The sequence below is a fragment of the Bhargavaea massiliensis genome (genome assembly GCF_050480245.1).
GTDB lineage: Bacteria > Bacillota > Bacilli > Bacillales > Anoxybacillaceae > Anoxybacillus.
The window spans coordinates 1-55,604 of sequence record NZ_JBCNEQ010000009.1; the positions used below are offsets into that span (position 1 = coordinate 1).

The following is a 55,604-nucleotide window of genomic DNA, read 5'->3' on the forward strand; positions in this document are numbered from 1 at the left end:
AGTAGGACGTTGCCGGGCAAAGACAAGACCAAGACAATTTAGTCTTGGTCTTTTTGTTTTATTGAATGAATGCAATGGGTAAAATATGTTTAAAATATGTTGAGGATGGAAGAAGGGATTCTTGCATTTTTGCAGAAATCCGTATATATTAAAATTAAAGTCAAATATAGTCAAAGTCAACCGACAGAGGAGGGATTATGTGAGGAATATCTCTGATGACATTGAGCAATATTTAAAGCAAGTATTAAATATGAGCGGAAAAGATATCATTGAGATTAAACGAAGTGAAATTGCAGATAAATTTCAGTGTGTTCCTTCGCAAATTAACTATGTCATTAATACGCGTTTCACATTAGAGAGAGGATATATTGTTGAAAGCAAACGCGGTGGGGGCGGCTATATTCGTATTATGAAAGTGAAGACACAAAGTGCTTCTCAGCTTATTGATCATCTATTGTCACTCGTTCAAGACCGAATTAGCCAAACGAATGGAGAACATTTTATTCAACGATTGTTAGATGAAAAGGTAATCTCAGAACGAGAAGCGAATATGATGTTAAGCATTATTGATCGCTCAGTTTTGTCTATTGATCTTCCTCATCGTGACGAATTGCGTGCACGCATATTAAAAGCGATGCTGACATCGTTAAAGTATATGTAGAGAGGGTGAATACTTTGATATGTCAAGAGTGTAATCAACGACCAGCAACGCTTCATTTTACTAAAATTGTAAATGGAGAAAAAACAGAAATTCATCTCTGTGAGCATTGCGCACATGAAAAAGGGGAAATGTTTATGTTTCCACATCAAGGCGCTTTTTCCATTAACAATTTAATTGCAGGGCTGTTGAATATGGATGTGAAGGAACCAAAAGCGCCTTCCTTTCATAACGAACATATATTGCAATGCAAGCGTTGCAAAATGACATACGCTCAATTTGTTAAAGTTGGTCGTTTTGGATGTGCAAGTTGTTATGAAACGTTTCGTCATCATTTACCACCTATTTTTCGAAGACTGCATGGCGGGCATGTGGCACATGAAGGGAAAATTCCGAAGCGAGTTGGGGGCACGTTGTATATTCGCAAACAAATTGGGCAGCTAAAGCAAATGTTACAGGAGCTCATTGTTAAAGAACAATTCGAGAAAGCTGCTGAAGTGCGTGATCAAATTCGAGAACTTGAAACAAAATTAAATGCGGAAGGGGGCGCTTAATATATGAATCAGCATCTTTTTTTTCAACGCGCTCTCAGCCCATGGATGAATGAGGAAGGGCCCGATTCTGATATTGTGTTAAGCAGTCGAATTCGCCTAGCGAGAAATATGAAGCAATTTCCGTTTCCAACTGCATTTACGAATGAACAAGCCATACAAATTGTTCAACTATTTGAACGGTTGTTTTCACAAAAACGTTATGGTTACATCGGTCCTTTCTTCTTGTTAAAAATGAATGAACTACAGCCAATTGAAAAGCGTGTACTAGTCGAAAAACATTTAATTAGCCCTCACTTAGCGGAAGATTGTACGTTTGGTGCATGTTTATTATCGGAACAAGAAGAAGCAAGCATTATGATTAATGAAGAAGACCATATTCGCATTCAATGCCTATTTGCAGGTTTTCAATTAAAAGAGGCGTTGAAGATAGCTAACGACTTAGATGACTGGATTGAACAACACGTCGATTATGCATTTGATGAAAAGTATGGCTATTTAACAAGTTGTCCAACAAATGTCGGAACAGGATTGCGAGCATCTGTTATGATGCATTTGCCAGGACTTGTGTTAACACAACAAATGAATCAAGTGATTCCAGCGATTAATCAACTCGGCTTAGTTGTTCGTGGTACGTATGGAGAGGGCAGTGAAGCGTTAGGAAATATTTTTCAAATTTCAAATCAGATTACATTAGGAAAAAGTGAAGAAGATATTGTTGAGGATTTAACAGGAGTTGTCCGCCAATTAATTGAACAAGAGCGAATGGCGCGTGAGGCATTAGTCAAAACTTCTAACATACAATTAGAAGATAGGGTATATCGTTCTTACGGAGTTTTAACGAACAGCCGAATCATCGGTTCAAAAGAGGCGGCTCAATGTTTATCAGATGTACGACTAGGCATTGATTTAGGGTATATTACGAACGTGCCAAAAACGATTTTAACAGAACTGATGATTTTAACACAGCCAGGCTTTTTACAACAATACGCAGGTGGTGCTTTGCGTCCACAAGAGCGAGATATTCGCCGCGCATCGCTCATTCGTGAACGATTATACCAATGGAAGCAAATTTAAGGGAGGTTGATGAGAATGATGTTCGGACGTTTTACAGAGCGGGCACAAAAAGTGTTAGCATTAGCGCAAGAAGAAGCTGTTCGATTGGGGCATAACAATATTGGAACAGAGCACATTTTGCTTGGTCTTATTCGTGAAGGAGAAGGGATTGCTGCGAAAGCGCTTATGGCGCTCGGATTAGGGCCAGATAAAATTCAAAAAGAAGTAGAATCGCTTATTGGACGGGGAAATGAAGTTGGGCAAACGATCCACTATACGCCACGTGCCAAAAAAGTGATTGAGCTTTCAATGGATGAAGCTAGAAAGCTTGGACATTCTTATGTTGGTACAGAACATATTTTACTTGGCCTTATTCGTGAAGGAGAAGGTGTAGCGGCACGCGTTTTAAATAATTTAGGGGTAAGCTTAAATAAGGCTCGCCAGCAAGTGCTTCAATTATTAGGAAGCAGCGAATCTGCCTCAGGACATCACGGGGGAGCAACGCATGCGAATACGCCGACGTTAGATAGTTTAGCTCGTGATTTAACAGCGATCGCACGCGAAGGCGGTTTAGACCCTGTGATTGGAAGAAGTAAAGAAATTCAACGTGTGATCGAAGTATTGAGCCGCAGAACGAAAAATAACCCTGTTTTAATTGGGGAACCAGGGGTAGGAAAAACAGCTATTGCCGAAGGACTAGCTCAACAAATTGTCAATAACGAAGTGCCAGAAACGCTTCGTGATAAGCGTGTAATGACGCTCGACATGGGAACAGTCGTTGCAGGAACAAAGTATCGCGGTGAATTTGAAGATCGATTGAAAAAAGTGATGGATGAAATTCGACAAGCAGGCAACATCATTTTGTTTATTGACGAATTGCATACGTTAATCGGAGCAGGTGGTGCGGAAGGAGCAATTGATGCGTCGAATATTTTAAAACCATCTCTTGCTCGTGGTGAGCTACAATGTATTGGGGCAACGACGTTAGATGAATACCGAAAATATATCGAAAAAGATGCTGCGTTAGAAAGACGTTTCCAACCTATTCATGTTGGTGAGCCAACAGTTGAGGAATCCATTCAAATTTTAAAAGGACTACGCGATCGTTATGAAGCACACCATCGCGTCTCTATTTCAGATGAAGCGATTGAGCAAGCTGTCAAGCTTTCAGATCGTTACATTTCGGATCGATTTTTACCAGATAAAGCGATTGACTTGATTGATGAAGCGTGCTCGAAAGTGCGTTTACGTTCGTTTACGACACCGCCAAATTTGAAAGAGCTCGAACAAAAACTAGAGGAAATTCGCAAAGAAAAAGATGCTGCTGTGCAAAGCCAAGAGTTTGAAAAAGCAGCATCATTACGAGATGCAGAACAAAAATTGCGCGAACAGCTTGAAGAGACAAAACGAGCATGGAAAGAAAAACAAGGCCAAGAAAACTCAGAAGTGACAGTAGAAGATATTGCAGCTGTTGTATCAAGCTGGACAGGAATACCAGTCTCTAAATTAGCTCAAACTGAAACAGAACGATTGTTAAAGTTGGAGGAAATTTTACATTCCCGTGTCATCGGACAAGAAGAAGCGGTGAAGGCGGTCGCAAAAGCGGTTCGTCGTGCCCGTGCAGGATTAAAAGACCCGAAACGTCCAATCGGTTCGTTTATTTTCCTTGGACCGACGGGTGTAGGAAAGACAGAATTGGCACGAGCGCTTGCTGAAGCGATGTTTGGCGATGAAGATGCAATGATTCGAATCGATATGTCTGAATATATGGAGAAACATTCGACATCACGTCTTGTCGGCTCGCCTCCAGGATATGTTGGTTACGAAGAGGGTGGACAATTAACAGAAAAAGTGCGTCGCAAACCGTATTCCGTTATTTTATTAGATGAGATTGAAAAGGCGCATCCAGATGTATTCAACATTTTATTGCAAGTATTAGAAGATGGACGTTTAACGGATTCGAAAGGACGTACAGTGGATTTCCGAAATACGATCATTATTATGACATCGAACGTCGGAGCTGACGCTCTTAAGAGAAATAAATATGTTGGCTTTAATGTACAAGACGAGAGCCAACAGTACAAGGATATGAAAGGGAAAGTGATGGACGAGTTGAAAAAGGCGTTCCGTCCAGAATTTTTAAACCGAATTGATGAAATTATTGTCTTCCACTCACTTGAGAAGAAACATTTAAAAGAAATTGTGTCATTAATGATTGAGCAATTGAAAAAACGTCTACAAGAACAACAAATTGATTTAGAGTTAACGGATGCAGCGATTGAAAAATTAGCGGAAGAAGGTCACGACTTAGAATACGGAGCACGTCCATTGCGTCGAGCAATTCAAAAACATGTTGAAGATCGTTTGTCCGAAGAACTGTTAAAAGGAACGATTGGCAGCGGACAAAAAGTTGTTATGGACGTTAAAGACGGTCAGTTTGTTGTATTAACAAACGAACCAGTAAAATAACAAAAACAAGGTATGCTTACATGCATACCTTGTTTTTCATGATGAAAGGAATGGAGCAATGGTTAAACGGAAAACGAAATTCGTTTGTCAACATTGTGGGTATGAAACGGCCAAATGGATGGGAAAATGTCCAGGATGCCATTCGTGGAATGCAATGGTCGAAGAAACGGAAATTGTAAAACCACATAACCGAGCACTATTTGTGCATACAGAGGGGATAGTAGCTAAACCTGTATCGATTACGACAGTAGAAACGACGCAGGAACCGAGAATTGATACGAAGTTCACGGAGTTTAATCGCGTGTTAGGAGGCGGAATTGTTCGTGGTTCCCTCGTTTTGATCGGTGGGGATCCTGGCATCGGGAAATCAACTTTGTTGTTGCAAATTTGCGCCCAACTTGCAAACGACGCACATACTGTATTATATATTTCAGGAGAAGAATCAGTAAAACAAACGAAGTTGCGTGCTGAGCGGCTACATGTGACAGCTGAACATTTATATGTTTTATCTGAGACAAATTTAGAACATATTATCCAAACGATTGATGAGATGAAGCCTGCTTTTGTTGTCATTGACTCGATTCAGACGATATATCGCTCAGAGATTACATCAGCGCCAGGAAGCGTTTCACAAGTTCGTGAATGTACAGCAGAGCTGATGCGAATAGCTAAAACGAAAGGTATTGCGATTTTCATTGTCGGACATGTCACGAAAGAAGGAGCGCTTGCAGGTCCGCGTATTCTTGAACATATGGTAGATACCGTATTATATTTTGAGGGCGAACGCCATCATACGTACCGCATTTTACGAGCTGTGAAAAATCGATTTGGCTCCACAAATGAAATCGGCATTTTTGAAATGAAAGAAACAGGGCTTACTGAAGTCAAAAACCCGTCGGAAATTTTTTTAGAAGAGCGTTCTAAAGGTGCAGCGGGCTCAACGGTCGTTGCTTCCATGGAAGGAACAAGACCGGTATTAGTGGAAATTCAAGCATTAGTATCGCCGACAAGTTTTGGAACACCGCGTCGAATGGCAACAGGAATTGATCATAACCGTGTTTCGTTACTGATGGCGGTACTTGAAAAAAGAGTCGGTCTACTTCTTCAAAACCAAGATGCCTATTTAAAAGTGGCTGGTGGCATAAAGTTAGATGAACCTGCGATTGACTTAGCCATTGCCGTCAGCATCGCTTCGAGTTTTCGTGATCAACCAACAAACCATACGGATGTCGTTATTGGGGAAGTTGGATTAACAGGCGAAGTACGCCGTGTATCTCGGATTGAGCAACGCGTACAAGAAGCGGTGAAGCTCGGTTTTCAGCGCATTATTATTCCAAAAAGCAATATGGGTGGTTGGAATATTCCAAAAGATGTTGAAGTTATTGGAGTGGCTAATGTGGAAGAGGCGCTATATTACACATTAGGGGATGGGAAAAATCGCTCAATATTTTAACAAGACCATTAAAAAATGATTAAAAATGATGTTCAAATTGGTTTCAAACATTGGAAACTGTTTATAATGTAATAGAGGAGGTGAAAAACGTGTTAAAACGAATTGTGCAAGCATCTTTTTTAATTACTGGGGGAATGCTAGGAATTATTTTCTTTCCTACTTTACTAAAGCTATTGCATGTAAACGATCTCCCTTATGTCGATAGCCCATATGTAGCCGCCCCAGTCGGTGCGATGATCGTATTCCTTCTCACGTTTTGGTTAGTCGATCATGTGGTTGGACTTATTCATTGGATGGAAGAAACGTTAGTCAAAGCGCCTGTAACAGATTTGCTTTTTGGAAGTCTTGGTTTAATTTTTGGGCTCATTGTTGCCTTTTTAGTCGTCATTCCATTAAAGTCGATCCAATTCCCGTTTGTTAATACAATGTTTCCGATTTTTCTTACGCTATTGTTAGGGTATTTAGGGTTTCAAGTCGGATTTAAAAAGCGCGATGAGTTAATGAACTTATTTTCTTTGCCGAATCGAAGTGGAAAGAAAAAAGGTAGCGAGGAAGAAGAGAAAAAAGGAAGATCACTAAAAATTTTAGATACGAGTGTCATTATTGATGGACGTATTGCAGATATTTGTCAAACGGGCTTTTTGGAAGGGACGATTGTCATTCCGCGGTTTGTTCTCGAAGAATTGCAACATATCGCAGACTCCTCTGATGCTTTAAAGAGGAATCGTGGACGGAGAGGACTAGATATTTTAAACCGCATTCAAAAAGAGTTAGCGATTAACGTGGAAATATATGAGGGTGATTTTGAAGGAATCCAAGAGGTCGACAGCAAGCTTGTGAAATTGGCGCAACTGACATCAGGGGTTGTTGTTACAAACGATTTTAATTTAAATAAAGTATGTGAATTGCAAAATGTTCCGGTATTAAACATTAACGACTTAGCGAACGCAGTAAAACCGATCGTTCTTCCAGGAGAAGAATTAAACGTTCACGTCATTAAAGATGGGAAAGAACAAAATCAAGGTGTTGCTTATTTAGATGACGGAACGATGATCGTTGTGGAAGACGGAAAAGATTATATTGGAAAACGAGTCGATGTGCTTGTGACAAGCGTCTTACAAACTTCAGCTGGAAGAATGATTTTTGCAAAATTAAAGCTACTTGAAAAAGCATTATAAGCTGTTAGGAGATAAGGGGAAATGGATTATCATGTCGTTATACCGGCAGCTGGCCAAGGAAAACGAATGAACGCAGGAATGAACAAACAATTTATTGAGCTTGAAGGAATACCTGTTATTATTCATACGTTACGTGTATTTGAACGAGATGTTTTATGTCAAGGCATTGTGTTAGTCATTAACGATCAAGAACGCGAACAGTTTGTCCATATGCTTCATCGCTTTGAAATAAAAAAGGTAAATGTCCTCGTTTCAGGAGGAGAAGAGCGGCAACAAAGCGTCTACAACGGGTTGAAAGCTTTGAATGATGCTGACATCGTGCTTATTCACGATGGCGCTCGTCCATTTGTGACGGTAAAAAAAATTCATGAACTCGTTCAAGTAACAGTAGAAACGGGAGCAGCTGTGCTAGCTGTTCCTGTGAAAGATACGATGAAACAAGTGATCGATGGCCATATTCAAAAAACGGTCGATCGATCGAGCTTGTGGGCCGTACAAACGCCACAAGCTTTTTCCATGTCATTAATTCGTGATGCTCATGAACGAGCGAGAAAAGAGAAGTTTATCGGAACAGACGATGCGAGTCTTGTTGAGCGGATAGGCCATCGTGTCGTCATTGTTGAAGGGGAATATACGAATATTAAACTGACAACACCAGAAGATTTATTATTTGCGGAAGCGATTTTACGTGCGAGAGGGGATCAATGATGTATCGAATTGGACAAGGATTTGATGTCCATCAGTTTGCTGAAGGGCGTCCACTCATTATTGGCGGTGTAACGATTCCATATGAAAAAGGATTGCTCGGGCATTCCGATGCCGACGTGTTATTGCATGCGATCGCTGATGCCTGTTTAGGAGCTATCGGTCAAGGGGATATTGGAAAACACTTTCCTGATATAGATGAGACGTACAAAGATGCAGATTCTGCGCTTCTTTTGCAGCGCGTATGGAACCTTGTGCGTCAACACGGGTATATGCTTGTTAATGTTGATTGTACAATTATTGCACAGAAACCAAAAATGGCCCCATATATCCCAAACATGCAAAAACGAATTGCTGAATTATTAGAAGGGGACGTTTCACAAGTCAACGTAAAGGCGACGACGACAGAAAAGCTCGGCTTTACAGGAAGAGAAGAAGGAATTGCCGCACAAGCCGTCGTTTTGTTACAAAAAAATAATGAATGATGGATTTTGTATGTCGTTTACGGTACAATGAGGTACAGAAATTAGGTAGATGGAGGTCATGACATGTCACAGGAAGTAAGGGTGCGTTACGCACCGAGTCCGACGGGTCATTTACATATTGGCGGTGCGCGCACAGCGTTATTTAACTATTTGTTTGCTCGTCATCATCATGGAAAATTTATCGTTCGTATTGAAGATACAGATATTGAGCGCAATGTAGAAGGTGGCGAACAGTCACAACTTGAAAATTTAAAATGGCTCGGTATTGAATACGATGAATCTGTCGATAAAGATGGGGGATACGGCCCTTATCGTCAAACAGAGCGTTTACACATATATCGTCAATATACAAACGAATTGTTAGAAAAAGGATATGCTTATAAATGTTTTTGTACACCTGAGGAACTAGAACAAGAGCGTGAGGTGCAAAAAGCGGCAGGTATTGCGGCGCCACAATACAGCGGAAAATGCCGTCATTTAACGCCAGAGCAAGTTCAACAGCTAGAAGCAGAAGGCAAGCCTTACACGATTCGTTTAAAAGTGCCAGAAGGAAAAGTGTATGAATTTGAAGATATGGTGCGCGGCCATGTATCGTTTGAGTCGAAAGATATTGGTGATTGGGTTATCGTAAAAGCGAACGGCATCCCAACGTATAATTTTGCTGTCGTGATTGATGATCATTTAATGAAAATTACGCACGTGTTCCGCGGTGAAGAGCATTTATCAAACACGCCGAAGCAGTTAATGGTGTATGAATATTTTGGTTGGGAGCCACCAAAATACGCACATTTAACGCTGATTGTGAATGAAAATCGCAAAAAATTATCAAAACGTGATGAATCGATTATTCAATTCGTTTCTCAGTATAAAGAGCTTGGATATTTACCAGAAGCGATGTTTAACTTTTTTGCGCTATTAGGTTGGTCTCCAGAAGGGGAAGAAGAGATTTTTACAAAAGAAGAACTTATTCGCATGTTTGATGTTTCTCGTTTATCAAAATCTCCGTCCATGTTCGATAAACAAAAGTTAACATGGATGAACAACCAGTATATTAAAAAACTTGATTTAGATCATCTAGTAGAACTATCGCTTCCACATTTAGTTCGAGCTGGTCGCTTGCCAGAACAAATGACAGATGAACAAAAACAATGGGCTCGCGATTTAATTGCGCTATACCAAGAGCAAATGAGCTACGGTGCTGAAATTGTTGAGCTGTCAGAGCTGTTCTTTAAACAAGAAATCGAGTATGATGAAGAAGCAAAAGCGGTTTTAGCGGGCGAACAAGTGCCGCATGTATTAAAAGCATTTTATGAGCAAATTGAACAGCTTGCAACGTTTGATAGCGATCACATTAAAGCTGCGATTAAAGCCGTACAAAAAGAAACAGGACAAAAAGGGAAAAACTTATTCATGCCGATTCGTGTGGCGGTAACAGGGCAAACGCATGGACCAGAACTTCCAGAAGCCATTCGTTTGCTTGGAAAAGAAACGGTTATGTCCCGCTTAGAAAAATTCATCCGTTAACATTTTGTTGCTTATGTAATAAAATAAATACAACCCATATAAGTCAAAGCGTTGATGAGGAGAAGTAAAAAGAATCAGCATGCCAGAGAGAACCACCTTGGCTGGAAGTGGTTTATGCACGATTCTTTTGAAATGCACCTCGGAGCCTCCTTTCGAACCAGAGACGTTCTGCAGTAGAATGGAGCGGATCCCCTTCCGTTATAAGGGCAAGAGTGAGCCTTAAGGCTAAACAGAGTGGAACCGCGCAACGAAGCGTCTCTGTGTCATTGTACACAGAGACGTTTTTTATTTGAAAGATAACAAAGGGGGGAATGATAATGTTTAAAACATTAAAAGAAGATATTGAAGTTATCTTTGAACAAGATCCGGCAGCAAGAAGTTATTTAGAAGTCATTTTAACGTATTCAGGGTTACACGCCATTTGGGCACATCGCATTGCACATGCGCTTTACAAGCGGAAATTTTATTTTTTAGCTCGTCTCATTTCACAAATTAGCCGCTTTTTTACCGGTATTGAAATTCATCCAGGAGCAAAAATTGGTCGCCGCTTTTTCATCGATCATGGCATGGGGGTTGTGATTGGAGAGACGTGCGAGATCGGTGATAATGTGACGGTGTATCAAGGTGTCACACTCGGTGGAACGGGAAAAGAGAAAGGAAAACGCCATCCGACAATTAAGGATAATTGTTTGATTGCTACGGGCGCAAAAGTGCTTGGTTCCATTACTATTGGAGAAAACAGTAAAATTGGAGCCGGATCGGTCGTGTTGAAAGATGTGCCACCAAACTCAACGGTCGTTGGAATCCCAGGGCGTGTCGTTGTCCAAAATGGTGTGCGTATCAATAAAGATTTAAATCATTGTGATTTACCGGATCCGATTGCAGATCGTTTTAAAGAGTTGGAATCAGAAATCGAACAATTAAAAGCACAATTAGAAGAACTAAAGAAAGGAACGGTGAACCATGAGCATTCAAGTGTATAATACGTTAACGCGAAAAAAGGAGTCATTTATCCCGTTAGAACCAAATAAAGTGAAAATGTATGTATGTGGTCCGACAGTATACAACTATATTCATATTGGCAACGCTCGTCCAGCGATTGTGTTTGATACGATTCGTCGCTACTTACAATTTCGGGGGTATGAAGTACAATATGTTTCCAACTTCACAGATGTAGATGATAAACTTATTCGAGCAGCAAGGGAATTAGGAGAAGATGTGCCGACGATTGCGGAGCGGTTTATTGAAGCGTATTTTGAAGATATTACAGCGCTTGGTTGCAAAAAGGCAGACGTTCATCCACGGGTAACAGAAAACATTGATACAATCATTCAATTTATTGAACAGCTTATTGAAAAAGGATATGCGTATGAAGTTGATGGTGATGTATATTACCGAACGCGCCGTTTCTCTGATTATGGGAAGCTATCGCATCAATCGATTGATGAATTAAAATCAGGTGCTCGTATTGAAGTCGGAGAGAAAAAAGAAGATCCGCTTGATTTTGCGCTATGGAAAGCGGCAAAAGAAGGAGAGATTTATTGGGATAGCCCATGGGGAAAAGGGCGTCCAGGGTGGCATATTGAATGCTCGGCGATGGCACGCAAATATTTAGGTGATACGATTGACATTCATGCTGGGGGACAGGATTTAACGTTCCCACACCACGAAAATGAAATTGCTCAATCTGAAGCGCTAACAGGGAAGCCTTTCGCAAAATATTGGTTGCATAACGGTTACATTAATATAGATAATGAAAAAATGTCAAAGTCGCTTGGGAACTTCATTTTAGTGCATGACATTATTAAGCAAGTTGACCCGCAGGTGTTGCGTTTCTTTATGCTTTCTGTTCATTATCGTCATCCGATCAACTATAGCCAACCGTTGCTTGAAAGTGCGAAAAGCGGGCTCGATCGTTTAAAAACAGCGTATACGAATTTAAAACATCGTCTAGAAAGCAGCACGAATTTAACGACAAACGATGAACAATGGCTTGCGAAAATTGAGGAATTAAAAAATGAGTTTATTCGCGAAATGGATGATGATTTTAATACAGCGAACGGGATCGCTGTGCTGTTTGAACTAGCAAAACAAGCGAATGTATATTTGATGGAGAAGCATACGTCGCAAGCGGTTATTCAGAAGTTTTTACGACAATTCGAACAGCTTTTTGATGTGCTTGGCCTTTCACTGCAACAAGATGAGTTGCTTGATGAAGAAATTGAGGCACTTATCCAACAGCGAATTGAAGCGCGAAAAAATCGCGACTTCGCTTTAGCTGACCGCATTCGCGATGAATTAAAAGCGAAAAACATCATTTTAGAAGATACACCGCAAGGAACGAGATGGAGAAGAGGATAAAACGATGTGGCATTTGTTTAACAAAATTAAAGATTTTCAACAGTTAAATGGTCTAACATTAGCCTACATTGGTGATGCCGTATACGAACTATTCGTGCGGCATCATCTCCTTTCCTTAGGGAAAGTAAAACCGAACGACTTACACAATTTAGCCAAAACATACGTTTGTGCTAAAGCGCAAGCGAAAGTGTTGCAATGGTTACTCAATCATAATCAACTTTCCGAACATGAACTTGCTATTGTTCGACGTGGGCGCAATGCGAAATCTGGAAGCGCCCCGAAAAATACAGATGTACAAACGTATCGCCAAAGTACAGGATTTGAAGCATTAATTGGCTACCATTTTTTAAGTGGAAATGAAGAGCGGCTCTATCAATTAATGCAGTGGGCATTGGATGTACATCGCAATGATGAAGAGAGGAGGATGGAATGATGGATCTCATTATCGGTAAAAATCCCGTGCTAGAAGCATTAAAATCCGGTCGGGAAATGAATAAAATATGGATTGCTGAAGGTTCGCAACGTGGCCAAATGCAACCGATCATTCAGCTTGCAAAAGAGATGGGAATTACGGTGCAATACGTTCCTAAAAAAAAGATGGATCAATTGAGCGAAGGAAATCATCAAGGAGTGATTGCGCAAGTTGCCGCATATCGATACTATGATATAGATGATTTATTTAAAAAGGCAGAAGAAAGAGAAGAAGCACCGTTTTTTATTATTTTGGATGAGCTTGAAGACCCACACAATTTGGGATCGATTATGCGAACAGCTGATGCGGTAGGTGCCCATGGTATTATTATTCCGAAGCGGCGTTCGGTCGGTTTAACCGCAACGGTAGCGAAAGCGTCAACCGGTGCGATTGAATATGTGCCTGTCGCGCGTGTAACGAACTTAGCGCGGACGGTTGATGAATTGAAAGAGCGGGGAGTTTGGATCTTCGGAACGGATGCAAAAGGAAATCAAGATTACCGTCAACTAGATGGTGTTATTCCGTTAGCGTTAGTTATCGGTAGCGAAGGAAAAGGGATCAGCCGTTTATTAAGAGATAAATGCGATGTGCTCATTCGCTTGCCGATGATTGGAAATGTCACATCGTTAAATGCTTCTGTTGCGGCTAGCTTGTTAATGTATGAGGTGTACCGAAAGCGTCATCCATTAGGTGAGTAAGATGGACATTTTAATCGTTGATGGCTACAACATCATCGGTGCTTGGCCGGAACTGCGAGAACTACGTGATGCGGATTTAGCTTTAGCGCGCGATCGACTTGTTGAGAGAATGGCAGAGTATCAAGCATTTACCGGCTGTAAAGTGATTATTGTTTTTGACGCACACCTCGTACAAGGAACAACAAAAAAATATGTCGATCATCAAGTAGAGGTCATTTTCACAAAAGAAAACGAAACGGCAGATGAATATATCGAGAAATTGGCGAAATCGCTCCAGAAAGTTCGGACAAAAGTATATGTTGCGACATCAGATTATACAGAACAATGGGCGATTTTCGGTCAAGGGGCGTTGCGTAAATCAGCACGGGAGCTACTCATTGAAGTAGATGCGGTGCAGCGAAACATTTCAAGCAACGTCAAACATATTCAACAAAAGAAGCCGATATCAAAAATTCCCCTGACAGATGAAGTCGCAAAAATTTTCGAAAAATGGCGAAGAGGGGAAAAATGAACGATTGACCCTGTAAAAAAATGTACTGTATAATACTTTTATCCATGTGCAGGGCGGGGGGGATCGGCGTGAGCGCAAATGCAAATGAAAAACAACAAAGCCGTTATGAGCAACTAGAAGACGAGATAATTGTAGAACTTGTGCATCAAGGGGATAGTGAGGCGCTTGATTATTTAATTCATAAGTATAAAAATTTTGTCCGAGCGAAGGCGCGTTCATATTTTTTAGTCGGTGCAGATCGTGAAGATATTGTACAAGAAGGAATGATTGGGCTGTATAAAGCGATTCGAGATTTTAAAGAAGATAAGCAGTCATCGTTTAAAGCGTTTGCGGAGCTATGCATCACTCGGCAAATGATTACAGCGATTAAAATGGCTACGCGCCAAAAACATATTCCATTGAACTGTTATGTTTCGTTGGACAAGCCGATTTATGAAGATGATTCTGCCCGTACACTAATGGACGTTCTTTCAGGAGCGAAAATGACCAATCCGGAGGAGTTAATTATCAACCGTGAAGAGTTCGATCATATGGAAGAGAAAATGACTGAACTGCTTAGCGATTTAGAACGAAAAGTGCTCCTTCTTTATTTAGAAGGTCGATCATATCAAGAAATTTCTGAAGAGCTCAATCGTCATGTCAAATCGATTGACAACGCCTTGCAACGCGTAAAGCGCAAGTTAGAAAAGTATGTAGAAATTCAAGGAATTAACTTATAATATTGACATAAAAAAATATTGTGTGATACAGTTTTTAAGACGTAGTATGTCGGAGGAAAATGTATGCGTAAAAAAGTTATTTTAGCATGCAGCCAATGTTTAAGCAGAAATTATTCAACAATGAAAAACGTTGCTCAACATCATGAGCGACTTGAGATGAAAAAGTTTTGTAAAACGTGCAATACGCATACGCTTCACCGTGAAACGAAGTAGTTGACGATCCCGAGATGTTGGAGGGTTTTATATGCAGCGATTGACGAAATTTTTCCGCGAAGTTGTTCGCGAAATGAAAAAAGTCAGCTGGCCGAAACGAAAAGAACTAGTGAACTATACGATTACTGTTTTGGCGACAGTTGCGTTTTTTACTGTATTTTTTGCTGTTGTTGATTTAGGAATTTCAGAGTTAATTCGTTTTATACTTGAATAGCACTAGTATATCCATGGTATAATGAAGGATAACAAACAGAAATAAAGCCCGGTAACGGGTTTTTATTTTGCCTAAAAAGATTTGTTTAGGGAGGGAAGGACGATATCGTCCCAGTGAATGGAAAAGAATTGGTATGTTATTCATACGTATTCGGGTTATGAAAATAAAGTAAAAACGAACTTAGAAAAACGCGTTGAGTCGATGGGTATGCAAGATAAAATTTTTCGTGTTGTTGTGCCTGAGGAGGAAGAAACAGATACAAAAGGCGGCAAAAAGAAAGTAGTGAAAAAGAAAGTATTCCCAGGCTACGTGCTTGTAGAGATGATCATGACAGATGACTCTTGGTATGTTGTTCGCAACACACCAGGAGTAACAGGGTTTGTCGGTTCGGCTGGGGCTGGATCAAAACCAACCCCGCTTTTGGAAGAAGAAGTTTCGGCCATTTTAAAACGAATGGGAGTCGACTTTATCGAGCTAGAATTTGATTTTGAATTGAACGAAACAGTTCGTATTAAAGAAGGTCCATTTGCGAATTTCGTTGGAACAATTCAAGAAATTGAGATGGATAAGCAAAAAGTAACGGTACTTGTGGACATGTTCGGGCGTGAAACACCGGTAGAACTTGACTTTTCTCAAATCGAAAAAATATAATAGTAAACAACTTGCAAATAGGCAAGAAAAGTGATAATATTTTAAGGTCAGTATGTCTCAATCATTGAGACGAATGCGATGATTGTTTTCATATATGAGTGGGAGGGAACATCCCTAATACCACATCACGGACTTAAGGAGGTGTGTCTCGTGGCTAAAAAAGTAATTAAAGTTGTCAAATTGCAAATTCCTGCAGGGAAAGCGAATCCAGCACCACCAGTCGGTCCAGCATTAGGTCAAGCTGGTGTTAACATCATGGGATTCTGTAAAGAATTCAACGCTCGTACAGCTGATCAAGCAGGTTTAATTATTCCTGTTGAAATTACGGTATATGAAGACCGTTCATTTACATTTATTACGAAAACTCCACCTGCTGCTGTATTACTTAAGAAAGCGGCTGGTATCGAGTCTGGTTCTGGTGAGCCAAACCGTAATAAAGTGGCAACAGTAAAGCGCGACAAAGTGCGCGAGATTGCTGAAACAAAAATGCCAGACTTAAACGCGGCGAGCATTGAAGCAGCTATGCGCATGATCGAAGGAACAGCGCGCAGCATGGGTATCGTCATCGAAGACTAATGAAGATCTGGCTGGAAAAGGTTGCGGAAGCGAACTATATAGTTTTCGCAACCTTTATTCGTGGGAGGTCTTTCCGTTAAAACCACAAAAGGAGGAAATAAGGATGCCAAAAAGAGGAAAACGCTACTTAGAGGCAGCGAAGTTAATTGATCGCTCAAAAGCATACGATGTAAAAGAAGCGATCGAATTAGTGAAAAAGACAAACGTTGCAAAATTTGATGCAACAGTAGAAGTTGCTTTCCGTTTGGGAGTTGATCCGAAGAAAGCGGACCAACAAATTCGCGGTGCGGTTGTATTACCGCATGGAACAGGTAAAGTACGCCGCGTGTTAGTGCTTGCAAAAGGTGAAAAAGCGAAAGAAGCAGAAGCAGCAGGCGCAGATTACGTAGGTGATACAGATTACATCAACAAAATTCAGCAAGGTTGGTTTGAGTTTGATGTAATCGTTGCGACTCCTGATATGATGGGTGAAGTTGGTAAAATCGGTCGTATTTTAGGACCAAAAGGTTTAATGCCAAACCCTAAAACAGGAACAGTTACATTTGATGTGGCAAAAGCGGTTAATGAAATTAAAGCTGGTAAAGTAGAATACCGCGTTGATAAAGCAGGAAACATCCACGTGCCGATCGGTAAAGTATCGTTTGATACTGAAAAATTAGTAGAAAACTTCGCAACAATCTATGAGACAATCTTAAAAGTGAAGCCAGCAGCGGCGAAGGGCACATACGTGAAAAACGTAACAGTCGCTTCAACAATGGGACCTGGCGTAAAAGTAGATCCTTCTACAGTTGCTGTTGCGCGCTAATAATAGATATTGACTTTTTAGAAACGCTTTAGTATACTATTCATTGTTTGAAAAGCGAATATCATTTGTACCGTAGACAGTAGGTGCCTCATATAGGCTTAATTTCCTACCGAGGTGTTGAGACTCATAAATAAGTGCATCTTGCACTTTTCGGGGGCCTCCATGTCTGCGTTGACATGGAGGTTTTTTATTGGACGGTATAAGTGGTGTCGAAACTCAACTTCTACAGGAGGTGTTGACATGAGCAGCGTACTTGAACAAAAGCAGCAGCTAGTAGCGGAGATTGCTGAAAAGCTTCGCGCGAGCAAATCAACGATCATTGTTGATTATCGCGGCTTAAATGTCGCTCAAGTTACAGAACTTCGTAAGCAACTTCGCGAAGCGGGCATCGAGTTCAAAGTGTACAAAAACACATTAACTCGTCGTGCTGTTGCTGAGTTAGGCTTAGAAGGTTTAGATGAAACATTAACAGGTCCGAATGCGATCGCATTCAGCAATGATGATGTCGTTGCTCCTGCAAAAATTTTAAACGAATTCGCGAAGAAGAACGAAGCGTTAAAAATTAAAGCAGGTATCATCGAAGGTAACGTAGCAACATTTGAAGAAGTTAAGGCGCTTGCAGAGCTTCCATCTCGCGAAGGCTTGCTCTCTATGTTGCTTAGCGTTCTTCAAGCACCAATCCGCAACTTTGCGCTTGTTACAAAAGCAGTTGCTGAGAAAAAAGAAGAGCAAGGTGCTTAATTTACAAATCGCCTAAAATTAAAACATTAAGGAGGAAGATCGATCATGACTAAAGAACAAATCATTGAAGCGGTTAAAAATATGACTGTTTTAGAATTAAATGACTTAGTAAAAGCAATTGAAGAAGAGTTTGGTGTAACTGCTGCTGCTCCTGTAGTAGTTGCTGGCGGTGCTGCTGCTGGTGCTGCTGCTGAAGAAAAAACTGAGTTCGACGTTATCCTCGCAGATGGCGGAGCGCAAAAAATCAAAGTTATCAAAGTTGTGCGCGAACTTACTGGTCTTGGCTTAAAAGAAGCAAAAGACTTAGTAGACAACACTCCAAAGCCAGTTAAAGAAGGCGTTTCTAAAGAAGAAGCTGAAGAAATCAAAGCGAAACTTGAAGAAGCTGGCGCGAAAGTTGAAATTAAGTAATGATGTGAAGAAGCTCGCTCGTAGTAGCGAGCTTCTTTGTGTTTTTATGTGCGTTCGTTTACAATGAGGGAGAGAGGTGAATATAATGGGTGACCACTACTATACGGAACGGCCAACTGTAGAAAGTAAGCCGTTTCAATGGACGTATACGTTGCGAGGGCATCAGTTTTTGTTTACAGTCGATCAAGGTGTATTTTCGAAAAAAGAAGTGGATTTCGGTTCGCGGCTGTTAATTGAAACATTCGTCGAACCAAATGTGAGTGGAAACATTCTTGATGTCGGTTGTGGGTATGGGCCGATCGGTTTGGCGCTTGCTAAAGATTTTCCACATCGGACGGTGCATATGATCGATGTCAACGAACGGGCGATTGAATTAGCGAAAAAAAACAAGCAACAAAACGGTATTGAAAATGCAAGTATTTACATAAGTAATGTATTTGATCGAGTAGAAGGGACGTTTGCTGCGATTGTTACAAACCCACCGATTCGTGCAGGAAAGTCCGTTGTTCATGCGATTTTCGAGCAAAGTGTGAACTATCTTCTCCCGGGCGGAGAGTTATGGGTCGTCATTCAAAAAAAACAAGGTGCTCCATCTGCTTTAGAAAAGTTAAAAACGATTTTTGATCAAGTTGATGTCGTTGAAAAGAAAAAAGGTTATTTTATTATTCGGGCACAAAAAGCTTGACGCCTAATTTTGTGTATGATACCATTATAAAATGCTAAATGTGTATTTTTTTTAGTTTACGTATGCTGTGTATGTATGTATAATTTTAGTTTTAAAGGAAAAACTTATAAAATATATAATAGGTCAAACATGTGGTTTTCTTAATAAGAAACCATTTCTTTTTTGTCTGATGACAAGTTATTAATGTTTGATTTGAGGGGTGAATCAGTTGACAGGTCAACTAGTTCAATACGGACGACACCGCCAACGAAGAAGTTATGCGCGCATTAGTGAAGTGTTGGAACTACCAAATTTAATTGAAATTCAAACTTCTTCTTATCAGTGGTTTCTCGACGAAGGATTGCGTGAAATGTTCCAAGATATTTCACCGATCGAAGATTTTACAGGAAATTTGTCACTAGAATTTATTGATTACAGCTTAGGAGAACCGAAGTACTCTGTTGAAGAGTCAAAAGAACGCGATGTTACATACGCAGCGCCGCTTCGAGTTAAAGTACGCCTAATCAATAAAGAAACAGGTGAAGTCAAAGAACAAGATGTATTTATGGGAGACTTCCCATTAATGACAGAAACAGGCACGTTTATTATTAATGGTGCTGAACGTGTTATTGTTTCTCAGCTTGTTCGTTCACCGAGCGTATATTATAGCGGAAAAGTAGATAAAAATGGAAAACGTGGCTTTACAGCTACCGTTATTCCGAACCGTGGTGCATGGCTCGAATACGAAACAGACGCAAAAGATGTCGTTTACGTTCGCATTGATCGTACGCGTAAGTTGCCTGTGACCGTATTGTTGCGGGCGTTAGGTTTTGGCTCAGACCAAGAAATTATTGATTTGCTTGGTGATAATGAGTATATTCGTAACACATTAGAAAAAGACAATACAGAAAGCACAGAAAAAGCGTTGCTTGAAATTTATGAACGGTTACGTCCAGGGGAGCCGCCTACCGTTGAAAACGCAAAAAGCTTGTTGATCTCTCGTTTCTTTGATCCAAAACGATATGACTTAGCAAGTGTTGGGCGTTATAAAATCAACAAAAAACTCCATATTAAAAACCGTTTATTCGGTCAACGTTTAGCGGAAACGCTCGTTCATCCAGAAACAGGTGAAGTGATCGCGGAGAAAGGAACGGTTCTCGATCGGAGAACGCTTGACCGCATTTTGCCTGAGCTTGAAAAAGGAATTGGCATGCGTAAGTACCAGCCGCTTGGTGGCGTTGTTGAAGACGAGTTTGCTCTACAAGCGATCAAAATTTACGCTCCAAATGATCCGGATGGCGAAAAAGTCATCACGGTCATTAGCAACGGATATATTCCGGAAACAGTAAAGCATATTACACCTGCAGACATTATTGCATCTATTAGCTACTTCTTTAATTTATTGCATGGAGTCGGTGACACAGACGATATCGACCATTTAGGAAACCGTCGACTTCGTTCTGTTGGCGAGTTATTGCAAAATCAGTTCCGAATCGGTCTTTCGCGCATGGAGCGCGTCGTTCGTGAACGCATGTCCATTCAAGATACAAACACAATTACGCCACAGCAACTTATTAATATTCGCCCGGTCATTGCGGCCATTAAAGAGTTTTTCGGAAGCTCGCAATTATCGCAATTCATGGATCAAACAAACCCGCTTGCAGAATTGACACATAAGCGTCGTCTTTCTGCGCTTGGTCCAGGTGGTTTAACGCGTGAACGCGCTGGCTTTGAAGTGCGTGACGTTCACTACTCACACTATGGACGTATGTGTCCAATTGAAACGCCAGAAGGTCCGAACATCGGATTAATTAACTCGCTTTCCACATATGCGAAAGTGAATAAATTTGGTTTTATCGAAACACCTTACCGCCGTGTCGATCCTGAAACAGGAAAAGTAACGAATCAAATTGATTACTTGACGGCAGATGAGGAAGATAACTACGTTGTTGCCCAAGCGAACGTTCCTATCGCTGAAGACGGAACGTTTTTAGAGGAAAACGTCGTCGCTCGTTTCCGCGGTGAAAATATCGTCGTTAAACGCGATCGTGTCGACTATGTAGACGTTTCGCCAAAACAAGTTGTATCGGTTGCGACAGCGTGTATTCCTTTCTTAGAAAACGATGACTCGAACCGTGCGCTTATGGGTGCGAACATGCAACGCCAAGCGGTTCCGCTTATGCAACCTGAAGCGCCAATCGTCGGAACAGGAATGGAATATGTTGCGGCGAAAGATTCCGGTGCTGCAGTCATTTGTAAGCATCGCGGAATTGTTGAACGAGTTGAGGCAAAAGAAATTTGGGTGCGCCGTTTAATTGAAGTTGATGGAAAAGAAGTAAAAGGCGATTTAGATAAATATCGCTTATTAAAGTTTGTTCGTTCAAACCAAGGAACGTGCTACAATCAACGTCCAATTGTCAAAGCTGGCGACATCGTTGAAAAGGGCGAAATTTTAGCTGACGGTCCATCCATGGAGAAAGGTGAATTGGCGCTTGGTCGCAACGTGCTTGTTGCGTTTATGACATGGGATGGATACAACTACGAAGACGCGATTATTATGAGTGAGCGTCTTGTGAAAGACGACGTATATACGTCCATTCATATCGAGGAATACGAATCAGAAGCGCGCGATACGAAGCTTGGTCCAGAAGAAATTACACGCGATATTCCAAACGTCGGTGAGGATGCGCTTCGCAATTTAGATGAGCGCGGTATTGTACGTATCGGTGCAGAAGTAAAAGATGGTGATTTGCTCGTCGGAAAAGTAACGCCAAAAGGGGTTACAGAGCTAACAGCGGAGGAACGGTTACTTCATGCGATTTTCGGAGAAAAAGCACGCGAAGTTCGAGATACGTCTTTACGTGTACCGCACGGTGGAGGCGGAATTGTTCTCGATGTGAAAGTATTTACTCGCGAAGATGGCGATGAATTGCCACCGGGCGTAAACCAGCTTGTGCGTGTATACATTGTACAAAAACGAAAAATTTCCGAAGGGGATAAAATGGCAGGCCGCCACGGAAATAAAGGGGTTATTTCGCGTATTTTACCTGAAGAGGATATGCCGTTTTTACCAGATGGCACGCCAGTTGACATCATGTTAAACCCATTAGGCGTACCTTCGCGTATGAACATCGGGCAAGTGCTTGAGCTGCATCTTGGAATGGCGGCGAGAAAGCTAGGTCTTCATGTCGCTTCGCCTGTATTTGACGGTGCTCGTGAAGAGGATGTATGGGCAACGTTAGAAGAGGCGGGAATGGCACGAGATGCGAAAACTGTTCTATATGACGGACGTACAGGAGAGCCGTTTGATAACCGTGTTTCTGTCGGTATTATGTACATGATTAAGCTCGCACACATGGTTGATGATAAACTGCATGCTCGCTCGACGGGTCCGTATTCACTCGTTACGCAACAACCGCTTGGCGGAAAAGCGCAGTTTGGTGGTCAGCGTTTCGGTGAGATGGAAGTATGGGCGCTTGAAGCATACGGAGCGGCTTACACGCTGCAGGAAATTTTAACTGTCAAATCAGACGACGTTGTTGGTCGTGTCAAAACGTACGAAGCAATCGTGAAAGGTGAAAACGTTCCAGAACCAGGCGTTCCTGAATCGTTTAAAGTATTAATTAAAGAGTTGCAAAGCTTAGGTATGGACGTAACAGTGTTATCGAGCGATGAAAAAGAAATTAGCATGGAAAACTTCGGGGAAGATGATGACGTTCAGCCAGTTGACATCATCCCACCTACAGATGAGTCAGCCAAAGAAGATGAAGGCGTTGTTGTGAAAGAATAGCGTTTTGACATAAGGGTAAAACCTGGATATTAAAAGGGAGGTAGGCCCCTTGTTAGATGTAAATAAGTTTGAATATATGAAGATCGGACTCGCTTCACCCGAGAAAATTCGTTCTTGGTCGTATGGTGAAGTTAAAAAACCTGAAACGATTAACTATCGCACATTAAAACCAGAAAAAGATGGACTGTTTTGCGAGCGCATTTTCGGTCCGACGAAAGATTGGGAATGTCATTGCGGAAAGTATAAGCGCGTTCGTTATAAAGGTGTCGTTTGTGACCGATGCGGTGTGGAAGTTACACGCGCAAAAGTTCGCCGTGAGCGCATGGGTCATATTGAACTAGCAGCCCCTGTTTCACATATTTGGTACTTTAAAGGAATTCCTAGCCGCATGGGACTTGTCTTAGACATGTCCCCTCGCGCGCTAGAAGAAGTCATTTACTTTGCATCTTATGTCGTGACGGATCCAGGCGATACGCCATTAGAAAAGAAACAATTGCTTTCTGAAAAAGAATATCGCGCATATCGCGAGAAGTACGGAAATTCATTCCAAGCTTCGATGGGTGCGGAAGCGATCAAAAAGCTGTTGCAAGACATCGATCTAGAGAAAGAAGTAGAAACGTTAAAAGAAGAGCTTAAAACGGCACAAGGGCAACGTCGTGCTCGCACGATTAAGCGTCTTGAGGTGTTAGAAGCGTTTCGTAACTCTGGCAACGATCCAGCTTGGATGGTGTTAGATGTACTTCCGGTTATTCCGCCAGAGTTGCGCCCGATGGTTCAGCTAGACGGTGGTCGGTTTGCGACATCTGATTTAAACGATTTATATCGTCGTGTCATTAACCGAAACAACCGTTTAAAGCGTCTATTGGATCTTGGGGCACCAAACATTATTGTGCAAAACGAAAAGCGAATGCTTCAAGAAGCGGTGGACGCACTCATTGATAATGGCCGTCGTGGCCGTCCGGTCACAGGACCAGGCAACCGTCCGCTCAAATCGCTTTCCCATATGCTAAAAGGAAAGCAAGGTCGTTTCCGTCAAAACTTGCTCGGTAAACGCGTTGACTATTCTGGTCGTTCCGTTATCGTTGTTGGTCCGAACTTGAAAATGTATCAATGCGGTTTGCCGAAAGAAATGGCGCTTGAATTGTTTAAGCCGTTTGTGATGAAAGAGTTAGTAGAACGCGGCTTAGCACATAATATTAAAAGTGCAAAGCGAAAAATTGAACGCGTTCACCCAGAAGTTTGGGATGTGTTAGAGTCCGTCATTAAAGAACATCCGGTGCTATTAAACCGTGCACCAACGCTTCACCGTCTTGGTATTCAGGCATTTGAGCCGACGCTTGTAGAAGGTCGTGCGATTCGCTTGCATCCACTTGTATGTACGGCATACAACGCGGACTTCGACGGTGACCAAATGGCTGTGCACGTACCGCTTTCAGCAGAAGCACAAGCTGAAGCGCGTCTACTTATGCTTGCGGCGCAAAACATTTTGAACCCGAAAGACGGAAAACCGGTCGTTACTCCTTCACAAGACATGGTTTTAGGAAACTACTACTTAACGATGGAACGTGAAGGTGCAGTTGGTGAGGGGATGGTGTTTAAAGATACGGATGAAGCGTTGCTAGCTTATCATAACGGTTATGTTCATTTGCATACACGGATCGCTGTTCATGCAGGTTCGTTGAAAAATGAAACGTTTACAGAAGAGCAAAATAATAAGTTGCTTGTAACGACTGTCGGAAAGTTAATCTTCAATGAGATCTTGCCGAAGTCATTCCCGTATATTAATGAACCGACGCAAGAGAACATTGAAGAACGAACACCAGATAAATACTTCCTTGATAAAGGTGTGAACGTGAAAGAAGAAATTCGCAAACGCGAACTCGTTCCGCCGTTTAAGAAGAAAATTCTCGGCAACATCATTGCGGAAGTATTTAAACGTTTCAAAATTACAGAAACGTCTAAAATGCTTGACCGCATGAAAGATCTAGGCTTTAAGTATTCGACAAAAGCAGGTATTACAATCGGTGTAGCTGACATCGTCGTCTTGCCGGAAAAACAAGAAATTTTAGAAGAAGCGCAAGCGAAAGTTGATACAGTACTAAAACAATTTAGACGCGGTTTAATTACTGATGAAGAACGTTATGAGCGTGTCATTTCAATTTGGAGTGCAGCGAAGGATAAAATTCAAGGGCGTTTAATGGAGTCGCTTGATAAGCGAAATCCAATTTTCATGATGAGTGACTCTGGAGCCCGCGGTAACGCATCGAACTTTACGCAGCTTGCAGGTATGCGCGGATTAATGGCGAACCCAGCTGGACGTATTATCGAGCTTCCGATTAAATCTTCGTTCCGCGAAGGGTTAACGGTACTCGAGTACTTTATTTCAACGCACGGGGCGCGTAAAGGTCTCGCAGATACGGCATTAAAAACAGCGGACTCTGGTTATTTAACGCGCCGTCTTGTTGACGTTGCTCAAGACGTCATTATTCGCGAAGACGATTGCGGCACAGACCGTGGTACGTTAATTCGTGCGTTAAAAGATGGTACAGAAGTGATCGTCAAGCTTGAAGAGCGTCTCGTTGGACGTTATGCACGCAAAACGGTGAAACACCCGGAAACAGGCGAAGTGCTCGTTCGTGAAAACGAAATGATTACAGAAGATATCGCAAATGCCATTGTTAAAGCTGGAATTGAAGAAGTATGGATTCGTTCTGCATTTACATGTAACACACGGCATGGAGTATGTAAAAAATGTTATGGACGCAACTTGGCAACAGGTGCGGAAGTGGAAGTTGGTGAAGCGGTTGGTATTATCGCGGCCCAATCGATCGGTGAGCCAGGTACACAGCTTACAATGCGTACGTTCCACACAGGTGGGGTAGCAGGAGACGATATCACACAAGGTTTACCGCGCGTACAAGAGTTATTTGAAGCGCGTAATCCAAAAGGTCAGGCAGTCATTTCGGAAATTGATGGTGTTGTTGTAGCGATTAATGAAGCGCGTGACCGTCAACGTGAAATCGTCATTCAAGGTGAAGTTGAGACGCGTACGTACACAGCCCCTTACAGCGCACGTCTCAAAGTACAAGAAGGGCAGAAAGTTGAACGTGGTCAAGAATTAACAGAAGGTTCAATCGATCCGAAAGAACTATTAAGAGTCAAAGATATGAATGCTGTTCAAGAGTACTTGTTGCGTGAAGTACAAAAAGTATACCGCATGCAAGGGGTAGAAATTAGCGACAAACATATCGAAGTCATGGTTCGCCAAATGCTTCGTAAAGTTCGCGTCATCGATGTGGGCGACACAGACTTATTGCCTGGTACATTACTTGATATCCATCAATTTACGGATGCGAATGCGAAAGTGTTGATGGAAGGCAAACGACCAGCGACAGCTCGTCCGGTGCTGCTCGGAATTACGAAAGCATCGCTTGAAACAGACTCATTCTTGTCTGCGGCTTCGTTCCAAGAAACGACGCGTGTCTTAACGGATGCAGCGATCAAAGGAAAACGCGATGAATTACTTGGATTAAAAGAAAACGTCATTATCGGTAAACTTGTTCCAGCAGGAACAGGAATGGCGCGCTATCGCAAAGTAAAACCAGTAATTAAAACAACAAAAGACGAAGATGCAGTTACAACGAAATAACGATGCACCTATTGCTAGCGAATGACGCTAGCAATAGGTGAAAAAAATATAGTTGACACAGATCTTAGAAAGTGATAACATAATAAAGGTGTTCCGAAAACCTGTCACTTTGGAGGATATGTTACATGTCTTATGAAAAAGTCGCACAGGCTAAACAAATTATTGTAGGAACGAAACAAACAGTACGAGCTCTGAAAGATGGAAAGGTACATGAGATCGTGATTGCTGAAGATGCGGATGTAGCAATTATCGATAAAGTGCTAGAAGCGGCAAGAGAGGCAAATGTACCTGTTTGTAAAGTGGACTCGATGAAAAAGCTCGGGAAAGCATGTAAAATCGATGTAGGAGCGGCTGCTGTTGCGATCATTCGTTAAAAACTGTTTTTGTGGGTTTACTACAAAAACTTTGTTTTTGCATAAAAATGAGCCACCTGGATGTGTGGGCTTGAATTTGATTGTGAAGGGAGGAAATTTACCATGCCTACAATTAACCAGCTTGTACGTAAAGGTCGTACAAAAAAGGTAGTGAAATCTAAATCACCTGCGTTAAATAAAGGGTATAACAGCTTCAAAAAAGTTCAAACAACTGTTTACTCTCCGCAAAAACGTGGAGTATGTACACGTGTAGGTACAATGACACCAAAGAAGCCAAACTCTGCGCTTCGTAAATATGCCCGTGTACGTCTATCTAACGGTATCGAGGTAACTGCTTATATCCCAGGTATCGGTCATAACTTACAAGAACACAGCGTTGTATTAATTCGCGGTGGACGTGTAAAAGACTTACCAGGGGTACGTTACCACATCGTTCGCGGTGCTTTAGATACAGCAGGTGTAGCAAACCGTATGCAAGGTCGTTCAAAATACGGTGCGAAAAAACCAAAAGCAGCTAAGAAATAACATTTATCATTTCTCGCTGATTTTCACTGAAAGGAGGAAAAACTATGCCACGTAAAGGTCCGGTTCCTAAACGAGATGTGTTACCAGATCCAATTTACAACTCAAAGCTAGTTACACGTTTAATCAATAAAATTATGATTGACGGTAAAAAAGGTAAAGCACAAAAAATTCTTTACACAGCGTTCGATATTATTCGTGAACGCACAGGTAAAGATCCAATGGAAGTGTTTGAGCAAGCGTTGAAAAACGTTATGCCAGTTCTTGAAGTTCGCGCACGCCGTGTTGGTGGTGCAAACTATCAAGTTCCTGTTGAGGTGCGTCCAGAACGCCGCACAACATTAGGTCTTCGTTGGCTTGTGAACTACGCTCGTCTTCGTGGAGAAAAAACGATGGAAGAGCGTTTAGCGAACGAGATTATGGATGCTGCTAACAACACAGGTGCAGCTGTGAAAAAACGCGAAGATACACACAAAATGGCAGAAGCAAACAAAGCGTTTGCACACTATCGTTGGTAATTTTTTCGTTAAATTAAGAATAGGTGAGAGCGATGCGGTTGAAACTAAAAAAGCATGCCCATCGCTCATTCGCCTATATTCCTATATGCAAAATAAATTACGACACTTCATTTAAGGAAGGAGAAAAAATCCATATGGCAAGACAGTTCTCCTTGGAAAACACTCGCAATATTGGAATCATGGCCCATATTGACGCCGGTAAAACAACAACAACAGAACGTATCCTTTTCTACACAGGACGCGTTCATAAAATCGGTGAAGTTCATGAGGGCGCAGCAACGATGGACTGGATGGAGCAAGAACAAGAGCGCGGAATTACCATCACATCCGCAGCAACAACAGCTCAATGGAAAGGCCATCGTATTAACATCATCGATACACCTGGACACGTCGACTTCACAGTAGAAGTTGAACGTTCATTGCGCGTATTAGACGGTGCAGTGGCGGTATTAGACGCACAATCAGGTGTAGAACCGCAAACAGAAACAGTATGGCGCCAAGCGACTACATACGGTGTTCCACGTATCGTTTTCGTAAACAAAATGGACAAGATTGGCGCAGACTTCTTATACTCTGTAAAAACGCTTCATGACCGTTTACAAGCGAATGCGCACCCTGTCCAATTACCAATTGGTGCAGAAGATCAATTCACAGGCATCATTGACCTTGTTGAAATGTGCGCATACCACTATCACGATGAATTAGGAAAAAACATCGAGCGCATCGAGATTCCTGAAGACTATCGTGATATGGCTGAAGAATATCGCGGAAAATTAATTGAAGCAGTTGCAGAGCTTGATGAAGAATTAATGATGAAATATTTAGAAGGGGAAGAAATTACAAAAGAAGAATTAAAAGCTGCGATTCGTAAAGCGACAGTTTCTGTTCAATTCTTCCCTGTATTCTGTGGTTCTGCATTCAAAAACAAAGGCGTTCAATTAATGCTTGATGGGGTTGTTGACTACTTACCATCGCCAGTCGACATTCCTGCGATTAAAGGAACTGTTCCTGATACAGAAGAAGAGACAGTTCGCGAAGCGCGCGACGATGCTCCTTTTGCGGCGTTAGCGTTCAAAATTATGACAGACCCTTACGTCGGTAAGTTGACGTTCTTCCGCGTATACTCTGGCACATTAAACTCCGGTTCTTACGTGTTGAACTCAACAAAACGTAAGCGTGAACGTATCGGTCGTATTCTACAAATGCACGCAAACCACCGTGAAGAAATTGCACAAGTTTACGCAGGTGACATTGCGGCAGCTGTAGGTTTAAAAGATACAACAACTGGTGATACATTGTGTGATGAAAAAGACCCAGTCATCCTAGAGTCTATGCAATTCCCAGAGCCAGTTATTCAAATCGCGATCGAACCGAAGTCAAAAGCTGACCAAGATAAGATGAGCACAGCATTACAAAAACTTCAAGAAGAAGACCCAACATTCCGTGCATGGACAGACCAAGAAACAGGTCAAACAATCATCGCGGGTATGGGTGAGCTTCACCTTGACATCATCGTTGACCGTATGCGTCGCGAGTTTAAGGTAGAAGCAAACGTTGGTGCTCCACAAGTTGCATACCGTGAAACATTCCGTAAATCTGCACAAGTTGAAGGAAAATTTGTGCGCCAGTCTGGTGGTCGCGGTCAATACGGTCACGTTTGGATCGAGTTCTCACCAAACGAAGAAGGAAAAGGCTTCGAATTCGAAAACGCAATTGTTGGTGGGGTTGTTCCAAAAGAATACATCCCTGCAATTCAAGCAGGTCTTGAAGATGCAATGCAAAACGGTGTTCTTGCTGGATACCCAGTTGTTGATATTAAAGCGAAATTATTCGACGGTTCTTACCACGATGTTGACTCAAGCGAAATGGCGTTCAAAATCGCTGCTTCTATGGCGTTGAAAAACGCAGCATCCAAATGTGATCCTGTGTTGCTTGAGCCGATCATGAAAGTAGAAGTCATCGTCCCTGAAGAATATTTAGGTGACATCATGGGTGACATCACTTCTCGTCGTGGTCGCGTCGAAGGTATGGAAGCTCGCGGTAACGCACAAGTTGTTCGCGCGATGGTTCCACTTTCTGAAATGTTTGGATACGCAACTTCATTGCGTTCAAATACACAAGGTCGCGGAACATTCACAATGGTATTCGACCATTATGAAGAAGTTCCGAAAAGCATTGCCGAGGAAATCATCAAAAAAAATAAAGGTGAATAATTGATTTTCCGGCATTGTTCAAGTATAAATACTTATGTAAGACTTGGAAGTGGACGTGCCTGTGCACCTTCACTTCCGAGCATTCTATATTTAATAAAAACACACTAAGGAGGATATTATAATGGCTAAAGCGAAATTCGAACGCACGAAACCACACGTCAACATTGGTACAATCGGCCACGTTGACCATGGTAAAACAACTTTGACAGCTGCAATCACAACAGTTCTTGCGAAACAAGGTAAAGCAGAAGCACGCGCGTATGATCAAATCGACGCTGCTCCAGAAGAGCGCGAGCGCGGAATTACAATCTCAACTGCACACGTTGAGTATGAAACTGACAACCGTCACTATGCACACGTTGACTGCCCGGGTCACGCAGACTACGTGAAAAACATGATCACAGGTGCTGCGCAAATGGACGGTGCGATCCTTGTTGTATCTGCTGCTGACGGTCCAATGCCACAAACTCGTGAGCACATTCTTCTTTCTCGCCAAGTAGGCGTACCTTACATCGTTGTATTCTTAAACAAATGCGACATGGTAGACGATGAAGAGCTTTTAGAGCTTGTTGAAATGGAAGTTCGCGATTTATTATCTGAATACGACTTCCCAGGAGACGAAGTTCCTGTAATTAAAGGTTCTGCGTTAAAAGCGCTTGAAGGAGATCCAGTTTGGGAAGAAAAAATCATCGAGCTTATGAACGCTGTTGATGAATATATCCCAACTCCACAACGCGAAATCGACAAACCATTCATGATGCCAGTTGAAGACGTATTCTCAATCACTGGTCGTGGTACAGTTGCTACAGGTCGCGTTGAGCGCGGTATCTTAAAAGTTGGTGACCAAGTAGAGATCATCGGTCTTTCTGAAGAGCCAAAAGCAACAACTGTTACAGGTGTTGAAATGTTCCGTAAGCTTCTTGACCAAGCTGAAGCTGGTGACAACATCGGTGCACTTCTTCGCGGTGTTTCTCGTGACGAAGTACAACGCGGTCAAGTATTAGCAAAACCAGGAACAATCACTCCACACACAAAATTTAAAGCGCAAGTTTACGTGTTAACAAAAGAAGAAGGTGGACGTCATACTCCTTTCTTCTCTAACTACCGTCCACAATTCTACTTCCGTACAACGGACGTAACAGGTATCATCCAACTTCCAGAAGGCGTTGAGATGGTAATGCCTGGAGACAACATCGAAATGACAGTAGAATTAATCGCGCCAATCGCGATCGAAGAAGGTACAAAATTCTCGATCCGCGAAGGTGGACGTACAGTGGGTGCAGGTTCTGTATCTGAAATCATCGAGTAATCGATGGAAGTGGTCTAGCGGTCAGCTAGACCACTTATTTTTTTTTGCTCCATTGAAAATGCATGACGAAATATGTATAATGGGAAAGGCAGTTTGTGAAGAAAAGAAATAAAAAAACTTGCATTAGCTATAGATTTTATATATAATAATAAACGTTGGTCTTTGACTGCGATGAAGTGGAAGGTTGCTGACACACCCGGCCGCTTTGCCATGGCGAGTGTGAAGGAAATTTCCATGGAGAATGTCTATTTTAAAAATAGGCGAAGAAGGAGGGAAAATAATGGCAAAAGAAAAAATTCGTATTCGTTTAAAAGCGTATGATCATCGAATTCTTGATCAATCTGCTGAGAAAATTGTGGAAACTGCAAAGCGTTCAGGCGCAACTGTATCTGGACCGATTCCGTTACCAACTGAAAGAACGGTGTACACGATTTTGCGTGCGGTTCATAAATACAAAGACTCTCGTGAGCAGTTCGAAATGCGCACACATAAACGCTTAATTGACATCGTCAATCCGACTCCACAAACAGTAGATTCTTTAATGCGTTTAGACTTACCGTCTGGTGTTGATATTGAAATCAAGTTGTAATTGCTATATAGGAGGTGTGAAAGATGAAAGGAATCTTAGGAAGAAAAATCGGCATGACTCAAGTGTTTGCTGAAAACGGGGATCTTATTCCTGTAACGGTAATTCAAGCGACTCCGAACGTAGTTCTTCAAAAGAAAACGATTGAAAACGACGGTTATGAAGCGATTCAATTAGGTTTTGAAGATTTACGTGAGAAATTAGCGAACAAGCCGCAAAAGGGTCATGCTGCAAAGGCAAACACCACACCTAAGCGCTTCATTCGTGAAATTCGTGGTGTGAATCTTGCAGAATATGAAGTAGGTCAAGAAGTAAAAGTGGACATTTTCAACGAAGGTGAAATCGTTGACGTCACAGGAACGTCAAAAGGTAAAGGTTTCCAAGGTGTAATTAAACGCCATGGACAATCTCGTGGACCAATGGCGCACGGTTCTCGTTATCATCGTCGTCCTGGTTCAATGGGTCCAATCGCTCCAAACCGTGTATTCAAATCAAAAGAGCTTCCAGGTCGCATGGGTGGCGAGCGAGTAACAGTACAAAACTTAAAAGTTGTCAAAGTGGATCCAGAACGCAACTTAATTTTAATTAAAGGAAACGTACCAGGTCCAAACAAAGGGCTTGTTATCATTAAAAGCGCGGTTAAGGCGAAATAATTTCTTTAAGAAAGGAGGAAACACCCAATGCCAAAAGTAGCATTGTACAACCAAAACGGAGAAAACATCGGTGAAATCGAATTAAACGATGCCGTATTTGGTATTGAACCGAACAAACATGTGTTATTTGAAGCGGTAATTATGCAACGTGCTTCCTTGCGTCAAGGAACTCATAAAACAAAAAATCGTGCAGAAGTAAGCGGCGGTGGCCGTAAACCATGGCGTCAAAAAGGTACTGGACGCGCTCGTCAAGGATCGATTCGTTCTCCACAGTGGCGCGGCGGTGGTATTGTATTTGGTCCAGTTCCACGCAGCTACAGCTACAAACTTCCGAAAAAAGTTCGTCGCTTAGCAATTAAATCAGCTTTATCTTCAAAAGTGCTTGAAAACAACATCGTTGTATTAGACAATTTAACGCTTGAAGCACCGAAAACAAAAGAAATGGTTAAAATTTTAAACAACCTTTCTGTTGATCGCAAAGCGTTAATTGTAACAGCAGATGCAAACGAGAACGTCATTCTTTCAGCCCGCAACATCCCAGGAGTTACAGTCGTAACAGCAAGCGGAATTAACGTTCTTGATGTACTCAACCACGACAAGCTTGTCATTACAAAAGCTGCCGTGGAAAAAGTAGAGGAGGTGCTTGTATAATGAAAGATCCTCGCGATATTATTAAGCGCCCCGTCATTACTGAACGTTCAACAGAGTTAATGGGTGAGAAAAAATATACGTTCGAAGTTGATGTAAAAGCGAACAAAACGGAAGTAAAAGATGCGATCGAAGCGATCTTCGGCGTAAAAGTAGCAAAGGTCAACATTATGAACTATAAAGGAAAGTTCAAACGTGTTGGTCGTTATAGCGGATTAACAAATCGTCGTCGTAAAGCGATTGTTACATTAACGCCAGACAGCAAAGAGATCGAACTATTTGAAGTATAAGTTTAAAAGTGAAGGAGGGAAACGGACATGGCGATTAAAAAATATAAGCCAACGTCTAACGGTCGTCGTGGTATGACGGTTTTAGACTTCTCTGAGCTTACAACAGATAAGCCGGAAAAATCGTTGCTTGTGCCTTTAAAGAAAAAAGGCGGTCGTAACAACCAAGGTAAATTAACTGTTCGTCACCAAGGTGGCGGTCATAAGCGTCAATACCGTATTATTGACTTTAAACGCGATAAAGATGGCATTCCAGGACGCGTTGCTACAATCGAATACGATCCAAACCGTTCTGCAAACATCGCGCTAATTCATTATGCTGATGGTGAAAAGCGTTACATCATCGCACCGAAAAACTTAGAAGTTGGCATGGAAATTATGTCAGGTCCAGATGCGGACATTAAAGTAGGTAACGCATTACCTTTAGCAAATATTCCAGTTGGTACAGTTATTCATAACATCGAATTAAAACCTGGTAAAGGCGGACAATTAGTACGCGCTGCAGGTACATCTGCACAAGTGCTAGGTAAAGAAGGTAAATACGTACTTGTTCGTTTATCTTCAGGTGAAGTTCGCATGATTTTAGCAACTTGCCGTGCAACAATCGGTCAAGTTGGTAACGAACAACATGAGCTTGTGAACATTGGTAAAGCTGGACGCGCTCGTTGGTTAGGTATTCGTCCAACTGTTCGTGGTTCCGTTATGAACCCTGTTGATCACCCACATGGTGGTGGTGAAGGTAAAGCACCTATCGGACGTAAGTCTCCAATGACTCCATGGGGCAAACCAACTCTTGGATTCAAAACGCGTAAGAAGAAAAACAAATCCGATAAATTTATCGTACGTCGTCGTAAAAAATAACGGGGTTGAGCTACGGTTCAAAAGAACCGTAGAGCAATCACGAAAGGAGGTTCACTTATGGGTCGCAGCTTGAAAAAAGGTCCTTTTTGTGATGATCATTTAATGAAAAAAATCGAGAAATTGAATGAAACTGGACAAAAACAAGTGATCAAAACATGGTCTCGTCGTTCGACAATTTTCCCACAATTCATTGGTCACACAATCGCTGTTTACGATGGTCGCAAACACGTTCCAGTTTACATCACAGAGGACATGGTCGGTCATAAGCTCGGTGAGTTCGCGCCAACGCGCACGTACAAAGGTCACGCTGCTGATGACAAGAAAACAAAACGTTAATATGAGAGGAGGCTTCATTTATGCAAGCTAAAGCTGTTGCTAGAACGGTTCGAATTGCTCCTCGTAAAGCTCGTTTAGTGATTGATTTAATTCGAGGAAAGCAAGTTAGTGAAGCAGTTGCGATTCTTCGTCATACGCCAAAAGCTGCTTCTCCGATTATCGAGAAAGTATTAAAATCTGCAGTGGCAAACGCAGAACACAACTATGACATGGACGTTAATAAGCTCGTTGTTACAGAAGCTTATGTGAACGAAGGACCAACATTAAAACGTTTCCGTCCTCGTGCACAAGGTCGTGCGAGCGCAATTAACAAACGCACAAGCCATATCACGATCGTTGTTTCAGAAAAGAAGGAGGGATAATCAGTGGGTCAAAAGGTAAATCCAATCGGTCTTCGCATTGGTATTATCCGTGATTGGGAATCAAGATGGTACGCTGAAAAAGATTACGCGGACCTTTTACACGAAGATCTTAAAATTCGTGAGTACCTCACAAAGCGCTTAAGCGATGCAGCTGTTTCTCGCATTGAAATCGAGCGTGCAGCAAACCGTGTAAATATCACAATCCATACAGCGAAACCAGGAATGGTGATCGGTAAAGGTGGATCTGAAGTTGAAGCGCTTCGTAAAGCGTTAAACGAATTAACTGGCAAACGCGTTCATATCAACATCGTTGAAATTAAAAAGCCAGACTTAGAAGCGAAACTTGTTGCAGAAAATATCGCGCGTCAAATTGAAAACCGCGTATCATTCCGTCGTGCACAAAAACAAGCAATTCAACGCACAATGCGCGCAGGTGCTAAAGGAATTAAAACGATGGTATCTGGTCGTTTAGGTGGAGCAGATATCGCTCGCTCAGAACATTACAGCGAAGGAACAGTTCCACTTCATACTCTTCGCGCTGACATCGATTATGCAACAGCAGAAGCGGACACAACATACGGAAAAATCGGCGTGAAAGTATGGATTTATCGTGGAGAGGTCCTTCCTACGAAAAAGAAAACTGAGGAAGGAGGAAATTAATCATGTTAATGCCAAAACGTGTAAAATATCGTCGTGAACATCGCGGTCGCATGAAAGGTCGCGCAAAAGGCGGTACAGAAGTACATTTTGGTGAATACGGCTTACAAGCGTTAGAGCCAGCATGGATTACAAACCGTCAAATCGAGGCTGCCCGTCGTGCGATGACTCGTTACATGAGACGTGGCGGTAAAGTATGGATTAAAATTTTCCCTTCAAAACCATACACAGCAAAACCACTTGAAGTGCGCATGGGTTCCGGTAAAGGTGCTCCAGAAGGTTGGGTAGCTGTTGTTAAACCTGGTAAAGTGATGTTCGAAATCGCGGGAGTTTCTGAAGAAGTAGCTCGTGAAGCGTTACGTCTTGCTTCTCACAAACTTCCAATCAAATGCAAATTCGTAAAACGTGAAGAAATTGGTGGTGAATCAAATGAAAGCTAAAGAAATTCGTGAACTTACCACTGCCGAGATTGAACAAAAAATTAAAGCGTTGAAAGAAGAGTTATTCAACCTTCGCTTCCAATTGGCAACAGGTCAATTAGAGAATACAGCTCGTATTCGTGAAGTACGCAAAGCGATTGCGCGTATGAAAACTGTTATTCGCGAAAGAGAGATCGCTGCTAACAAATAATTGATATCGAGAGGAGGTTCGCACAATGAGTGAACGCAACAATCGTAAAGTTCTCGTCGGCCGTGTTGTTTCCGATAAAATGGATAAAACAATTACGGTTCTTGTAGAAACTTATAAAAAGCATCCTCTTTACGGCAAGCGCGTAAAGTATTCGAAAAAATATAAAGCACATGACGAAAACAATGTAGCAAAAGTGGGCGACATTGTAAAAATTATGGAGACACGTCCTCTTTCTGCAACAAAACGTTTCCGTCTTGTTGAAGTAGTTGAAAAAGCTGTTATCGTTTAATCAATATGTTCGGTGTGATGGATACAAATCCGAAAGGAGGTTTCGTCAATGATTCAACAAGAAACTCGTATGAAAGTTGCTGATAACTCTGGTGCACGTGAAGTGCTTGTCATTAAAGTGCTAGGTGGTTCTGGTCGTCGTTATGCGAACGTTGGCGACATCGTTGTGGCGACAGTTAAAGATGCAACACCAGGTGGCGTTGTTAAAAAAGGTCAAGTTGTTAAAGCGGTTGTCGTTCGTACAAAACGTGGCGTGCGCCGTACAGACGGTTCTTACATCCGCTTTGACGAAAATGCTTGCGTAATCATTCGTGATGACAAGAGCCCACGTGGTACGCGTATTTTCGGACCAGTTGCTCGTGAGTTGCGCGACAAAGACTTTATGAAAATCGTTTCTTTAGCTCCAGAAGTGATTTAATGAAAAGGAAAAGCCTTTTAAGGAGGTGCGATTCAGATGCATGTAAAAAAAGGTGATAAAGTGCAAGTGATCTCTGGTAAGGATAAAGGAAAACAAGGCGTTATTCTTGCTGCGTTTCCAAAGAAAAACCGAGTGCTTGTTGAAGGTGTGAACATCGTAAAAAAACACGTAAAACCTTCTCAAGCAAATCCACAAGGCGGCATCATCAGCCAAGAGGCGCCAATCCACGTATCAAACGTAATGCCTCTTGATCCAAAAACAGGATTACCAACTCGTGTTGGATACAAAGTAGTTGACGGTAAAAAAGTTCGCTATGCGAAACGTTCTGGTGAAATTTTAGACAAATAATGAAGTGACTGAGGAAGGGAGGTACTCAAATGAACCGCCTTAAAGAAAAGTATTTGAAAGAAGTTGTTCCTGCTCTTATGAGCAAGTTTAACTATAAATCAGTGATGCAAGTTCCAAAAATCGAAAAAATCGTCATCAACATGGGTGTTGGTGATGCGGTACAAAACGCAAAAGCGTTAGATAGCGCAGTAGAAGAACTCGCGTTAATTTCTGGTCAAAAACCGGTTGTTACACGCGCGAAAAAATCAATCGCTGGTTTCCGTCTTCGCGAAGGAATGCCAATCGGTGCAAAAGTAACACTTCGCGGTGAGCGTATGTACGAGTTTTTCGATAAGCTCGTTTCTGTTTCTTTACCGCGCGTTCGTGACTTCCGCGGCGTATCGAAAAAATCATTCGATGGACGTGGAAACTACACATTAGGTGTAAAAGAGCAATTAATTTTCCCTGAAATTGATTACGATAAAGTAAACAAAGTTCGCGGTATGGACATCGTGATCGTTACAACTGCGAAAACTGACGAGGAAGCTCGTGAATTACTTGCGTTGCTCGGTATGCCATTCCAAAAATAATCATTCCCATTCGTAAAAAGAGGGAGGCGAAAACGTGGCTAAAAAATCAATGATCGCGAAACAAAAACGCACACCAAAGTTTAAAGTACAAGCGTACACTCGTTGTGAGCGTTGTGGACGTCCACACTCTGTATATCGCAAATTTAAACTTTGCCGTATTTGTTTCCGTGAATTAGCGTATAAAGGTCAAATTCCTGGTGTGAAAAAAGCAAGCTGGTAATAAACCCATGAGTTGGGAAGGAGGTAAAACATAATGGTGATGACAGATCCAATTGCAGATATGCTTACTCGCATTCGTAATGCGAACATGGTGCGTCACGAGAAACTTGAAGTTCCTGCTTCGAAAATTAAAAGAGAAATCGCTGAAATTTTAAAGCGTGAAGGTTTCATTCGTGATGTCGAATACATTGAAGATAACAAACAAGGTATTCTTCGTATTTTCTTAAAGTACGGTCCAAATAACGAGCGCGTAATTACAGGTCTTAAACGCATTAGCAAACCTGGTTTGCGCGTATATGTAAAAGCTGACGAAGTACCACGCGTATTGAACGGCTTAGGAATCGCAATTCTTTCAACATCTCAAGGCATTTTAACTGACAAAGAAGCACGTCAAAAACGTACTGGCGGCGAAGTGTTAGCATACATTTGGTAATTATTTTGCAACGAATGGAGGTGTAGTACATGTCACGTGTTGGTAAAAAACCATTGGAAATTCCAGCTGGTGTTACAGTTACATTAAACGGTAACACGGTTACTGTAAAAGGTCCGAAAGGTGAACTTACTCGTACGTTCCATCCGGATATGATCATTAAATTAGAAGGCAACGTTTTAACAGTTGAGCGTCCAAGCGATGAGAAACATCATCGTGCACTTCACGGAACGACTCGCAGCTTGCTTGCAAACATGGTTGAAGGTGTTTCAAAAGGCTATGAGCGTGCACTTGAGCTTGTCGGTGTCGGTTACCGTGCGACAAAACAAGGCAAAAAGCTTGTATTGAGCGTAGGATACTCTCATCCTGTTGAAATCGAGCCAGAAGAAGGACTTGAAATTGAAGTTCCTTCACAAACAAAAATCATCGTTAAAGGTGCGGACAAACAACGTGTTGGTGAATTAGCAGCAAACATTCGTGCCGTTCGTTCACCAGAGCCTTACAAAGGAAAAGGTATTCGCTACGAGGGCGAAGTTGTACGTCGTAAAGAAGGTAAAACAGGTAAGAAATAATGCTGCTTAGGTAAATGAAAGGAGTGACACGAATGATCACTAAGCTTGATAAAAATGCAGTTCGCAAAAAAAGACACGCTCGTGTTCGTCGTAAAGTAGTAGGAACTGCGGAACGTCCACGCTTAAATGTGTTCCGTTCAAACAAACACATTTACGCGCAAATTATCGACGATGTGAAAGCTGTGACACTTGTTAGCGCGTCAACGTTAGATAAAGAGTTTGACTTAGAATCAACAGGCAATGTTGAAGCAGCTCAAAAAGTGGGCGAATTAATTGCTAAACGTGCACTTGAAAAAGGAATTACGGCGGTTGTATTTGACCGTGGCGGATATTTATATCATGGACGTGTTAAAGCACTTGCAGACGCTGCTCGTGAAGCTGGATTACAATTCTAATTAAGAAGGAGGGACAGAGATGCGTCGCATTGATCCAAATAAACTTGAACTAGAAGAACGCGTTGTTGCCGTTAACCGCGTAGCTAAAGTAGTAAAAGGTGGACGTCGTTTCCGTTTCGCTGCGTTAGTCGTTGTTGGTGACAAAAACGGTCATGTCGGCTTCGGAACTGGAAAAGCTCAAGAGGTTCCAGATGCTATTCGCAAAGCGATTGAAGACGCGAAGAAAAACTTAATCACTGTACCGATTGTTGGTACAACAATTCCACATGAAGTTGTCGGACATTTCGGAGCAGGTGAAATCATTTTAAAACCAGCATCTGAAGGTACTGGGGTTATCGCTGGTGGTCCTGCGCGTGCGGTATTAGAGTTAGCAGGTATTAGCGATATTTTATCGAAGTCAATCGGCTCCAACACACCAATTAACATGGTGCGCGCAACAATCGACGGTTTGAAGCAATTGAAACGTGCTGAAGAGGTAGCAAAATTGCGCGGTAAAACAGTTGAGGAACTGTTAGGATAAGGGAGGGAAAAATGATGGCGAAAAAATTAGCAATTACCCTCACTCGCAGCGTAATCGGTCGTCCGCAAGACCAACGCGTGACGGTTAAAACATTAGGTTTAAGAAAATTGCATCAAACAGTTGTTCATAACGACAATCCAGCCATTCGTGGGATGATTAATAAAGTTTCTCACCTTGTAACAGTAAAAGAATTAGAAGAATAAGGAGGTGCCTCGGCATGAAGCTACATGAATTACAACCAGCACCGGGTTCCCGTAAAGAACGTAACCGTGTTGGTCGTGGTATCGGCTCTGGTAACGGAAAAACTTCTGGTAGAGGACATAAAGGGCAAAACGCTCGCTCTGGCGGCGGTGTACGCATCGGCTTTGAAGGTGGTCAAACGCCTTTATTCCGTCGTTTACCAAAACGCGGCTTTACAAACATTCATCGTAAAGAATATGCGATCGTTAACCTTGAAGCATTAAATCGCTTTGAAGACGGTACTGAAGTAACACCAGAATTGTTGCTTGAAACAGGCGTGGTAAGCAAGTTGAAAGCAGGCATCAAAGTTCTTGGAAACGGTGAGCTTACGAAAAAATTAACAGTAAAAGCTCATAAATTCTCTGCTTCTGCAAAAGAAGCGATCGAAGCTGCTGGCGGTACAACTGAGGTGATTTAATGTTTCGAACAATCTCCAATTTTATGCGCGTGGGTGATATAAGAAGAAAAATTGTATTCACCCTTCTTATGCTCATTGTATTTCGCATCGGTACGTTTATTCCTGTGCCGGGCGTCAATGCAGACGTATTAAAAATGCAAGATCAGTTCAACGCTTTTGGCGTATTGAACACATTTGGTGGTGGAGCTTTACAAAACTTTTCTATTTTTGCGATGGGCGTCATGCCATACATTACGGCATCCATCATCGTTCAACTATTGCAGATGGATGTTGTTCCTAAATTTACAGAGTGGTCGAAACAAGGAGAAGTAGGCCGCCGTAAACTCGCTCAGTTTACCCGCTATTTTACGATTGTGCTTGGATTTATCCAAGCGTTCGCTATGTCGTACGGTTTTCATAATATGTCTGGTGGCATGCTCATTAAAAATCCAGGCATTCCGACATATTTGCTTATTGCGCTTGTGTTAACAGCTGGAACAGCCTTTTTAATGTGGCTTGGTGAGCAAATTACAGCTAAAGGTGTTGGAAACGGGATTTCCGTATTGATTTTTGCAGGGATCGTATCCGGTATCCCAACAACACTTAATCAAATTTACGTTCAACAGTTTGAAAATGCTGGCGATCAGCTGTTTTTACGCATCGTCACAGTGTTGTTAGTCGCTTTAGCAGTTGTTGCAGTTATTGTTGGCGTCATTTATGTGCAACAAGCGTTTCGGAAAATTCCGATTCAGTACGCAAAGCGATTAGAAGGACGTAGTCCGGTAGGTGGTCATTCGACACACATTCCGTTAAAAGTCAATCCGGCAGGCGTTATTCCGGTTATTTTTGCGGTGTCGTTTATTATTACTCCACCGACGATTGCATCGTTTTTCGGCTCGAATGATGTAACATTATGGATTAAAAAAGTTTTTGACTACACGCAACCAGTTGGTATGATCATATACGTCGCTTTAATTGTTGCCTTCGCGTATTTTTATGCGTTTGTTCAAGTCAATCCAGAACAAATGGCGGACAATTTGAAAAAGCAAGGTGGTTACATTCCAGGCATTCGTCCAGGAAAGAACACGCAAGAATTCATCACACGCGTTTTGTATCGGTTAACTTTCGTCGGAGCTCTATTTTTAGCAGCAATCGCTGTTCTTCCTGTCTTCTTTATCGAGTTCGCTAAACTACCGCCTTCTGCTCAAATTGGAGGAACGGGCTTGCTGATCGTCGTCGGTGTTGCTTTAGAGACGATGAAGCAGCTAGAAAGCCAATTAGTGAAGCGCCATTACAAAGGCTTTATTAAATAAAAAGAGGTGTTGGGAATTTTATTCCCTCTACCTCACATAGAGCTGAGGGGGAGACGTTGATGAATCTAGTATTAATGGGACTGCCAGGCGCTGGAAAAGGTACGCAGGCAGAAAAAATTGTTGAGAAATATAAAATTCCTCACATTTCTACTGGGGATATGTTTCGAGCAGCGATTAAAGAAGGAACAGAGCTCGGTTTACAGGCGAAATCGTATATGGATCGCGGCGATCTTGTTCCAGACGAAGTGACGATCGGCATTGTTCGTGAACGGTTAAGCAAGGACGATTGCCAAAACGGATTTTTGCTTGATGGATTTCCGCGAACAGTCGCTCAAGCGGAAGCGTTAGAAACGCTTCTTCAACAATTGAACCGTTCCATTGATTATGTTATTAACATCGAAGTAGATAAAAGCATCTTAATGGAACGTCTAACAGGCAGACGCATTTGTAAAGAATGCGGCGCAACGTATCATCTTGTATTTAATCCGCCAGCACAAGCAGGCATCTGCGATAAATGCGGAGGAGAATTGTATCAACGCGCAGATGATAACGAAGCGACCGTAGCGAATCGTCTTGAAGTCAATATGAAGCAAGCTCAGCCGTTGCTTGATTTTTACGCGGCGAAAGGGTACTTGCGCAACATTAATGGACAACAACATATTGATCAAGTGTTTGCTGACATTTGTGAATTACTTGGGGGCTTACAATCATGATCATTTGCAAAACCCCACGCGAAATTGAAATTATGCGTGAAGCTGGTCGAATTGTCGCTTTAACTCATCAAGAACTACAAAAATATATCGAGCCAGGCATAACGACGCGAGAGCTCGATCATATTGCTGAAACGTTCATTCGCAAACATGATGCAATTCCTTCGTTTAAAGGATATAATGGATTCCAAGGGAGCATTTGTACATCGGTCAATGAAGAGCTCGTTCATGGTATTCCAGGAGACCGTGTGCTTCGCGAAGGAGATATTATTAGCATCGATATTGGCGCAAAATATAATGGATATCATGGTGATTCGGCTTGGACGTATCCGGTCGGAGCCATTTCAGAAGAAGCGAAAAAGCTTTTAGAAGTGACAGAGCAATCGTTGTATCGCGGATTGGAAGAAGCGAAACCTGGCGCACGGTTAACGAACATTTCTCATGCGATCCAAACGTATGTCGAGGCGCATAACTTTTCGGTTGTGCGTGAGTATGTTGGGCATGGAATTGGTCAAGACTTACATGAAGATCCGCAAATTCCACATTACGGTCCACCAAACAAAGGGCCGCGGTTAAAGCCAGGCATGGTTCTGTGCATTGAGCCGATGGTGAATGCAGGAACCCGTTATGTTCGCACGTTAGAAGATAATTGGACGGTCGTCACAGTAGATGGCAAACTATGTGCTCACTTTGAGCATACGATCGCCATTACCGAGACGGGATATGAAATTTTAACAACACTTTGAACGCTTTAACCTTCTTTGCGGATGCGCATCGTAAGCTTTAAACTAAACTGGTCGTGTTAGTTGAACATGTTACTCATTTCAAAAAAGAAGGGAGAGCCGTTCAATGGCGAAAGACGATGTAATTGAAGTGGAAGGTACAGTCGTTGAAACGTTGCCAAATGCGATGTTCCGAGTGGAACTTGAAAACGGTCATACCGTTTTAGCTCACGTTTCAGGTAAAATTCGCATGCATTTTATTCGCATTTTACCAGGTGATAAAGTAACAGTTGAATTATCACCTTACGATTTAACACGTGGAAGAATTACGTATCGATATAAATAACACTCCGCACGAACAAGGAGGTAAGTTCACATGAAAGTTAGACCATCTGTAAAACCGATTTGCGAAAAGTGCAAAGTCATTCGCAGACGCGGAAAAGTTATGGTTATTTGTGAAAATCCAAAGCATAAGCAAAAACAAGGATAAAACTTGAGGAGGTGTACAAATCATGGCACGTATTGCAGGTGTAGATATTCCTCGTGACAAACGTGTAGTCATTTCATTAACATACATTTACGGAATCGGTAAAGCAACTGCACAAAAAATCTTAGCAGAAGCTGGCGTATCTGAAGACACTCGCGTTCGCGACTTAACAGAAGAAGAATTAGGTAAAATTCGTGAAATCGTAGATCGCTTAAAAGTAGAAGGAGATCTTCGTCGTGAAGTATCGTTAAACATTAAACGTTTAATGGAGATCGGTTGCTATCGTGGTCTTCGTCATCGTCGCGGATTGCCAGTTCGTGGCCAAAATACGAAAAACAATGCTCGTACACGTAAAGGTCCACGTCGTACAGTAGCGAATAAGAAAAAATAATTAAGTAAAGGAGGTTCATGAACGAATGGCACGTAAAACGAATACGCGTAAACGTCGTGTAAAAAAGAATATTGAATCTGGTATCGCTCATATCCGTTCGACTTTTAACAACACAATCGTCACAATTACAGACGCTCATGGAAATGCAATTTCTTGGTCAAGTGCAGGTGCGTTAGGCTTCAAAGGTTCTCGTAAGTCTACTCCATTTGCTGCACAAATGGCTGCAGAAGCTGCTGCAAAAGCATCAATGGAGCATGGCATGAAAACTGTTGAAGTCAACGTAAAAGGTCCGGGTGCTGGTCGTGAGGCAGCGATTCGTGCACTTCAAGCGGCTGGACTAGAAATTACAGCAATTAAAGATGTTACACCGGTTCCACATAACGGATGCCGTCCGCCAAAACGTCGTCGTGTTTAATTTCCCTGTATAGAATTTGCGTATGTGTCAATAATGGGATATAGTCATTGTTACAGGGAAATGAAAAACAGTTGTTGTGCACATTCGGGAACTTATTCATGGGGGAATTTCGATTGAGCTGTCATCGGTTTAATCGGGGTTTCGACGTTTTGAAGGAGGGTTAAATGAATGCTAGAAATTGAGAAGCCGAAAATCGAAACGGTTGAAATCAGCGAGGATGCCAAATACGGCAAATTCGTCGTTGAACCACTTGAGCGTGGATATGGTACAACTTTGGGTAACTCCTTACGTCGTATCCTGTTATCCTCACTCCCTGGTGCCGCTGTAACATCTGTTCAAATAGATGGTGTATTGCACGAGTTTTCAACAATTGATGGCGTCGTGGAAGATGTAACAACAATCATTTTAAACATTAAAAAGCTAGCGCTAAAAATCTACTCGGACGAAGAAAAGACGCTTGAGATTGATGTACAGGGTGAAGGAGTCGTTACAGCTGCGGATATTACTCACGATAGCGATGTAGAAATTCTCAACCCAGACCTTCATATTGCCACACTGGCAAAAGACGGTCGTTTACGCATGAGAATGACAGCAAAACGCGGACGTGGGTATACACCAGCTGATGCTAATAAGCGCGAGGATCAACCGATAGGTGTTATCCCGATCGATTCCATTTATACGCCGGTATCGCGCGTATCATACCAAGTCGAAAATACGCGCGTCGGTCAAATGACAAATTACGACAAATTAACGATCGACGTGTGGACAGATGGTAGCATCGGCCCGAAAGAAGCAATCTCACTAGGGGCAAAAATCTTAACAGAGCACTTAAATATTTTTGTGAACTTGACGGATGAAGCGCAACATGCGGAAATCATGATCGAAAAAGAAGAAGATCAAAAAGAAAAAGTGCTCGAGATGACAATTGAAGAGCTTGATCTTTCTGTTCGTTCGTACAACTGCTTAAAGCGTGCTGGCATTAATACAGTACAAGAACTTGCGCAAAAAACGGAAGAAGATATGATGAAAGTGCGCAACTTAGGCCGCAAGTCGCTTGAAGAAGTAAAAGCGAAGTTAGAAGAGCTAGGATTAAGCTTACGTAAAGATGACTAGTTAAGCGTTCGGTTAACTAGGCATTTTCATGTTAAAAGTGAAATAAAGGAGGGACATCACATGTCTTACAGAAAATTAGGACGCACAAGCTCTCAACGTAAAGCATTGCTTCGTGACTTAGTGACAGACTTAATCATTAATGAGCGAATTGAAACAACAGAAGCTCGTGCAAAAGAGTTGCGTTCTGTTGTAGAAAAAATGATTACATTAGGAAAACGTGGCGATTTGCATGCACGTCGCCAAGTTGCTGCATTCGTTCGTAAAGAAGTAGCAAACACAGAAACAGGTCAAGATGCAATTCAAAAATTGTTTAGCGACATTGCACCACGTTACCAAGATCGCCAAGGCGGTTATACACGCATTATGAAACTTGGACCACGCCGCGGTGACGGTGCGCCAATGGTCATTATCGAACTAGTTTAATACGTTTTTACAAGGGCGAGACAGTTTTTGAACTGGATCTATGCCCTTTTTTTGTTTTCTTTTTTGTAGTAGAGTAGAGAATAAGAAAATTCAGAAGAGATGAGGAGAGAAATGTGGAAGTTGCTGTACGTGTGGAAAATGTAAGTTTTCAATATGCGAATGAACAAACGTATGCTTTACAAAACGTTTCGTTTCAAGTGTATGAAGGCGAATGGGTAACGATTGTTGGTCATAACGGATCGGGAAAATCGACGCTTGCTAAGCTACTGATCGGTTTATTGCCACCGACAAGCGGAACGATTCACGTATGTGGCATCCCATTAAATGAAGAAACAATATGGGATGTTCGGGAGCGATTAGGCATTGTTTTTCAAAATCCAGATAACCAGTTTGTTGGAACGACTGTTCAAGATGACGTCGCCTTTGGCCTTGAAAATCGAGGGATACAAAAAGATGACATGGCAGCGCGTATAACTGAAGCATTAAAAAAAGTGCATATGGAGGATTTTTTGAATCATGAGCCACATCGGTTGTCAGGTGGACAAAAACAACGTGTGGCGATCGCAAGCGCCATTGCGCTTAGGCCAAATGTTATCATTTTAGATGAGGCGACATCGATGCTTGATCCGAGCGGAAAAAAAGAAGTGCTTGCTGTGATACAGTCGCTTCGACAGGAGCATCATATGACTGTTATTTCCATTACGCATGATTTAAATGAAGTCGCAAAAGCCGATCGGGTGATTGTGATGAATCAAGGGAAGCTTGCACTAGAAGGAACACCTGCACATATTTTCGCACATGGAGATAAATTAGAACAAATGGGGCTAGATTTGCCATTTTCGCTGCAATTAAGTCAACGATTGAGAAATAATGATATTCCGGTTACAGCTAATCATTTAACGATAGAGGGGTTGGTGAATGAATTATGGACATTGTATTCCGCGATGTCGAATATCGTTACCAAGTGAACACCCCTTTTGAGAAGCGAGCATTGTACGATATACATTTCGATATTCGTAGTGGCTCTTATGTAGCTGTGATCGGGCATACAGGCTCAGGCAAGTCTACCCTTTTACAACATTTAAATGGTTTACTGCAGCCGACAAAAGGGAGCGTCCATCTTGGCGATTATGCAATCACAGCGGGCAAAAAAGAAAAATATTTAAAACCTTTACGAAAAAAAGTAGGCATTGTTTTTCAATTCCCTGAACATCAACTGTTTGAAGAAACAGTAGAAAAAGATATTTGCTTCGGACCGATGAACTTTGGCATGTCAGAATCGGAAGCGAAAGCTCGTGTTCGCGAATGGTTAGCTCTTGTCGGATTGCCAGAAGAAGTTCGACATAAGTCTCCATTTGCCTTAAGCGGTGGGCAAATGCGACGTGTAGCGATCGCAGGTGTTTTAGCGATGGAACCAGAAGTGCTTGTATTAGATGAGCCGACGGCCGGATTAGATCCACAAGGGCGAAAAGAAATGATGGATATGTTTGCTCGTCTTCAGAAACAAAAAGGGTTGACGATTGTTCTCGTCACACATAGCATGGAAGAAGCCGCACGTTATGCGGATGAAATTATTATTATGCATCAAGGAACGATTGTACGAAGAGGAACACCAGAACATATTTTTCGTCACGTCGATGATTTACTACACCTTGGGTTAGATGTGCCTGAAACCGTATTATTTCAGCGGGCAATCGAACAAAAATTCGGTTTGCAATTTGATGAACCATGTTTGACGATAGAAGATGTCGTCAAAGCATTACAAACGTTATTTAATCGGGTGAAGCGTGTATGATGAACAGTATGATTATTGGAAAATATGTTCCTGGGGACTCTTTCATTCACCGTCTCGATCCACGTACAAAACTTATTACTATGTTTATTTATGTGTTCATCGTTTTTCTTGCTAATAACGGATGGACATACGGGCTATTAACTTTTTTTACGTGCATCTTGTTGTTTTTATCGCGCATTCGCCTTTCGTTTTTTGTTAAAGGGCTGAAGCCTATTTTATGGGTGATTGTATTTACATTCCTTCTTCACGTGTTGTTAACAAAAGAAGGACATGTTGTTTTTCAATGGTTTGGAATGGAAGTGTATGATCAAGGTATTCAACAAGGGGCATTTATTTCTTTACGCTTTTTGCTCCTTATTGTTGTGACAACATTATTGACGTTAACAACAACGCCAATCGAAGTGACCGATGGGATGGAATCATTGCTTTCGCCATTAAAAAAATGGAATATACCTGTTCATGAGCTAGCGTTAATGATGTCGATTTCTCTTCGTTTTATTCCAACATTGATGGAAGAAACCGAGAAGATTATGAAAGCTCAAGCGGCTCGTGGCGTTGATTTTTCAGGCGGCCCATTATCGGAACGAATGAGAGCGATGACGGCGTTGCTCGTTCCACTATTTATTAGCGCATTTAAACGTGCAGAAGAGTTAGCCGTTGCAATGGAAGTGCGCGGATACCGCGGAGGGAAAGATCGAACAAAATGGCGCGAGTTGACGTGGAGGCGCATAGATACTGCTTTTATGATTTTGCTTGGCTTTCTAGCGATTGTATTATGGCTACTTCGTTCATAAAAAGGAGCGGAAATGGTGAGAAGAATCAAATGCACTATTGCATATGATGGCACATATTTTGCAGGTTATCAAATTCAGCAACAAAAGCGGACCGTACAAGGAGAGCTTGAGCGTGCGCTTTCGCTCATCCATAAAGGACAATTTGTTCGCGTATATGCTTCGGGCAGAACGGATGCAACCGTTCATGCACACGGACAGGTGATTCATTTTGACACACCGCTGTCCATTCCAGATGGGAAATGGCCGAAAGCGTTAAATGCGCTTCTTCCTGATGATGTCATTGTCAAAGAAGCAAGTGAAGTATCGCCTTCCTTCCATGCACGGTTTAGCGTGAAAAAGAAAGAATATCGTTACCGCGTATGGACGGGGGAGAAAAACGTGTTTTTGCGTCATTACGTGTATCATTATCCGTATCCGCTTAATGTAGCAGCGATGAACGAAGCGCTTCATGATCTGATTGGCACGCATGATTTCACGAGTTTTTGTTCGGCAAAAACGGAGATAGAGGATAAAGTGCGTACGATTTACGAGGCGGAAGTCATTCCACAAGGAGACGAATTGATCTTTCGTCTTGTTGGCAACGGCTTTTTATATAACATGGTTCGCATTATCGTTGGGACGGTGCTAGAAGTCGGGCGCGGGGAACGGCGTGCTGAAGAGATGAAAACAATTTTGGAACAAAAAAATCGAAGTGCTGCCGGAAAGACCGCACCGGGTCACGGTCTTTATTTATGGCACGTTTCGTATGACAACTAATCCAGGTGTAACATTTTCTTGACATTGGGTTGTAGAAGAGATATTATATCATATGGTATGTATTTTAAACCCACGATTAGCCCCGGAAATTAATCGTGTTGAAATAAATATCGCTTGTTCATTTTTTATTTTAGGAGGGAAAACAAATGCGTACGTATATGGCGAAGCCAAATGAAGTAGAACGTAAATGGTACGTTATTGATGCAGAAGGCAAAACGTTAGGACGTCTTGCTAGTGAAGTTGCTGCGATTTTGCGCGGTAAACATAAACCAACTTACACACCGCATGTTGACACAGGTGATCATGTGATCATCATTAACGCAGAAAAAGTTGAATTAACAGGTAAAAAATTAACGAACAAATTATACTATCGTCATAGCTTACATCCAGGTGGATTAAAAGTAAGAACAGCGCTTGAAATGCGTACACACTATCCAGAACAAATGCTTGAAAGAGCAATCCGCGGCATGCTTCCAAAAGGTAGCCTTGGTCGTCAAATGTTCAAAAAATTGCACGTTTATCGCGGAAGCGAACATCCGCATCAAGCACAAAAACCAGAAGTTTACGAACTTCGCGGATAATTGATTAAAGGAGGGCATTATTTTGGCACAGGTACAATACTACGGCACAGGCCGTCGCAAAAGTTCAGTTGCGCGTGTGCGTCTCGTTCCAGGTGAAGGACGCATTATCGTAAATGGTCGTGACATTCGTGATTATGTTCCATATGAATCTTTAGTTGAAGTTGTAAAACAACCGCTTGTTTTAACAGAAACATTCGGTAGCTACGATGTATTAGTAAACGTAAGCGGCGGTGGATTCACAGGTCAAGCGGGCGCAATCCGTCACGGTATTGCTCGTGCATTGTTACAAGTTGACCCAGAATATCGTCAAACATTAAAACGTGCAGGTTTATTAACGCGCGACTCTCGTGTGAAAGAGCGTAAAAAATACGGTCTTAAAGGCGCTCGTCGTGCACCACAATTCTCAAAACGTTAATTTCAACAAATCTCGGCAATTATTTGCCGAGATTTTTTTGTATGTCCCTCTTGTTCATGCGAACAATATATATAAGGAGGGGCAGTCAAATGGAAATAATTACATCGTTTACAATAAAAAAGTTAGAAAAACAGCTTGCTTATGAGCGAAATGTATTGAAGGATCTTTCTTATCGTGAGTTATGTAGACGTGTGCGCACGTATTGGCAACAATACATGATTGTTTCCGAAGTCATGGAAACGATATGCATCGATATGGCCATTGAAGCATATTTGCTCGGTGCACATTATAGTCGGTTTACATATTATGGTGAGTCAATAGAAACAGTGAAAAGTCGTTGTATAAACGAATACGAACAACTTATACATGAACTGTATGAACATATGAAGCTATGCAGAGATAGTATGTACGACACGTGTGCTCGTTACGTAGATGTTTGGTGGAGAGAAGGAATCGAAAAAGGGCTTCGTCGTCAACGTCTTCGTTTGAAGTAATCGTTCTAAATTCTCCTCTTGTCCCATATAACATAAATAGTGGGGAGGAGAAGGAATGAAAGTACGTATTATTATTCTTTTCATTGTTTTTGTCCTTTTTTTACAGTTTTACGTACTTCATGACCGCTCATGGAAAGCATGGAGTTTACCGTTATCAGGGAAGATTATCATCCTTGATCCAGGGCATGGGGGGCCTGACGGGGGAGCGGTTGGAGGAGACGTTCTTGAGAAAGACATAGCGCTAAATGTTGCATTAAAATTGCGTGATTATTTGCAACAACAAGGTGCACTCGTTCAAATGACAAGAGAAGGTGACTATGATTTAGCAAGCGAACAAACGAGGGGATATAGCCGAAGAAAAATAGAAGATTTACAGCGACGAGTTCAGTTTGTCAATGAGTCAGAAGCTGATTTTTTTATTAGCATTCATTTAAATGCGATTCCTTCACCGAAATGGAGAGGGGCACAAGTGTTTTATTATTCCTCATTAGAAGAAAATAAACGATTAGCGAAGTTTATTCAGCAAGAACTGCGTGTCAATTTAGAGAATACACGTCGCTTAGCAAAGCCTATTCAAACGGTATATTTATTAAAAATGGCAAAAAAGCCAGGGGCTTTAGTTGAAATTGGTTTTTTATCAAATGAAGAGGAACGAAAACTACTAGCGTCCTCATCATACCAGGAGAAGCTTGCTGCTTCGATTTACAAGGGGATTTTGCGCTACGTATCCAATGAACCCGATCCTTCTGAATGAGAAGGATTTTTTTTTTTTTATGAAGAAAATTATGTTATATTGAAAGTGTGAACTGTGAAACCGAATACATAAGGATTGGTGAGGCGCGATGTTGACAGAAAAACAAGTTATTGAATTGCTTGAAACGATTTATGACCCATTTTTGAGAAAAACGTTTAAAGAAACAGGAGCGATTCAGGAAGTTAAAATAAATGAAGAGAAGGGGCTAGTAAGCGTAAAAATCGCTTTAGCTAAAACAGGAACAGCAGAACAACTCCAAGTGCAACAAACCGTTGTGCAACGGTTAAAAGATGCAGGAGCATCTTCCGTAGGGCTTCGCTTTGCCCAATTGCCGTTAGAAGAAGGGCGAACAGCGCATGAACCAATTTATTTAGCGATTGCAAGCGGAAAAGGTGGAGTAGGAAAGTCAACGGTCTCTGTTAATTTAGCTGTTTCACTTGCTCGGCTTGGCAAAAAAGTCGGTTTAATTGATGCTGATATTTACGGATTTAGCATACCCGATATGATGGGCATTACAGAACGCCCAATTGTTCGTGGCGAAAAAATTATTCCGGTTGAACGGTTTGGTGTGAAAGTCATTTCTATGGGCTTTTTTGTGGAAGATAATTCCCCGGTTATTTGGCGTGGGCCGATGCTTGGCAAAATGCTAAAAAACTTTTTTGATGAAGTGGAATGGGGAGAATTAGATTATTTATTATTAGACTTACCTCCAGGCACAGGCGATGTAGCATTAGATGTCCATACAATGCTGCCGACATCAAAAGAAATCATTGTGACAACGCCTCATCCGACCGCTGCATTTGTTGCGGCAAGAGCGGGAGCGATGGCAGTCCGAACAAATCACGAAGTTGTTGGTGTCATTGAAAATATGTCGTATTTTGAAAGTAAAACAACAGGTGAAAAAGAATACATTTTTGGAAAAGGCGGCGGTCAAAAATTAGCTGAAGAATTGCAGACGGATTTACTCGGACAACTACCGCTCGGGCAACCTGATTGGAACGATGACGATTTTGCCCCTTCTGTGTACGGTGAAGATCATCCGATTGGAAAAGTATATATGGACATCGCCAGAAAAATCATTGCAAAGCTACGATGAGGGGCTACGAAGCCCCTCATGTTGTTTGCTCGTCACTTGATCCTCCTTGCTCGTCACTTGATCCTCCTTGATCGGAACTTTCTTCTTGCTCGGAACTTTCTTCTTGCTCGGAACTTTCTTCTTGCTCGGAACTTTCTTCTTGCTCGGAACTTCTTTCACCGCCTTGCATTTCTTCGGCTGCTTTAATAAGAATATCCTCAATTTTTGCTTTAAATAGCGGGCTGCTAAATGTTTCTGTAATGACCTTTTGCAAATGAGCTCGAAAATCTTTGTTTTTCATTTCTGTTTGTATTAATTTTTTCATTTCTGGATTTTGCATAATTTCAATGATCATTGCTTGATATTCAGGATCTTTCATTAGCGCTTTTAATAATTTTTCATGTTCTTCTTGCATGCTTTTGGCAAAATTTTGGGCGAAATTTGGATCTTCAAACGCTTTTTCCCAAAACGCTTTTCCTTTTTCGGATGTTAACGTTTCTTCGATCGTCTTTTTTACAACTTCTTGATTGATAACGAGTTGTTGTTTAATTTTTTCATCGCTCATCACTTCTTGAATCGCTTTTTTTCCTTCATCTGTTTTTAAAATATCGACGACCATTTTTTTTGTTTGATCGTACTCAGGTTGCGCAGGGGTTTCTTCTTGTTGGGCGCACCCGGTCAGCACCAATACATAACTAAATAGGAGGAGCAAAAATGTCCGATTCATAATTAAGAGCCCCTTTCAACAAGTTTCCTTACTGTTAATATTCAATGTTCTTTGCAAAAATATTCGCTAGCATTTTTCTTATTTCGTTGATAGAATTTTGGAAGGGATATTGGGAAGTGGAGGTTGCACAAGTGAATAGTCGAAAGTGGGTTCAATTGTTTTTTTCTACATTGTTTGTTGGCGGAATAAGTACGGGGATTGTTGGGTTTGCTGTGAAATGGAACGAATATGCACGTCTTTTTACATCGTTTGAAATAAAAGAAATTTTATCCGTTCTCGTTTGGCTTATTGGTGTTGGTTTTATTTTTAGTGTAATTAGTCAAATGGGCTTTTTTGCATATTTAACAATTCATCGTTTTGGTCTCGGAATTTTTCGTTCGGTTGGATTATGGAATGCTGTACAATTAGTTCTCATTGCTTTTGTTTTATTTGATCTCGTTTATTTCCGTTATCAACTGTTTGCAAAAGAAGGGGAATCCCTTGTTAGCTACGTGCTTGTTGCCTTATTTATTTTTTTATTTGGACTGATTGTCGCATACGTAAAAATGCGAGAAACAAATAAAGAAGCGTTTGTTCCTGCGTTATTTTTTATGGTTGTTGTTACGGTCATCGAATGGTTCCCAGTATTGCGAATTAACGAAGAAAACTGGTTGTATTTAATGTTGTTCCCTTTATTAATTTGTAATGCGTATCAATTGCTTATTTTGCATAAGCTTTTACGTAAATAAAATGAGGCTTGCGGCCTCATTTTATTTCTTTGCTTTCTATATCAGCGTTGTTCACAAGGTCAGATATTCGCACGCTTTTATACCCTTCTTTTTTCATCCATATAACGATTTGTTCCAATGCTTGAGCGGTTTGTTTAGCTGAATCTGATGCATGAAGCAATACAATATCTCCACCCTTTGCATTTTGTGTAACATTTTCGACAATTGCGTTCACCCCAGGATTGAGCCAATCTTTTGAATCAACGCTCCAATGAACAACAGTATGACCGAAAGAATGAACAACTTTTAAGACATTTTTGTTAAAATTTCCTGTCGGTACACGAAGGAAGGGAACGCGCTTAATCCCTAACGTATCAAATACTTTTTTAGCTTGTGCTAAGTCGCGGATGATTTTCCCGCGCTCTAGTTCAGTATAATTTTTGTATTCATAGCCCATACTTCCGATTTCGTGTCCATCGTCCACGATTTTTTTTACGATGCGCGGGTGGCGTTCAGCCCAAGAAGCAGATAGAAAAAATGTAGCTCTCATCCCGTGTTTTTTTAATACGTTTAAAATAGGTATGGCATTTGTTTCTCCCCAACTAATGTCAAACGTCAAGGCGAGTTCATTTTTTTTATTTTCGACTTTGTAAATGGCTTTCGGCCCAGGATCAGTCGAAAATACAGATTCACTTGCAAGTTGCTGAATGTACAAAATAGAGGCTGTGACAAAGGCGATTGATATAATGAGAAACCATTTTTTTATTTTTTTTCCGTCAAGGATATAAAAAAACTTCAATATTTGTCCCCCCTTGTCCTTTTTATGAACATCTTATGCAAGAAATAACACGATATGATCAATGAATAAACGAGAACATTTTTTTAAAAAATATTGTTGACAACAAAATAAAACATATGTTAAATTAATAAACGTCGTCAGCGATGAAAAAACATAGTTGACGACAGCGAAAAGGAATGATAAGATATTAGAGCCGTCGTTTGACGGAGATGTTCCTTGAAAACTGA

The 55,604-nt window shown here is 41.6% G+C and carries 73 protein-coding genes and 2 other annotated features; of the genes, 70 read left to right on the forward strand and 3 right to left on the reverse strand.

Translation table 11 applies throughout. The annotated features are described in order from the left end of the window. The first annotated feature begins 250 nt into the window (after positions 1-250). The 69 genes from ABEV15_RS02555 to ABEV15_RS02895 all read left to right on the forward strand — a co-directional run bounded on the left by ABEV15_RS02555 (position 251) and on the right by ABEV15_RS02895 (position 53,165). On the forward strand, positions 251-661 hold the full coding sequence (locus ABEV15_RS02555; RefSeq protein WP_429630747.1) for a CtsR family transcriptional regulator: 411 nt from the start codon (positions 251-253) through the stop codon (positions 659-661). Positions 662-675: 14 nt separating this feature from the next. Beyond that, positions 676-1,212 (forward strand): protein-arginine kinase activator protein McsA, encoded by a 537-nt coding sequence (gene mcsA / locus ABEV15_RS02560; protein WP_498852307.1) that lies wholly within the window; start codon positions 676-678, stop codon positions 1,210-1,212. A gap of 3 nt (positions 1,213-1,215) precedes the next feature. Further along, positions 1,216-2,286 carry a protein-arginine kinase McsB gene (gene mcsB / locus ABEV15_RS02565; RefSeq protein WP_498852308.1) on the forward strand — a complete coding sequence of 357 codons (1,071 nt, stop codon included), beginning with the start codon at positions 1,216-1,218 and terminating at the stop codon, positions 2,284-2,286. Between the two features lie 15 nt (positions 2,287-2,301). Continuing rightward, positions 2,302-4,734, forward strand: coding sequence for an ATP-dependent protease ATP-binding subunit ClpC (clpC, locus tag ABEV15_RS02570; protein ID WP_429630736.1), 2,433 nt, complete (start codon positions 2,302-2,304; stop codon positions 4,732-4,734). Positions 4,735-4,792: 58 nt separating this feature from the next. Continuing rightward, positions 4,793-6,187 (forward strand): DNA repair protein RadA, encoded by a 1,395-nt coding sequence (gene radA, locus ABEV15_RS02575; protein WP_429630734.1) that lies wholly within the window; start codon positions 4,793-4,795, stop codon positions 6,185-6,187. Between the two features lie 89 nt (positions 6,188-6,276). Then, on the forward strand, positions 6,277-7,365 hold the full coding sequence (locus ABEV15_RS02580) for a PIN/TRAM domain-containing protein (protein WP_429630732.1): 1,089 nt from the start codon (positions 6,277-6,279) through the stop codon (positions 7,363-7,365). Between the two features lie 21 nt (positions 7,366-7,386). Next, the gene (gene ispD, locus ABEV15_RS02585; protein WP_498852309.1) at positions 7,387-8,073 is read left to right on the forward strand and encodes a 2-C-methyl-D-erythritol 4-phosphate cytidylyltransferase; all 687 of its coding nucleotides are present in this window, start codon (positions 7,387-7,389) and stop codon (positions 8,071-8,073) included. After that, positions 8,073-8,555 carry a 2-C-methyl-D-erythritol 2,4-cyclodiphosphate synthase gene (gene ispF, locus ABEV15_RS02590; RefSeq protein ID WP_429630743.1) on the forward strand — a complete coding sequence of 161 codons (483 nt, stop codon included), beginning with the start codon at positions 8,073-8,075 and terminating at the stop codon, positions 8,553-8,555. Before ispD ends, ispF begins: the two co-directional genes overlap by 1 nt. 63 nt (positions 8,556-8,618) lie before the next feature. Next, positions 8,619-10,079, forward strand: coding sequence for a glutamate--tRNA ligase (gltX, locus tag ABEV15_RS02595; RefSeq protein ID WP_429635356.1), 1,461 nt, complete (start codon positions 8,619-8,621; stop codon positions 10,077-10,079). 42 nt (positions 10,080-10,121) lie between these two features. Beyond that, positions 10,122-10,342: a binding site (T-box leader), on the forward strand. A 54-nt stretch (positions 10,343-10,396) separates the two neighbouring features. Then, positions 10,397-11,062 carry a serine O-acetyltransferase gene (gene cysE, locus ABEV15_RS02600; protein ID WP_128999501.1) on the forward strand — a complete coding sequence of 222 codons (666 nt, stop codon included), beginning with the start codon at positions 10,397-10,399 and terminating at the stop codon, positions 11,060-11,062. Beyond that, the gene (gene cysS / locus ABEV15_RS02605) at positions 11,043-12,440 is read left to right on the forward strand and encodes a cysteine--tRNA ligase (RefSeq protein WP_498852310.1); all 1,398 of its coding nucleotides are present in this window, start codon (positions 11,043-11,045) and stop codon (positions 12,438-12,440) included. Before cysE ends, cysS begins: the two co-directional genes overlap by 20 nt. A 4-nt stretch (positions 12,441-12,444) precedes the next feature. Further along, positions 12,445-12,873 carry a Mini-ribonuclease 3 gene (locus ABEV15_RS02610; RefSeq protein ID WP_429630724.1) on the forward strand — a complete coding sequence of 143 codons (429 nt, stop codon included), beginning with the start codon at positions 12,445-12,447 and terminating at the stop codon, positions 12,871-12,873. Beyond that, positions 12,873-13,610, forward strand: a complete 738-nt coding sequence (gene rlmB, locus ABEV15_RS02615) for a 23S rRNA (guanosine(2251)-2'-O)-methyltransferase RlmB (RefSeq protein WP_498852311.1) — start codon at positions 12,873-12,875, stop codon at positions 13,608-13,610. Before ABEV15_RS02610 ends, rlmB begins: the two co-directional genes overlap by 1 nt. A 1-nt stretch (position 13,611) precedes the next feature. Further along, positions 13,612-14,121 carry an NYN domain-containing protein gene (locus tag ABEV15_RS02620; protein ID WP_429630720.1) on the forward strand — a complete coding sequence of 170 codons (510 nt, stop codon included), beginning with the start codon at positions 13,612-13,614 and terminating at the stop codon, positions 14,119-14,121. Positions 14,122-14,165: 44 nt separating this feature from the next. Then, positions 14,166-14,840: an RNA polymerase sporulation sigma factor SigH gene (gene sigH, locus ABEV15_RS02625; protein WP_498852312.1), complete on the forward strand. Its 675-nt coding sequence runs from the start codon at positions 14,166-14,168 to the stop codon at positions 14,838-14,840. A 63-nt stretch (positions 14,841-14,903) separates the two neighbouring features. Next, on the forward strand, positions 14,904-15,053 hold the full coding sequence (gene rpmG / locus ABEV15_RS02630; RefSeq protein ID WP_257637416.1) for a 50S ribosomal protein L33: 150 nt from the start codon (positions 14,904-14,906) through the stop codon (positions 15,051-15,053). Positions 15,054-15,084: 31 nt separating this feature from the next. Further along, on the forward strand, positions 15,085-15,267 hold the full coding sequence (secE, locus tag ABEV15_RS02635; protein ID WP_429630714.1) for a preprotein translocase subunit SecE: 183 nt from the start codon (positions 15,085-15,087) through the stop codon (positions 15,265-15,267). 117 nt (positions 15,268-15,384) lie between these two features. Beyond that, on the forward strand, positions 15,385-15,918 hold the full coding sequence (nusG, locus tag ABEV15_RS02640) for a transcription termination/antitermination protein NusG (RefSeq protein WP_257637418.1): 534 nt from the start codon (positions 15,385-15,387) through the stop codon (positions 15,916-15,918). A 150-nt stretch (positions 15,919-16,068) separates the two neighbouring features. After that, entirely contained in the window at positions 16,069-16,494 is a 426-nt protein-coding gene (gene rplK, locus ABEV15_RS02645; protein ID WP_003397643.1) for a 50S ribosomal protein L11, read from the forward strand. 103 nt (positions 16,495-16,597) lie between these two features. Then, positions 16,598-17,299 (forward strand): 50S ribosomal protein L1, encoded by a 702-nt coding sequence (gene rplA / locus ABEV15_RS02650; RefSeq protein ID WP_055441981.1) that lies wholly within the window; start codon positions 16,598-16,600, stop codon positions 17,297-17,299. Positions 17,300-17,351: 52 nt separating this feature from the next. Beyond that, positions 17,352-17,497, forward strand: a sequence feature (ribosomal protein L10 leader region). Between the two features lie 42 nt (positions 17,498-17,539). Beyond that, a complete protein-coding gene (rplJ, locus tag ABEV15_RS02655) occupies positions 17,540-18,040 on the forward strand; it encodes a 50S ribosomal protein L10 (protein ID WP_006322668.1) in 501 nt (166 codons plus the stop codon). Between the two features lie 45 nt (positions 18,041-18,085). After that, positions 18,086-18,451: a 50S ribosomal protein L7/L12 gene (gene rplL, locus ABEV15_RS02660; RefSeq protein WP_003397647.1), complete on the forward strand. Its 366-nt coding sequence runs from the start codon at positions 18,086-18,088 to the stop codon at positions 18,449-18,451. A gap of 85 nt (positions 18,452-18,536) precedes the next feature. Then, the gene (locus ABEV15_RS02665; RefSeq protein ID WP_498852321.1) at positions 18,537-19,136 is read left to right on the forward strand and encodes a class I SAM-dependent methyltransferase; all 600 of its coding nucleotides are present in this window, start codon (positions 18,537-18,539) and stop codon (positions 19,134-19,136) included. A gap of 208 nt (positions 19,137-19,344) precedes the next feature. Next, positions 19,345-22,905 carry a DNA-directed RNA polymerase subunit beta gene (gene rpoB, locus ABEV15_RS02670; protein WP_498852313.1) on the forward strand — a complete coding sequence of 1,187 codons (3,561 nt, stop codon included), beginning with the start codon at positions 19,345-19,347 and terminating at the stop codon, positions 22,903-22,905. Between the two features lie 49 nt (positions 22,906-22,954). Next, a complete protein-coding gene (rpoC, locus tag ABEV15_RS02675) occupies positions 22,955-26,554 on the forward strand; it encodes a DNA-directed RNA polymerase subunit beta' (RefSeq protein WP_498852314.1) in 3,600 nt (1,199 codons plus the stop codon). A 125-nt stretch (positions 26,555-26,679) separates the two neighbouring features. Continuing rightward, positions 26,680-26,928 carry a 50S ribosomal protein L7ae-like protein gene (locus ABEV15_RS02680; protein ID WP_004888656.1) on the forward strand — a complete coding sequence of 83 codons (249 nt, stop codon included), beginning with the start codon at positions 26,680-26,682 and terminating at the stop codon, positions 26,926-26,928. 102 nt (positions 26,929-27,030) lie between these two features. Further along, a complete protein-coding gene (rpsL, locus tag ABEV15_RS02685) occupies positions 27,031-27,453 on the forward strand; it encodes a 30S ribosomal protein S12 (RefSeq protein ID WP_003397652.1) in 423 nt (140 codons plus the stop codon). 44 nt (positions 27,454-27,497) lie between these two features. Next, positions 27,498-27,968: a 30S ribosomal protein S7 gene (gene rpsG / locus ABEV15_RS02690; protein WP_004888658.1), complete on the forward strand. Its 471-nt coding sequence runs from the start codon at positions 27,498-27,500 to the stop codon at positions 27,966-27,968. Positions 27,969-28,102: 134 nt separating this feature from the next. Continuing rightward, the gene (gene fusA / locus ABEV15_RS02695; RefSeq protein WP_004888659.1) at positions 28,103-30,181 is read left to right on the forward strand and encodes an elongation factor G; all 2,079 of its coding nucleotides are present in this window, start codon (positions 28,103-28,105) and stop codon (positions 30,179-30,181) included. 121 nt (positions 30,182-30,302) lie between these two features. Next, a complete protein-coding gene (gene tuf, locus ABEV15_RS02700) occupies positions 30,303-31,490 on the forward strand; it encodes an elongation factor Tu (RefSeq protein WP_075039515.1) in 1,188 nt (395 codons plus the stop codon). Positions 31,491-31,770: 280 nt separating this feature from the next. Beyond that, on the forward strand, positions 31,771-32,079 hold the full coding sequence (gene rpsJ / locus ABEV15_RS02705) for a 30S ribosomal protein S10 (RefSeq protein ID WP_009361489.1): 309 nt from the start codon (positions 31,771-31,773) through the stop codon (positions 32,077-32,079). A 23-nt stretch (positions 32,080-32,102) separates the two neighbouring features. Then, positions 32,103-32,729 (forward strand): 50S ribosomal protein L3, encoded by a 627-nt coding sequence (gene rplC, locus ABEV15_RS02710; RefSeq protein WP_004888665.1) that lies wholly within the window; start codon positions 32,103-32,105, stop codon positions 32,727-32,729. 27 nt (positions 32,730-32,756) lie between these two features. Further along, complete coding sequence (rplD, locus tag ABEV15_RS02715; protein WP_064213999.1) at positions 32,757-33,380, forward strand: 50S ribosomal protein L4; 624 nt, start codon at positions 32,757-32,759, stop codon at positions 33,378-33,380. Beyond that, positions 33,380-33,667, forward strand: coding sequence for a 50S ribosomal protein L23 (rplW, locus tag ABEV15_RS02720; RefSeq protein ID WP_004888670.1), 288 nt, complete (start codon positions 33,380-33,382; stop codon positions 33,665-33,667). The genes rplD and rplW overlap by 1 nt, the downstream gene beginning before the upstream one ends. Positions 33,668-33,694: 27 nt before the next feature. Further along, complete coding sequence (rplB, locus tag ABEV15_RS02725) at positions 33,695-34,525, forward strand: 50S ribosomal protein L2 (protein WP_004888673.1); 831 nt, start codon at positions 33,695-33,697, stop codon at positions 34,523-34,525. A 57-nt stretch (positions 34,526-34,582) separates the two neighbouring features. Beyond that, positions 34,583-34,861, forward strand: a complete 279-nt coding sequence (rpsS, locus tag ABEV15_RS02730) for a 30S ribosomal protein S19 (protein WP_004888674.1) — start codon at positions 34,583-34,585, stop codon at positions 34,859-34,861. A gap of 20 nt (positions 34,862-34,881) precedes the next feature. Continuing rightward, positions 34,882-35,223 (forward strand): 50S ribosomal protein L22, encoded by a 342-nt coding sequence (rplV, locus tag ABEV15_RS02735; protein WP_006322652.1) that lies wholly within the window; start codon positions 34,882-34,884, stop codon positions 35,221-35,223. Between the two features lie 3 nt (positions 35,224-35,226). Beyond that, a complete protein-coding gene (rpsC, locus tag ABEV15_RS02740; protein WP_003397666.1) occupies positions 35,227-35,883 on the forward strand; it encodes a 30S ribosomal protein S3 in 657 nt (218 codons plus the stop codon). Between the two features lie 2 nt (positions 35,884-35,885). Next, positions 35,886-36,320: a 50S ribosomal protein L16 gene (gene rplP / locus ABEV15_RS02745; RefSeq protein WP_003397670.1), complete on the forward strand. Its 435-nt coding sequence runs from the start codon at positions 35,886-35,888 to the stop codon at positions 36,318-36,320. Then, entirely contained in the window at positions 36,310-36,510 is a 201-nt protein-coding gene (rpmC, locus tag ABEV15_RS02750; RefSeq protein ID WP_003397671.1) for a 50S ribosomal protein L29, read from the forward strand. Before rplP ends, rpmC begins: the two co-directional genes overlap by 11 nt. Before the next feature lie 25 nt (positions 36,511-36,535). Continuing rightward, positions 36,536-36,799: a 30S ribosomal protein S17 gene (gene rpsQ, locus ABEV15_RS02755; RefSeq protein WP_003397674.1), complete on the forward strand. Its 264-nt coding sequence runs from the start codon at positions 36,536-36,538 to the stop codon at positions 36,797-36,799. A gap of 48 nt (positions 36,800-36,847) precedes the next feature. Beyond that, positions 36,848-37,216 carry a 50S ribosomal protein L14 gene (gene rplN / locus ABEV15_RS02760; protein WP_004888678.1) on the forward strand — a complete coding sequence of 123 codons (369 nt, stop codon included), beginning with the start codon at positions 36,848-36,850 and terminating at the stop codon, positions 37,214-37,216. 36 nt (positions 37,217-37,252) lie between these two features. Beyond that, positions 37,253-37,564 carry a 50S ribosomal protein L24 gene (rplX, locus tag ABEV15_RS02765; RefSeq protein WP_003397676.1) on the forward strand — a complete coding sequence of 104 codons (312 nt, stop codon included), beginning with the start codon at positions 37,253-37,255 and terminating at the stop codon, positions 37,562-37,564. Between the two features lie 29 nt (positions 37,565-37,593). Further along, positions 37,594-38,133: a 50S ribosomal protein L5 gene (rplE, locus tag ABEV15_RS02770; protein ID WP_004888681.1), complete on the forward strand. Its 540-nt coding sequence runs from the start codon at positions 37,594-37,596 to the stop codon at positions 38,131-38,133. A 34-nt stretch (positions 38,134-38,167) separates the two neighbouring features. Then, positions 38,168-38,353, forward strand: coding sequence for a 30S ribosomal protein S14 (gene rpsN / locus ABEV15_RS02775; RefSeq protein ID WP_003397678.1), 186 nt, complete (start codon positions 38,168-38,170; stop codon positions 38,351-38,353). A 33-nt stretch (positions 38,354-38,386) separates the two neighbouring features. Then, complete coding sequence (gene rpsH, locus ABEV15_RS02780; RefSeq protein WP_429630697.1) at positions 38,387-38,785, forward strand: 30S ribosomal protein S8; 399 nt, start codon at positions 38,387-38,389, stop codon at positions 38,783-38,785. 29 nt (positions 38,786-38,814) lie between these two features. Then, positions 38,815-39,354, forward strand: a complete 540-nt coding sequence (rplF, locus tag ABEV15_RS02785) for a 50S ribosomal protein L6 (protein WP_004888688.1) — start codon at positions 38,815-38,817, stop codon at positions 39,352-39,354. 32 nt (positions 39,355-39,386) lie between these two features. Next, positions 39,387-39,749 carry a 50S ribosomal protein L18 gene (gene rplR, locus ABEV15_RS02790; protein ID WP_004888689.1) on the forward strand — a complete coding sequence of 121 codons (363 nt, stop codon included), beginning with the start codon at positions 39,387-39,389 and terminating at the stop codon, positions 39,747-39,749. A 19-nt stretch (positions 39,750-39,768) separates the two neighbouring features. Continuing rightward, complete coding sequence (rpsE, locus tag ABEV15_RS02795) at positions 39,769-40,269, forward strand: 30S ribosomal protein S5 (RefSeq protein ID WP_429630695.1); 501 nt, start codon at positions 39,769-39,771, stop codon at positions 40,267-40,269. A gap of 14 nt (positions 40,270-40,283) precedes the next feature. Beyond that, positions 40,284-40,472 carry a 50S ribosomal protein L30 gene (rpmD, locus tag ABEV15_RS02800; protein ID WP_003397685.1) on the forward strand — a complete coding sequence of 63 codons (189 nt, stop codon included), beginning with the start codon at positions 40,284-40,286 and terminating at the stop codon, positions 40,470-40,472. A 14-nt stretch (positions 40,473-40,486) separates the two neighbouring features. Next, positions 40,487-40,927 (forward strand): 50S ribosomal protein L15, encoded by a 441-nt coding sequence (rplO, locus tag ABEV15_RS02805; protein WP_498852315.1) that lies wholly within the window; start codon positions 40,487-40,489, stop codon positions 40,925-40,927. Next, complete coding sequence (gene secY, locus ABEV15_RS02810; RefSeq protein ID WP_429630691.1) at positions 40,927-42,219, forward strand: preprotein translocase subunit SecY; 1,293 nt, start codon at positions 40,927-40,929, stop codon at positions 42,217-42,219. Before rplO ends, secY begins: the two co-directional genes overlap by 1 nt. A 59-nt stretch (positions 42,220-42,278) precedes the next feature. Then, positions 42,279-42,932, forward strand: a complete 654-nt coding sequence (locus ABEV15_RS02815) for an adenylate kinase (protein WP_004888700.1) — start codon at positions 42,279-42,281, stop codon at positions 42,930-42,932. Then, positions 42,929-43,675 (forward strand): type I methionyl aminopeptidase, encoded by a 747-nt coding sequence (map, locus tag ABEV15_RS02820; RefSeq protein WP_498852316.1) that lies wholly within the window; start codon positions 42,929-42,931, stop codon positions 43,673-43,675. The genes ABEV15_RS02815 and map overlap by 4 nt, the downstream gene beginning before the upstream one ends. 103 nt (positions 43,676-43,778) lie before the next feature. After that, positions 43,779-43,997: a translation initiation factor IF-1 gene (infA, locus tag ABEV15_RS02825; protein WP_003247618.1), complete on the forward strand. Its 219-nt coding sequence runs from the start codon at positions 43,779-43,781 to the stop codon at positions 43,995-43,997. Between the two features lie 30 nt (positions 43,998-44,027). Next, positions 44,028-44,141 (forward strand): 50S ribosomal protein L36, encoded by a 114-nt coding sequence (gene rpmJ, locus ABEV15_RS02830; RefSeq protein WP_000868344.1) that lies wholly within the window; start codon positions 44,028-44,030, stop codon positions 44,139-44,141. 22 nt (positions 44,142-44,163) lie between these two features. Beyond that, complete coding sequence (rpsM, locus tag ABEV15_RS02835; RefSeq protein WP_003397691.1) at positions 44,164-44,529, forward strand: 30S ribosomal protein S13; 366 nt, start codon at positions 44,164-44,166, stop codon at positions 44,527-44,529. Between the two features lie 25 nt (positions 44,530-44,554). Further along, entirely contained in the window at positions 44,555-44,944 is a 390-nt protein-coding gene (rpsK, locus tag ABEV15_RS02840; protein WP_004888704.1) for a 30S ribosomal protein S11, read from the forward strand. Positions 44,945-45,112: 168 nt separating this feature from the next. Beyond that, positions 45,113-46,057 (forward strand): DNA-directed RNA polymerase subunit alpha, encoded by a 945-nt coding sequence (locus ABEV15_RS02845; RefSeq protein WP_004888705.1) that lies wholly within the window; start codon positions 45,113-45,115, stop codon positions 46,055-46,057. A gap of 60 nt (positions 46,058-46,117) precedes the next feature. Then, the gene (rplQ, locus tag ABEV15_RS02850; protein ID WP_004888706.1) at positions 46,118-46,480 is read left to right on the forward strand and encodes a 50S ribosomal protein L17; all 363 of its coding nucleotides are present in this window, start codon (positions 46,118-46,120) and stop codon (positions 46,478-46,480) included. Positions 46,481-46,593: 113 nt separating this feature from the next. Next, positions 46,594-47,448 (forward strand): energy-coupling factor ABC transporter ATP-binding protein, encoded by an 855-nt coding sequence (locus ABEV15_RS02855; RefSeq protein WP_429635362.1) that lies wholly within the window; start codon positions 46,594-46,596, stop codon positions 47,446-47,448. Next, the gene (locus ABEV15_RS02860; protein ID WP_429635364.1) at positions 47,406-48,275 is read left to right on the forward strand and encodes an energy-coupling factor ABC transporter ATP-binding protein; all 870 of its coding nucleotides are present in this window, start codon (positions 47,406-47,408) and stop codon (positions 48,273-48,275) included. Before ABEV15_RS02855 ends, ABEV15_RS02860 begins: the two co-directional genes overlap by 43 nt. Further along, positions 48,272-49,069 (forward strand): energy-coupling factor transporter transmembrane component T family protein, encoded by a 798-nt coding sequence (locus ABEV15_RS02865; RefSeq protein ID WP_498852317.1) that lies wholly within the window; start codon positions 48,272-48,274, stop codon positions 49,067-49,069. The genes ABEV15_RS02860 and ABEV15_RS02865 overlap by 4 nt, the downstream gene beginning before the upstream one ends. Before the next feature lie 12 nt (positions 49,070-49,081). Continuing rightward, entirely contained in the window at positions 49,082-49,825 is a 744-nt protein-coding gene (gene truA, locus ABEV15_RS02870; RefSeq protein ID WP_035018395.1) for a tRNA pseudouridine(38-40) synthase TruA, read from the forward strand. Positions 49,826-49,971: 146 nt separating this feature from the next. After that, positions 49,972-50,406: a 50S ribosomal protein L13 gene (rplM, locus tag ABEV15_RS02875; protein WP_004888711.1), complete on the forward strand. Its 435-nt coding sequence runs from the start codon at positions 49,972-49,974 to the stop codon at positions 50,404-50,406. A gap of 22 nt (positions 50,407-50,428) precedes the next feature. Further along, a complete protein-coding gene (gene rpsI / locus ABEV15_RS02880) occupies positions 50,429-50,821 on the forward strand; it encodes a 30S ribosomal protein S9 (RefSeq protein WP_003397701.1) in 393 nt (130 codons plus the stop codon). Positions 50,822-50,910: 89 nt separating this feature from the next. Then, on the forward strand, positions 50,911-51,315 hold the full coding sequence (locus tag ABEV15_RS02885; protein ID WP_429630676.1) for a DUF2521 family protein: 405 nt from the start codon (positions 50,911-50,913) through the stop codon (positions 51,313-51,315). A gap of 55 nt (positions 51,316-51,370) precedes the next feature. After that, positions 51,371-52,069 (forward strand): N-acetylmuramoyl-L-alanine amidase CwlD, encoded by a 699-nt coding sequence (gene cwlD / locus ABEV15_RS02890; protein WP_429630674.1) that lies wholly within the window; start codon positions 51,371-51,373, stop codon positions 52,067-52,069. Between the two features lie 88 nt (positions 52,070-52,157). Further along, complete coding sequence (locus tag ABEV15_RS02895) at positions 52,158-53,165, forward strand: Mrp/NBP35 family ATP-binding protein (protein WP_498852318.1); 1,008 nt, start codon at positions 52,158-52,160, stop codon at positions 53,163-53,165. Between the two features lie 16 nt (positions 53,166-53,181). Here ABEV15_RS02895 and gerD read toward each other — a convergent pair whose 3' ends face one another. Continuing rightward, complete coding sequence (gene gerD, locus ABEV15_RS02900) at positions 53,182-53,871, reverse strand: spore germination lipoprotein GerD (protein WP_498852319.1); 690 nt, start codon at positions 53,869-53,871, stop codon at positions 53,182-53,184. 131 nt (positions 53,872-54,002) lie between these two features. Between gerD and ABEV15_RS02905 the strand changes: the two genes are divergently transcribed. Further along, on the forward strand, positions 54,003-54,599 hold the full coding sequence (locus ABEV15_RS02905; RefSeq protein WP_183250431.1) for a KinB-signaling pathway activation protein: 597 nt from the start codon (positions 54,003-54,005) through the stop codon (positions 54,597-54,599). A gap of 16 nt (positions 54,600-54,615) precedes the next feature. Here ABEV15_RS02905 and pdaB read toward each other — a convergent pair whose 3' ends face one another. Both pdaB and ABEV15_RS02915 read right to left on the reverse strand, forming a co-directional pair. Next, positions 54,616-55,377: a polysaccharide deacetylase family sporulation protein PdaB gene (pdaB, locus tag ABEV15_RS02910; protein WP_498852320.1), complete on the reverse strand. Its 762-nt coding sequence runs from the start codon at positions 55,375-55,377 to the stop codon at positions 54,616-54,618. A 33-nt stretch (positions 55,378-55,410) separates the two neighbouring features. After that, on the reverse strand, positions 55,411-55,604 hold a 194-nt coding region (locus tag ABEV15_RS02915; protein ID WP_429630664.1), incomplete at its 5' end, for a hypothetical protein.

Coding starts and splice junctions, on each gene's coding strand:
- cysE (WP_128999501.1), top strand. CDS start 10,397: ATGTTTAAAACATTAAAAGAAGATATTGAAGTTATCTTTGAACAAGAT.
- ABEV15_RS02885 (WP_429630676.1), top strand. CDS start 50,911: ATGGAAATAATTACATCGTTTACAATAAAAAAGTTAGAAAAACAGCTT.
- rplQ (WP_004888706.1), top strand. CDS start 46,118: ATGTCTTACAGAAAATTAGGACGCACAAGCTCTCAACGTAAAGCATTG.
- rplJ (WP_006322668.1), top strand. CDS start 17,540: ATGAGCAGCGTACTTGAACAAAAGCAGCAGCTAGTAGCGGAGATTGCT.
- rpmC (WP_003397671.1), top strand. CDS start 36,310: ATGAAAGCTAAAGAAATTCGTGAACTTACCACTGCCGAGATTGAACAA.
- rplR (WP_004888689.1), top strand. CDS start 39,387: ATGATCACTAAGCTTGATAAAAATGCAGTTCGCAAAAAAAGACACGCT.
- gltX (WP_429635356.1), top strand. CDS start 8,619: ATGTCACAGGAAGTAAGGGTGCGTTACGCACCGAGTCCGACGGGTCAT.
- rpmG (WP_257637416.1), top strand. CDS start 14,904: ATGCGTAAAAAAGTTATTTTAGCATGCAGCCAATGTTTAAGCAGAAAT.
- rpsE (WP_429630695.1), top strand. CDS start 39,769: ATGCGTCGCATTGATCCAAATAAACTTGAACTAGAAGAACGCGTTGTT.
- rplD (WP_064213999.1), top strand. CDS start 32,757: ATGCCAAAAGTAGCATTGTACAACCAAAACGGAGAAAACATCGGTGAA.
- rpsK (WP_004888704.1), top strand. CDS start 44,555: ATGGCACGTAAAACGAATACGCGTAAACGTCGTGTAAAAAAGAATATT.
- rplB (WP_004888673.1), top strand. CDS start 33,695: ATGGCGATTAAAAAATATAAGCCAACGTCTAACGGTCGTCGTGGTATG.
- ABEV15_RS02860 (WP_429635364.1), top strand. CDS start 47,406: ATGGACATTGTATTCCGCGATGTCGAATATCGTTACCAAGTGAACACC.
- rpsJ (WP_009361489.1), top strand. CDS start 31,771: ATGGCAAAAGAAAAAATTCGTATTCGTTTAAAAGCGTATGATCATCGA.
- rpsM (WP_003397691.1), top strand. CDS start 44,164: ATGGCACGTATTGCAGGTGTAGATATTCCTCGTGACAAACGTGTAGTC.
- rplV (WP_006322652.1), top strand. CDS start 34,882: ATGCAAGCTAAAGCTGTTGCTAGAACGGTTCGAATTGCTCCTCGTAAA.
- rplL (WP_003397647.1), top strand. CDS start 18,086: ATGACTAAAGAACAAATCATTGAAGCGGTTAAAAATATGACTGTTTTA.
- rpsL (WP_003397652.1), top strand. CDS start 27,031: ATGCCTACAATTAACCAGCTTGTACGTAAAGGTCGTACAAAAAAGGTA.
- tuf (WP_075039515.1), top strand. CDS start 30,303: ATGGCTAAAGCGAAATTCGAACGCACGAAACCACACGTCAACATTGGT.
- rplX (WP_003397676.1), top strand. CDS start 37,253: ATGCATGTAAAAAAAGGTGATAAAGTGCAAGTGATCTCTGGTAAGGAT.
- rplC (WP_004888665.1), top strand. CDS start 32,103: ATGAAAGGAATCTTAGGAAGAAAAATCGGCATGACTCAAGTGTTTGCT.
- rpsQ (WP_003397674.1), top strand. CDS start 36,536: ATGAGTGAACGCAACAATCGTAAAGTTCTCGTCGGCCGTGTTGTTTCC.
- ABEV15_RS02680 (WP_004888656.1), top strand. CDS start 26,680: ATGTCTTATGAAAAAGTCGCACAGGCTAAACAAATTATTGTAGGAACG.
- map (WP_498852316.1), top strand. CDS start 42,929: ATGATCATTTGCAAAACCCCACGCGAAATTGAAATTATGCGTGAAGCT.
- ABEV15_RS02665 (WP_498852321.1), top strand. CDS start 18,537: ATGGGTGACCACTACTATACGGAACGGCCAACTGTAGAAAGTAAGCCG.
- ABEV15_RS02895 (WP_498852318.1), top strand. CDS start 52,158: ATGTTGACAGAAAAACAAGTTATTGAATTGCTTGAAACGATTTATGAC.
- secY (WP_429630691.1), top strand. CDS start 40,927: ATGTTTCGAACAATCTCCAATTTTATGCGCGTGGGTGATATAAGAAGA.
- rplW (WP_004888670.1), top strand. CDS start 33,380: ATGAAAGATCCTCGCGATATTATTAAGCGCCCCGTCATTACTGAACGT.
- rpsS (WP_004888674.1), top strand. CDS start 34,583: ATGGGTCGCAGCTTGAAAAAAGGTCCTTTTTGTGATGATCATTTAATG.
- rlmB (WP_498852311.1), top strand. CDS start 12,873: ATGGATCTCATTATCGGTAAAAATCCCGTGCTAGAAGCATTAAAATCC.
- infA (WP_003247618.1), top strand. CDS start 43,779: ATGGCGAAAGACGATGTAATTGAAGTGGAAGGTACAGTCGTTGAAACG.
- rplP (WP_003397670.1), top strand. CDS start 35,886: ATGTTAATGCCAAAACGTGTAAAATATCGTCGTGAACATCGCGGTCGC.
- rpsG (WP_004888658.1), top strand. CDS start 27,498: ATGCCACGTAAAGGTCCGGTTCCTAAACGAGATGTGTTACCAGATCCA.
- rpmJ (WP_000868344.1), top strand. CDS start 44,028: ATGAAAGTTAGACCATCTGTAAAACCGATTTGCGAAAAGTGCAAAGTC.
- nusG (WP_257637418.1), top strand. CDS start 15,385: ATGGAAAAGAATTGGTATGTTATTCATACGTATTCGGGTTATGAAAAT.
- ispD (WP_498852309.1), top strand. CDS start 7,387: ATGGATTATCATGTCGTTATACCGGCAGCTGGCCAAGGAAAACGAATG.
- cwlD (WP_429630674.1), top strand. CDS start 51,371: ATGAAAGTACGTATTATTATTCTTTTCATTGTTTTTGTCCTTTTTTTA.
- rplA (WP_055441981.1), top strand. CDS start 16,598: ATGCCAAAAAGAGGAAAACGCTACTTAGAGGCAGCGAAGTTAATTGAT.
- rplF (WP_004888688.1), top strand. CDS start 38,815: ATGTCACGTGTTGGTAAAAAACCATTGGAAATTCCAGCTGGTGTTACA.
- gerD (WP_498852319.1), bottom strand. CDS start 53,871: ATGAATCGGACATTTTTGCTCCTCCTATTTAGTTATGTATTGGTGCTG.
- radA (WP_429630734.1), top strand. CDS start 4,793: ATGGTTAAACGGAAAACGAAATTCGTTTGTCAACATTGTGGGTATGAA.
- mcsB (WP_498852308.1), top strand. CDS start 1,216: ATGAATCAGCATCTTTTTTTTCAACGCGCTCTCAGCCCATGGATGAAT.
- fusA (WP_004888659.1), top strand. CDS start 28,103: ATGGCAAGACAGTTCTCCTTGGAAAACACTCGCAATATTGGAATCATG.
- truA (WP_035018395.1), top strand. CDS start 49,082: ATGGTGAGAAGAATCAAATGCACTATTGCATATGATGGCACATATTTT.
- rpsH (WP_429630697.1), top strand. CDS start 38,387: ATGGTGATGACAGATCCAATTGCAGATATGCTTACTCGCATTCGTAAT.
- rplO (WP_498852315.1), top strand. CDS start 40,487: ATGAAGCTACATGAATTACAACCAGCACCGGGTTCCCGTAAAGAACGT.
- secE (WP_429630714.1), top strand. CDS start 15,085: ATGCAGCGATTGACGAAATTTTTCCGCGAAGTTGTTCGCGAAATGAAA.
- ABEV15_RS02555 (WP_429630747.1), top strand. CDS start 251: ATGAGCGGAAAAGATATCATTGAGATTAAACGAAGTGAAATTGCAGAT.
- ABEV15_RS02620 (WP_429630720.1), top strand. CDS start 13,612: ATGGACATTTTAATCGTTGATGGCTACAACATCATCGGTGCTTGGCCG.
- clpC (WP_429630736.1), top strand. CDS start 2,302: ATGATGTTCGGACGTTTTACAGAGCGGGCACAAAAAGTGTTAGCATTA.
- rplM (WP_004888711.1), top strand. CDS start 49,972: ATGCGTACGTATATGGCGAAGCCAAATGAAGTAGAACGTAAATGGTAC.
- cysS (WP_498852310.1), top strand. CDS start 11,043: ATGAGCATTCAAGTGTATAATACGTTAACGCGAAAAAAGGAGTCATTT.
- ABEV15_RS02845 (WP_004888705.1), top strand. CDS start 45,113: ATGCTAGAAATTGAGAAGCCGAAAATCGAAACGGTTGAAATCAGCGAG.
- rplN (WP_004888678.1), top strand. CDS start 36,848: ATGATTCAACAAGAAACTCGTATGAAAGTTGCTGATAACTCTGGTGCA.
- sigH (WP_498852312.1), top strand. CDS start 14,166: ATGTGCAGGGCGGGGGGGATCGGCGTGAGCGCAAATGCAAATGAAAAA.
- ispF (WP_429630743.1), top strand. CDS start 8,073: ATGTATCGAATTGGACAAGGATTTGATGTCCATCAGTTTGCTGAAGGG.
- ABEV15_RS02610 (WP_429630724.1), top strand. CDS start 12,445: ATGTGGCATTTGTTTAACAAAATTAAAGATTTTCAACAGTTAAATGGT.
- rpmD (WP_003397685.1), top strand. CDS start 40,284: ATGGCGAAAAAATTAGCAATTACCCTCACTCGCAGCGTAATCGGTCGT.
- rplE (WP_004888681.1), top strand. CDS start 37,594: ATGAACCGCCTTAAAGAAAAGTATTTGAAAGAAGTTGTTCCTGCTCTT.
- ABEV15_RS02865 (WP_498852317.1), top strand. CDS start 48,272: ATGATGAACAGTATGATTATTGGAAAATATGTTCCTGGGGACTCTTTC.
- ABEV15_RS02815 (WP_004888700.1), top strand. CDS start 42,279: ATGAATCTAGTATTAATGGGACTGCCAGGCGCTGGAAAAGGTACGCAG.